General features: G+C 58.2%; 40 protein-coding genes (1 of these 40 cut by a window edge). 20 read left to right on the top strand and 20 right to left on the bottom strand.

Features of this window, described 5'->3' with window-relative positions:
• Positions 1-157, top strand: the end of a protein-coding gene (gene thiQ, locus CWM58_RS20240; RefSeq protein WP_100681629.1) for a thiamine ABC transporter ATP-binding protein ThiQ. It extends 545 nt beyond the left edge of the window; only the last 157 of its 702 coding nucleotides appear in the window; its start codon lies off the left edge, out of view; the stop codon is at positions 155-157.
• Here the strand turns inward: thiQ and CWM58_RS20245 are convergent.
• Entirely contained in the window at positions 144-911 is a 768-nt protein-coding gene (locus CWM58_RS20245) for a DedA family protein (protein ID WP_008807458.1), read from the bottom strand. The two genes, thiQ and CWM58_RS20245, sit on opposite strands and share 14 nt — an antisense overlap.
• A 128-nt stretch (positions 912-1039) precedes the next feature.
• On the bottom strand, positions 1040-1885 hold the full coding sequence (gene araC / locus CWM58_RS20250; protein WP_004204301.1) for an arabinose operon transcriptional regulator AraC: 846 nt from the start codon (positions 1883-1885) through the stop codon (positions 1040-1042).
• A gap of 337 nt (positions 1886-2222) precedes the next feature.
• On the opposite strand from araC, the gene araB reads away from it, so the two are divergent.
• From araB to rluA, 6 genes are all read left to right on the top strand, one after another.
• Positions 2223-3932: a ribulokinase gene (araB, locus tag CWM58_RS20255; protein ID WP_100681630.1), complete on the top strand. Its 1710-nt coding sequence runs from the start codon at positions 2223-2225 to the stop codon at positions 3930-3932.
• 10 nt (positions 3933-3942) lie between these two features.
• The gene (araA, locus tag CWM58_RS20260; RefSeq protein WP_100681631.1) at positions 3943-5445 is read left to right on the top strand and encodes an L-arabinose isomerase; all 1503 of its coding nucleotides are present in this window, start codon (positions 3943-3945) and stop codon (positions 5443-5445) included.
• A gap of 137 nt (positions 5446-5582) precedes the next feature.
• Positions 5583-6278 (top strand): L-ribulose-5-phosphate 4-epimerase, encoded by a 696-nt coding sequence (gene araD, locus CWM58_RS20265; protein WP_100681632.1) that lies wholly within the window; start codon positions 5583-5585, stop codon positions 6276-6278.
• Between the two features lie 148 nt (positions 6279-6426).
• Positions 6427-8784 (top strand): DNA polymerase II, encoded by a 2358-nt coding sequence (gene polB, locus CWM58_RS20270; protein ID WP_100681633.1) that lies wholly within the window; start codon positions 6427-6429, stop codon positions 8782-8784.
• A 186-nt stretch (positions 8785-8970) separates the two neighbouring features.
• Entirely contained in the window at positions 8971-11877 is a 2907-nt protein-coding gene (rapA, locus tag CWM58_RS20280) for an RNA polymerase-associated protein RapA (protein ID WP_100681634.1), read from the top strand.
• An 11-nt stretch (positions 11878-11888) separates the two neighbouring features.
• Positions 11889-12548, top strand: a complete 660-nt coding sequence (rluA, locus tag CWM58_RS20285; RefSeq protein WP_074386882.1) for a bifunctional tRNA pseudouridine(32) synthase/23S rRNA pseudouridine(746) synthase RluA — start codon at positions 11889-11891, stop codon at positions 12546-12548.
• A gap of 42 nt (positions 12549-12590) precedes the next feature.
• Here rluA and citX read toward each other — a convergent pair whose 3' ends face one another.
• Both citX and CWM58_RS20300 read right to left on the bottom strand, forming a co-directional pair.
• Positions 12591-13130: a citrate lyase holo-[acyl-carrier protein] synthase gene (gene citX / locus CWM58_RS20290; RefSeq protein ID WP_100681635.1), complete on the bottom strand. Its 540-nt coding sequence runs from the start codon at positions 13128-13130 to the stop codon at positions 12591-12593.
• Positions 13131-13309: 179 nt separating this feature from the next.
• Positions 13310-14674: a 2-hydroxycarboxylate transporter family protein gene (locus CWM58_RS20300; RefSeq protein WP_008807467.1), complete on the bottom strand. Its 1365-nt coding sequence runs from the start codon at positions 14672-14674 to the stop codon at positions 13310-13312.
• A gap of 323 nt (positions 14675-14997) precedes the next feature.
• Between CWM58_RS20300 and CWM58_RS20305 the strand changes: the two genes are divergently transcribed.
• Positions 14998-16623, top strand: a complete 1626-nt coding sequence (locus tag CWM58_RS20305; protein WP_100681636.1) for a sensor histidine kinase — start codon at positions 14998-15000, stop codon at positions 16621-16623.
• Positions 16613-17311: a response regulator gene (locus tag CWM58_RS20310; protein ID WP_100681637.1), complete on the top strand. Its 699-nt coding sequence runs from the start codon at positions 16613-16615 to the stop codon at positions 17309-17311. Before CWM58_RS20305 ends, CWM58_RS20310 begins: the two co-directional genes overlap by 11 nt.
• Before the next feature lie 32 nt (positions 17312-17343).
• Here the strand turns inward: CWM58_RS20310 and djlA are convergent, their stop codons facing one another.
• Positions 17344-18171: a co-chaperone DjlA gene (gene djlA, locus CWM58_RS20315; protein WP_074386885.1), complete on the bottom strand. Its 828-nt coding sequence runs from the start codon at positions 18169-18171 to the stop codon at positions 17344-17346.
• A gap of 243 nt (positions 18172-18414) precedes the next feature.
• On the opposite strand from djlA, the gene lptD reads away from it, so the two are divergent.
• From lptD to apaH, 6 genes are read left to right on the top strand one after another with little or no spacing between them, the layout of a single operon-like run.
• A complete protein-coding gene (lptD, locus tag CWM58_RS20320; RefSeq protein WP_100681638.1) occupies positions 18415-20763 on the top strand; it encodes an LPS assembly protein LptD in 2349 nt (782 codons plus the stop codon).
• Positions 20764-20817: 54 nt separating this feature from the next.
• The gene (gene surA / locus CWM58_RS20325) at positions 20818-22104 is read left to right on the top strand and encodes a peptidylprolyl isomerase SurA (protein WP_061155793.1); all 1287 of its coding nucleotides are present in this window, start codon (positions 20818-20820) and stop codon (positions 22102-22104) included.
• A gap of 5 nt (positions 22105-22109) precedes the next feature.
• Complete coding sequence (gene pdxA, locus CWM58_RS20330) at positions 22110-23099, top strand: 4-hydroxythreonine-4-phosphate dehydrogenase PdxA (RefSeq protein ID WP_061155794.1); 990 nt, start codon at positions 22110-22112, stop codon at positions 23097-23099.
• Positions 23096-23917 carry a 16S rRNA (adenine(1518)-N(6)/adenine(1519)-N(6))-dimethyltransferase RsmA gene (gene rsmA / locus CWM58_RS20335; protein WP_061155795.1) on the top strand — a complete coding sequence of 274 codons (822 nt, stop codon included), beginning with the start codon at positions 23096-23098 and terminating at the stop codon, positions 23915-23917. The genes pdxA and rsmA overlap by 4 nt, the downstream gene beginning before the upstream one ends.
• A gap of 2 nt (positions 23918-23919) precedes the next feature.
• Positions 23920-24297 (top strand): Co2+/Mg2+ efflux protein ApaG, encoded by a 378-nt coding sequence (gene apaG, locus CWM58_RS20340; protein ID WP_004204274.1) that lies wholly within the window; start codon positions 23920-23922, stop codon positions 24295-24297.
• A gap of 4 nt (positions 24298-24301) precedes the next feature.
• Positions 24302-25150, top strand: a complete 849-nt coding sequence (gene apaH, locus CWM58_RS20345; protein WP_100681639.1) for a bis(5'-nucleosyl)-tetraphosphatase (symmetrical) ApaH — start codon at positions 24302-24304, stop codon at positions 25148-25150.
• Between the two features lie 537 nt (positions 25151-25687).
• Here apaH and folA read toward each other — a convergent pair.
• The 6 genes from folA to CWM58_RS20380 all read right to left on the bottom strand — a co-directional run bounded on the left by folA (position 25688) and on the right by CWM58_RS20380 (position 32357).
• Positions 25688-26167, bottom strand: coding sequence for a type 3 dihydrofolate reductase (folA, locus tag CWM58_RS20350; RefSeq protein WP_008807476.1), 480 nt, complete (start codon positions 26165-26167; stop codon positions 25688-25690).
• Between the two features lie 174 nt (positions 26168-26341).
• Positions 26342-28207, bottom strand: coding sequence for a glutathione-regulated potassium-efflux system protein KefC (kefC, locus tag CWM58_RS20360; protein WP_061155797.1), 1866 nt, complete (start codon positions 28205-28207; stop codon positions 26342-26344).
• A complete protein-coding gene (gene kefF, locus CWM58_RS20365; RefSeq protein ID WP_008807478.1) occupies positions 28200-28733 on the bottom strand; it encodes a glutathione-regulated potassium-efflux system oxidoreductase KefF in 534 nt (177 codons plus the stop codon). The genes kefC and kefF overlap by 8 nt, the downstream gene beginning before the upstream one ends.
• 95 nt (positions 28734-28828) lie before the next feature.
• The gene (locus tag CWM58_RS20370) at positions 28829-30133 is read right to left on the bottom strand and encodes an MFS transporter (protein WP_100681640.1); all 1305 of its coding nucleotides are present in this window, start codon (positions 30131-30133) and stop codon (positions 28829-28831) included.
• A 70-nt stretch (positions 30134-30203) separates the two neighbouring features.
• Positions 30204-31154 (bottom strand): 2-hydroxyacid dehydrogenase, encoded by a 951-nt coding sequence (locus CWM58_RS20375; protein ID WP_100681641.1) that lies wholly within the window; start codon positions 31152-31154, stop codon positions 30204-30206.
• Positions 31155-31364: 210 nt separating this feature from the next.
• Entirely contained in the window at positions 31365-32357 is a 993-nt protein-coding gene (locus tag CWM58_RS20380) for a LacI family DNA-binding transcriptional regulator (RefSeq protein ID WP_012968956.1), read from the bottom strand.
• Between the two features lie 236 nt (positions 32358-32593).
• Here CWM58_RS20380 and idnO point away from each other — a divergent pair, with 236 nt between their 5' ends.
• Genes idnO through CWM58_RS20395 form a run of 3 tightly spaced genes read left to right on the top strand, consistent with a single transcriptional unit; the run spans position 32594 to position 34368 of the window.
• On the top strand, positions 32594-33358 hold the full coding sequence (gene idnO / locus CWM58_RS20385; RefSeq protein ID WP_025713774.1) for a gluconate 5-dehydrogenase: 765 nt from the start codon (positions 32594-32596) through the stop codon (positions 33356-33358).
• Positions 33359-33373: 15 nt separating this feature from the next.
• Positions 33374-33904 carry a gluconokinase gene (locus tag CWM58_RS20390; protein ID WP_008807483.1) on the top strand — a complete coding sequence of 177 codons (531 nt, stop codon included), beginning with the start codon at positions 33374-33376 and terminating at the stop codon, positions 33902-33904.
• Positions 33901-34368, top strand: coding sequence for a YhcH/YjgK/YiaL family protein (locus tag CWM58_RS20395; RefSeq protein WP_061155800.1), 468 nt, complete (start codon positions 33901-33903; stop codon positions 34366-34368). The genes CWM58_RS20390 and CWM58_RS20395 overlap by 4 nt, the downstream gene beginning before the upstream one ends.
• Positions 34369-34416: 48 nt before the next feature.
• On the opposite strand, the gene CWM58_RS20400 is transcribed toward CWM58_RS20395, so the two are convergent.
• The 9 genes from CWM58_RS20400 to citC form a co-directional block, all read right to left on the bottom strand.
• The gene (locus CWM58_RS20400) at positions 34417-34650 is read right to left on the bottom strand and encodes a YgdI/YgdR family lipoprotein (RefSeq protein ID WP_002888059.1); all 234 of its coding nucleotides are present in this window, start codon (positions 34648-34650) and stop codon (positions 34417-34419) included.
• A gap of 168 nt (positions 34651-34818) precedes the next feature.
• Positions 34819-38043: a carbamoyl-phosphate synthase large subunit gene (gene carB / locus CWM58_RS20405; protein WP_061155801.1), complete on the bottom strand. Its 3225-nt coding sequence runs from the start codon at positions 38041-38043 to the stop codon at positions 34819-34821.
• 17 nt (positions 38044-38060) lie between these two features.
• Positions 38061-39209: a glutamine-hydrolyzing carbamoyl-phosphate synthase small subunit gene (gene carA / locus CWM58_RS20410; protein ID WP_061155802.1), complete on the bottom strand. Its 1149-nt coding sequence runs from the start codon at positions 39207-39209 to the stop codon at positions 38061-38063.
• 457 nt (positions 39210-39666) lie between these two features.
• A complete protein-coding gene (gene dapB / locus CWM58_RS20420) occupies positions 39667-40488 on the bottom strand; it encodes a 4-hydroxy-tetrahydrodipicolinate reductase (protein WP_061155803.1) in 822 nt (273 codons plus the stop codon).
• Positions 40489-40716: 228 nt separating this feature from the next.
• Positions 40717-41625 carry a triphosphoribosyl-dephospho-CoA synthase CitG gene (gene citG / locus CWM58_RS20425; RefSeq protein WP_100681642.1) on the bottom strand — a complete coding sequence of 303 codons (909 nt, stop codon included), beginning with the start codon at positions 41623-41625 and terminating at the stop codon, positions 40717-40719.
• An 18-nt stretch (positions 41626-41643) separates the two neighbouring features.
• Positions 41644-43170: a citrate lyase subunit alpha gene (gene citF / locus CWM58_RS20430; RefSeq protein WP_061155805.1), complete on the bottom strand. Its 1527-nt coding sequence runs from the start codon at positions 43168-43170 to the stop codon at positions 41644-41646.
• A 10-nt stretch (positions 43171-43180) separates the two neighbouring features.
• Entirely contained in the window at positions 43181-44050 is an 870-nt protein-coding gene (gene citE, locus CWM58_RS20435; RefSeq protein WP_012968960.1) for a citrate (pro-3S)-lyase subunit beta, read from the bottom strand.
• Positions 44047-44340: a citrate lyase acyl carrier protein gene (citD, locus tag CWM58_RS20440; RefSeq protein ID WP_012542888.1), complete on the bottom strand. Its 294-nt coding sequence runs from the start codon at positions 44338-44340 to the stop codon at positions 44047-44049. The genes citE and citD overlap by 4 nt, the downstream gene beginning before the upstream one ends.
• Positions 44341-44370: 30 nt before the next feature.
• A complete protein-coding gene (gene citC / locus CWM58_RS20445; protein ID WP_100681643.1) occupies positions 44371-45399 on the bottom strand; it encodes a [citrate (pro-3S)-lyase] ligase in 1029 nt (342 codons plus the stop codon).
• A gap of 256 nt (positions 45400-45655) precedes the next feature.
• On the opposite strand from citC, the gene citS reads away from it, so the two are divergent.
• Both citS and CWM58_RS20455 read left to right on the top strand, forming a co-directional pair.
• Positions 45656-46996 (top strand): citrate/sodium symporter CitS, encoded by a 1341-nt coding sequence (citS, locus tag CWM58_RS20450; RefSeq protein WP_100681644.1) that lies wholly within the window; start codon positions 45656-45658, stop codon positions 46994-46996.
• Between the two features lie 156 nt (positions 46997-47152).
• On the top strand, positions 47153-47303 hold a 151-nt coding region (locus CWM58_RS20455; RefSeq protein WP_206056647.1), incomplete at its 3' end, for an OadG family transporter subunit.

The raw sequence follows: 47303 nt of genomic DNA on the forward strand, positions 1-47303 counted from the left end.
TCTGCTGATGGTCTCCCACAGCGTGGAAGATGCCGCGCGCATCGCGCCGCGCTCGATAGTGGTCGCCGAAGGGCGGATTGTCTGGGATGGCGCCACCGCCGAGCTGTTAAGCGGCAACAGCAGCGCCTCGCATCTGATGGGCATCAGCGCGCAATAACCTTGTGCAGGATCGCCAGATAGACCGGCATCAGCGGATGGCGGCAGACCAGAGTCAGCGCCGTCGCGGCGACCACCACCATCAGCGGTGACAGCCACAGTAGTCGGCCGCGCGGCAACCAGCGGGTCAGGCGATCGCCTGAGGTTTTCGCGCTCCGCCACAGCCGCCAGCACAGCCACCCTGCCAGCCAGGCCAGCAGCGCCGCCCCCAACAGCAGCCATTTAAAGCTGGCGCTGTTTTCATCGGCCGGAATATCAATCGCCGCCCCGGCGAGAATGCCGGGCAGGAAATAGAGCGGCGGCCAGAGCAGGCAGCCGATAATATTCGGTAGCACAAATTTCGCCACCGGCAGATCGAGCATCCCGGCGACCATCGGCACCAGCGGTCGCGTCGGCCCGACAAAGCGGCCGATCAGAATGGTGATCATGCTGTGCTGATGCAACGCATGCTCGGTCTTCTCCAGCAGGGCACGGTTTTTCTTCATAAACGACCAACGGTGCAGCGGCTTTTTAAAGCGCCAGCCGAGCCAGAATGAGATCCAGTCGCCCAGCAGACAGCCGACAATCCCCGCCAGCCACGCCTGCCAGAAGTTAACCTCACCGCTGCCGATAAGCGCCCCAAGGCCGGCCATCATCACCGTTCCGGGTAAGATAAGCCCCACCAGCGCCAGCGACTCGAGAAAGGCCACCAGCATCACGGCTAACAACGAGTAGACCGTGGATTGGGTGATAAAGTGTTCCAGCAATGCTTGCATAATGTACCCGGTTAAAAAACGAAGCCCGGATTCTCCGGAGCCATCGCGCCCTCGTCAAGCCACCAATTGTCTTAATAGTTTACTGGCTGTGATATTTAAGCGGGTCATCATTTCACTTTCTTTACTTTTTATTCACATCCTGCACGGAATTCGCTCGGGCTGGCGCCGGTGCATTTTTTAAATACGCGCGAAAAATAGAGCTGATCTTCAAAGCCAACGTTGCGCCCGACGGTGGCGATCGGCATCCGTGTCGTGCTCAGCAGCAGTTTGGCCTGGCTGATGCGCTGATCTTCCCGCCAGCCGAGCACGCTGATCCCCAGCTGCTGGCGGAACAGGTGCGACAGACGCGAGGGCGACAGGCAGACGTGCTGGGCGACGCTGGCAATATCAAAATGGCTGTCCGCCAGATGGTCGCTGATGTACTGGCAGGCGTCGCGCACCCGGTTATCCAGCGGCGGATGCAGCGATTCGTTGATCGCCTCCATGCGCCGCAGCAGCAGCTGTTCCAGCAGATTTATCGCCAGCAGTTCGGAATAGCGCCCCGCCCCCTGCCCGGCATCGACGATCTGGCCGAACAGTTCGCCAAAGCGCGCCTGCCACTGTTCATCCGGACGGAAAAAGCCGGTCTGGGCGAAGATCGTCGGCCAGTTGAGCCACTCGTGCCAGTAGGCGCGTGGCCGGAAGTAGACCCACTGGTGATACCACTCGCTGGCGTCGGGATGGCGGCCGTAGTGATGGATTTCCCCTGGCGGGAACAGCAGCATATCGCCCGGCCGGCAGACGAACTGCTCGCCGTGGTTGTTGATAACACCCTCGCCGCGGATCGTCAGGTTGAGAATATAGCCTTTCATGCCCAGCGGGCGGTCGATAAAGAAATCCAGGTATCCCTGCGCCTCAATCGGCGTGAGGCCGGTGACCAGATGAGCGTTAAAAGAGTAGCCCGGCAGCAGCGGATCGTTTTGCGTTTCGGCCATACGCGTGGTTCTCCCCGAAGGTATTAGTGACACCAATTGTCCATATTCATCATTTTATCGCTCTCGGTCCTGTCGCGACTGCGACGGCGGTGGGAATTTCGCTAAAAAGCCGCACAGTAAGCGAAAAAAGCGCCAGCAGCGTGCATTCCACCGTGATATGCCGGGTAACAAAAGTGTCTATAAATACGGCAGGAAAGTCCACATCGAATATTTGCACGGCGTCACACTTTGCGAGGTGACAGCAAAATAATCCATAAGATTAGCGAATCCGGCCTGACGGATTTTGCCGGGGGTATCTACTGTTGCTGCATGAATGATTTCTGCATGGAGTAACAAGATGGCAATTGCGATTGGCCTCGACTTTGGTAGTGACTCAGTCCGCGCCCTGGCGGTGGAATGCGCGTCCGGCGCAGAGCTGGCGGCAAGCGTGGAGTGGTATCCGCGCTGGCGGGAAGGACAGTATTGCGATGGGGCTAACAACCGGTTCCGCCACCACCCGCGAGATTATATCGAGTCCATGGAAGCGGCGCTGAAAAGCGTGCTCGCTTCGCTGAGCGCCGAACAGCGCGCCGACGTCGTGGGCATTGGCGTCGACAGCACCGGCTCAACCCCGGCTCCCGTAGATGCCGAGGGCAAGGTGCTGGCGCTGCGCGAAGAATTCGCTGACAACCCTAACGCCATGTTTGTCCTGTGGAAGGATCACACGGCGGTCGAGGAAGCCGAGGCGATCACCCGCCTGTGCCACCAGCCGGGTAAAGAGGATTACTCGCGCTATATCGGCGGTATCTACTCCAGCGAATGGTTCTGGGCCAAAATCCTTCACGTCACCCGCGAAGATAGCGCCGTCGCCCAGGCAGCCGCCTCGTGGGTAGAACTTTGCGACTGGGTACCCGCCCTGCTCTCCGGCACCACGCGCCCGCAGGATCTGCGCCGCGGCCGCTGCAGCGCCGGACATAAATCGCTGTGGCACGAAAGCTGGGGTGGTCTGCCGCCGGCCAGCTTCTTCGATGAGCTTGATCCCATCATTAACCAGCATCTGGCATGGCCGCTGTTCACCGATACCTGGACGGCCGATGTGCCGGTCGGCACGCTGAGCGCAGAGTGGGCCGAGCGTCTGGGTCTGTCGCAGACTGTGGCCATCTCCGGCGGCGCCTTCGATTGCCATATGGGCGCCGTTGGCGCCGGGGCGCAACCTAACGCGCTGGTGAAAGTCATCGGCACCTCCACCTGCGACATCCTGATTGCCGATAAAGAGAGCGTCGGCGAGCGCACGGTAAAAGGCATCTGCGGGCAGGTCGACGGCAGCGTGGTTCCGCACTTTATCGGCATGGAGGCAGGCCAGTCCGCCTTCGGCGATATTTACGCCTGGTTTGGCCGCATTCTCGGCTGGCCGCTGGAACAGCTGGCTCAGCAGCAACCGGCGTTGCGCGAGCAAATCAAAGCCAGCCAAAAACAGTTACTGCCGGCGCTCACCGAAGCCTGGGCCAATAATCCGTCGCTCGATCACCTGCCGGTGGTGCTCGACTGGTTCAACGGCCGCCGCACGCCGAATGCTAACCAGCGTCTGAAAGGGGTGATCACCGACCTTAATCTGGCGACCGACGCCCCTGCGCTGTTCGGCGGCCTGATCGCCGCTACCGCCTTTGGCGCGCGCGCCATTATGGAGTGCTTCACCGAGCAGGGGATCCCGGTTAACAACGTCATGGCCCTCGGCGGTATCGCGCGGAAAAACCAGGTCATCATGCAGGCCTGCTGCGACGTGCTGAACCGCCCGCTGCAGATTGTCGCCTCCGATCAGTGCTGTGCGCTGGGGGCGGCTATCTTCGCCGCCGTCGCCGCCGGCGTCTACGACGATATTCCAGCCGCCCAGCAGCGAATGGCAAGCCAGGTGGAAACCACTCTGCAGCCGCGCCCGGCGCAGGCACAACGTTTCGAACAACTCTATCAGCGCTACCAGCAGTGGTCGGTCAGCGCTGAACAACACTATCTCCCTTCGGCTGCAAAGACGGAAAAAGCCCCGCAATCTCAGGCAGCGCTCACCCATTAAGGATACGAAAATGACGATTTTTGATAACTATGAAGTATGGTTCGTTATTGGCAGCCAACATCTGTACGGCCCGGAAGCCCTGCGCCAGGTGACGAAGCATGCCGAACATGTGGTGAACAGCCTGAATGCGGAAGCCAAACTGCCGTGCAAACTGGTCCTTAAGCCGCTGGGCACCACCCCGGACGAGATCACCCATATCTGCCGCGACGCCAACTACGATGACAAATGCGCCGGGTTAGTGGTCTGGTTGCATACCTTCTCGCCGGCAAAAATGTGGATCAACGGCCTGACCATCCTCAACAAGCCGCTGCTGCAGTTCCATACGCAATACAATGCCGCGCTGCCGTGGGACAGCATCGATATGGACTTTATGAACCTGAACCAGACCGCGCACGGCGGCCGCGAGTTCGGTTTCATCGGTGCCCGTATGCGCCAGCAACACAGCGTGGTCACCGGCCACTGGCAGGATAAAGATGCCCACCAGCGCATCGGCGGCTGGATGCGCCAGGCAGTCTCCAAACAGGATACCCGCCATCTTAAAGTCTGCCGTTTCGGCGATAACATGCGCGAAGTGGCGGTGACCGACGGCGATAAAGTGGCGGCGCAGATCAAGTTTGGCTTCTCAGTGAACACCTGGGCGGTCGGCGATCTGGTGCAGGTGGTCAACAGCATCAGCGACGGCGATATCAGCGCGCTGGTCGATGAATATGAAAGCAGCTACCGTCTAACCCCGGCGGCGCAGGTTCACGGCGACAAGCGCCAGAACGTGCTGGACGCCGCGCGCATTGAGCTGGGGATGAAACGCTTCCTCGAGCAGGGTGGTTTCCACGCCTTTACCACCACCTTTGAAGATCTCCACGGCCTGAAACAGCTTCCGGGTCTCGCCGTGCAGCGCCTGATGCAGCAGGGCTACGGCTTTGCCGGCGAAGGCGACTGGAAAACCGCCGCTCTGCTTCGCATCATGAAGGTGATGTCAACCGGTCTGCAGGGCGGCACCTCCTTTATGGAGGATTACACCTACCACTTCGACAACGGCAACGATCTGGTGCTCGGCTCGCATATGCTGGAAGTGTGCCCGACGATCGCTACCGCCGAGAAACCGATCCTCGACGTCCAGCCGCTGGGTATCGGCGGTAAAGCGGATCCGGCGCGCCTGATCTTCAATACCCAGACCGGCCCGGCGATTGTCGCCAGCCTGATCGATCTGGGAGATCGCTTCCGTCTGCTGGTCAACACCATTGAAACCGTCCCGACGCCGCACGATCTGCCGAAGCTGCCGGTGGCCAACGCCCTGTGGAAAGCACAGCCGGATCTGCGTACCGCTTCGGAAGCCTGGATCATCGCCGGTGGCGCGCACCATACCGTCTTCAGCCATGCGCTGAACCTCGACGATATGCGCCAGTTCGCCGAGCTGCACAATATCGAGCTGACGGTCATCGACAACGATACCCGTCTGCCGTCCTTCAAGGACGCGCTGCGCTGGAATGAAGTGTATTACGGTTCAAAACGCTAAGAGGCCGTCCCCTCACCCTTTCCCTCTCCCCGTTGGGGAGAGGGTACCGACAGGGCGCCATGCCGCCTTTCTCCCTCTCCCGTTGGGAGAGGGTCGGGGTGAGGGATACCCGACTCGCCTGCTATTCGGAGCACATTATGTTAGAAGATCTTAAACGCCAGGTTCTGGAAGCCAACTTAGCGCTGCCGCAGCATAATCTGGTGACCTTAACCTGGGGCAACGTCAGCGCCGTCGACCGCGACCAGGGCGTTCTGGTTATCAAACCCTCCGGCGTGGATTACCGCGTGATGACCGCCGACGATATGGTGGTCGTCAGTCTGGAGACTGGCGAGGTGGTGGAAGGCAATAAGAAGCCCTCGTCGGATACCCCAACTCATCGCCTGCTGTATCAGGCCTTCCCGACGCTGGGTGGTATTGTGCATACCCATTCGCGCCACGCCACCATCTGGGCGCAGGCCGGGCAATCCATTCCAGCGACCGGCACCACCCACGCTGACTATTTCTATGGCCCGGTTCCCTGCACCCGGTTGATGACCGATGCGGAGATCAACGGCGAATATGAGTGGGAAACCGGCAACGTGATTGTCGAAACTTTCCGTCAGCAGGGAATCGACCCGGCGCAGATGCCCGGCGTGCTGGTGCATTCCCACGGCCCGTTTACCTGGGGTAAGAATGCCGAAGACGCAGTGCATAACGCCATCGTACTGGAAGAGATCGCCTATATGGGCATCTTCTGCCGCCAGCTGGCGCCGCAGCTGCCGGATATGCAACAGACGCTGCTCGATAAGCACTATCTGCGTAAGCACGGGGCTAAAGCCTACTACGGCCAATAATCACCCTGCTCGCCACCATCTGGTAGCCCGGATAAGGCGCAAGCCGCAATCCGGGGCCACCTTAGCGCCGAATAACTGTATAAAACCCCAGCACCTATTGAGAAACCAGGCTATAATCAGGCCTGGTTTTTTATCGGCGAGAATACCCGTGACCCAGCCACGAGCAGGTTTTTTACTCACCCGTCACTGGCGGGACACCCCGCAGGGCACCGAGCTCTCCTTCTGGCTGGCCACCGACGACGGCCCGCTGCAAGTCACACTCCCGCCGCAGGAGTCCGTTGCCTTTATCCCCGAAGCGCAGCGGGCGCAGGCTGAACGGCTGCTACAGGGGGAGAAAGGCTTCCGCTTCGCGCCGCTGGCCCTGAAAGATTTCCACCGGCAGCCGGTTGTCGGCCTCTACTGCCGCGCCCATCGTCAATTGATGCGTCTGGAGAAGATGCTCCGCGACAGCGGCGTCACCGTCTACGAGGGCGATATCCGCCCGCCAGAGCGCTATCTGATGGAGCGCTTTATTACCGCCCCGGTGTGGGTGGAAGGCGAAATGCACGGCTCGCAGCTGGTCAACGCGCGCATGAAACCGAATCCTGACTATCGCCCGCCGCTGAAATGGGTGTCGCTGGATATCGAAACCAGCCGCCACGGCGAGCTGTACTGCATCGGGCTGGAAGGCTGCGGCCAGCGGGTGGTCTACATGCTGGGCCCCGAACCGGAAACGCCGCCAGACGTCGACTTCGAGCTGGTCTACATCGCCAGCCGCCCCCTGCTGCTGGAAAAGCTCAACGCCTGGTTTGCCGAACACGACCCCGACGTGCTGATCGGCTGGAACGTGGTGCAGTTCGATCTCCGCGTCCTGCAAAAGCACGCCGAGCGCTACCGCATCCCCCTGCGTCTTGGCCGCGGCAACAGTGAGCTTGAGTGGCGCGAGCACGGTTTTAAGAACGGCGTCTTTTTCGCCCAGGCCTGCGGGCGGCTGATTATCGACGGCATCGACGCGCTAAAATCGGCGTTCTGGAATTTCTCCTCCTTTTCACTGGAGGCCGTGGCTCGCGAGCTGCTGGGCGAAGGCAAAGCCATCGACAATCCGTGGGATCGCATGGACGAAATCGATCGCCGTTTTCATGAAGATAAACCGGCGCTGGCAACCTATAACCTCCAGGATTGCGAGCTGGTCACGCGGATCTTTCACAAAACCGAGATCATGCCGTTTTTGCTTGAACGGGCGACGGTTAACGGCCTGCCCGCCGATCGCCACGGCGGTTCGGTCGCCGCCTTCAGCCATCTCTACTTCCCGCGCATGCACCGCCTGGGCTACGTGGCGCCGAATCTTGGCGACGTACCGCCGCAGGCCAGCCCCGGTGGCTACGTGATGGACTCCCGCCCTGGCCTGTATGACTCGGTACTGGTGCTGGACTATAAAAGCCTGTATCCGTCGATTATTCGCACTTTTTTAATCGATCCGGTCGGCCTGGTGGAAGGCCTGGCGCAACCCGATGACCAGCACAGTACCGAGGGCTTTCTCGGCGCCCGCTTCTCGCGCGACAAGCACTGCCTGCCGGGGATCGTCGGGCAGATCTGGCACGGCCGCGATGAAGCCAAACGCCAGCATAATAAGCCGCTCTCCCAGGCGCTGAAGATCATCATGAACGCCTTCTACGGCGTGCTGGGCACCAGCGCCTGCCGCTTCTTCGACCCGCGTCTCGCCTCGTCGATTACCATGCGCGGCCACGCGATCATGCGCCAGACCAAAGCGTTAATTGAAGCCAAAGGCTATGACGTTATCTACGGCGATACCGACTCCACCTTCGTCTGGCTGAAACACCCGCACAGCGAAGCGCAGGCCGCAGAAATCGGCCGCGAGCTGGTCAGCGACGTCAATACCTGGTGGGCGCAGGAGCTTGGCAAAAGCCAGCTAACCAGCACCCTGGAGCTGGAGTATGAAACCCACTTCTGCCGCTTTTTAATGCCGACGATCCGCGGCGCCGATACCGGCAGCAAGAAGCGCTATGCCGGGATGATTCAGGAGGGCGATGCCCAGCGCATGGTGTTTAAGGGTCTGGAGACGGTGCGTACTGACTGGACGCCGCTGGCCCAGCAGTTCCAACAGGAGTTATACCTGCGCATCTTCCGCAACCAGCCGTATCAGGACTATGTGCGGGAGACTATCGCCAGGCTGATGAACGGCGAGCTCGACGAACAGCTGATTTACCGCAAGCGCCTGCGCCGACCGCTGGCCGAGTATCAACGCAACGTACCGCCGCACGTACGCGCGGCCAGGCTTGCCGATGAGCACAACCTGAAGCGGGGACGTGCGCAGCAGTATCAGCAGCGCGGCACCATTAAATACGTCTGGACCACCAGCGGCCCGGAGCCGGTGGATTACCAGCTGTCGCCGCTCGATTATGATCACTATTTAACAAAGCAGTTGCAGCCAGTGGCGGAAGGGATCCTGCCCTTCGTCAACGATGACTTTGCTACAATAGTGACAGGGCAGCTGGGACTATTTTGATTTTTTCTCACCCCTTCCACAGGCACAAAAGCCGAAAAATGAAGGGTGCGGAGGAGGTGACGAACGTTCCTCCATCCAGTAATATAGCGCCCTTTCCATTCCTGGCCCCAATTTTGACGCATCTCCGATTATTCATGGAGATGATCAACTATTGCCTGCAATTAAAGAACAAAGAGCCGAACACATATGCCTTTTACACTTGGTCAACGCTGGATTAGCGACACAGAGAGCGAACTAGGATTAGGAACGGTGGTAGCGCTGGATGCGCGCATGGTCACTCTCCTTTTCCCCGCCATCGGCGAAAACCGTCTGTATTCTCGCAACGAATCCCCGATCACCCGCGTGATGTTTAACCCGGGAGACACCATCACCAGCCACGAAGGCTGGCAGCTCCACGTTGACGAAGTGAATGAAGAGAACGGGCTGCTGTCCTACACCGGTACCCGGCTGGACACCGAGGAAGCTAACGTGACTCTGCGTGAAGTGCTACTCGACAGCAAACTGGTGTTCAGCAAGCCGCAGGACCGCCTGTTTGCCGGTCAAATTGACCGTATGGACCGCTTTGCCCTGCGCTACCGCGCGCGTAAGTTCCAGAGCGAACAGTACCGCATGCCGTGGAGCGGCCTGCGCGGCCAGCGCACCAGCCTGATCCCGCATCAGTTGAATATCGCCCACGACGTGGGCCGTCGTCACGCGCCGCGCGTCCTGCTGGCTGATGAAGTGGGCTTAGGTAAAACCATTGAAGCCGGGATGATCCTGCATCAGCAGCTGCTCTCCGGCGCCGCCGAGCGCGTGCTGATCGTGGTCCCGGAAACCCTCCAGCACCAGTGGCTGGTGGAAATGCTGCGCCGCTTCAACCTGCGCTTCTCACTGTTCGACGACGAGCGCTATGCCGAAGCGCAGCACGATGCCTACAACCCGTTTGAAACCGAACAGCTGGTGATCTGCTCTTTAGACTTCGTGCGCCGCAGTAAGCAGCGTCTGGAGCACCTGTGCGACGCCGAGTGGGACTTGATGGTGGTCGATGAAGCGCACCATCTGGTGTGGAGCGAAGAGGCGCCGAGCCGTGAATATCAGGCGATCGAACAGCTGGCCGAACGCGTGCCGGGCATTCTGCTGCTGACCGCGACGCCGGAACAGCTGGGTATGGAGAGCCACTTTGCGCGTCTGCGTCTGCTGGATCCAAACCGCTTCCACGATTTCGAGCAGTTTGTTGAAGAACAGCAAAACTACCGCCCGGTCGCCGACGCCGTCGCCCTGCTGCTGGCAGGCAACACGCTAAGCGATAACGAACTCAATACCCTTGGCGATCTGATCGGCGAGCAGGATATCGAACCACTGCTGCAGGCTGCTAACAGCGATCGCGAAGACGCTCAGGCTGCACGGCAGGAGCTGGTCTCGATGCTGATGGACCGCCACGGCACCAGCCGCGTGCTGTTCCGTAACACCCGTAACGGCGTCAAAGGCTTCCCGAAACGCGAGCTGCACACCATTCGTCTGCCGCTGCCGACCCAGTACCAGACGGCCATCAAAGTCTCCGGTATTATGGGCGCCCGCAAAACCGCGGAAGAGCGCGCGCGCGACATGCTCTATCCGGAGCAGATCTATCAGGAATTTGAAGGCGATACCGGCACCTGGTGGAACTTCGACCCGCGTGTCGAGTGGCTGATGGGCTACCTGACCAGCCATCGCTCGCAGAAGGTACTGGTGATTTGCGCCAAAGCCGCCACCGCGCTACAGCTGGAGCAGGTGCTGCGCGAGCGCGAAGGCATCCGCGCCGCGGTGTTCCATGAAGGGATGTCGATTATCGAACGCGACCGCGCCGCGGCGTGGTTTGCCGAAGAAGACACCGGCGCACAGGTGCTGCTGTGCTCCGAAATCGGCTCCGAAGGGCGTAACTTCCAGTTCGCCAGCAACCTGGTGATGTTCGATCTGCCGTTTAACCCGGATCTGCTGGAGCAGCGTATCGGCCGTCTCGACCGTATCGGCCAGGCGCACGATATCCAGATCCACGTTCCATACCTGGAAAAGACCGCGCAGTCGGTGCTGGTGCGCTGGTATCACGAAGGCCTCGACGCCTTCGAACATACCTGCCCGACCGGCCGCACCGTCTACGACAGCGTCCACGATGAACTGATCAACTACCTCGCAGCACCGGAATCCACCGACGGCTTTGACGATCTGATCAAATCCTGCCGCCAGCAGCATGACGCCCTGAAGGCGCAGCTGGAGCAGGGCCGTGACCGTCTGCTGGAGATCCATTCTAACGGTGGCGAGAAGGCCCAGGCCCTGGCGGAGAGCATCGAAGAGCAGGATGACGACACCAGCCTGATCGCCTTCTCGATGAACCTGTTCGATATCGTCGGCATCAACCAGGATGACCGCGGTGAAAACCTGATCGTCCTGACCCCGTCCGACCATATGCTGGTCCCGGACTTCCCGGGCCTGCCGGAAGACGGTTGCACCATCACCTTCGAGCGTGACGTGGCGCTGTCGCGTGAAGATGCGCAGTTTATCACCTGGGAACACCCGCTGATCCGCAACGGTCTGGATCTGATCCTTTCCGGCGATACCGGCAGCAGCACTATTTCGCTGCTGAAGAATAAGGCGCTGCCGGTCGGCACCCTGCTGCTGGAGCTGATCTACGTGGTCGAAGCGCAGGCGCCGAAACAGCTGCAGCTTAACCGCTTCCTGCCAGCGACCCCGGTCCGCATGTTGCTGGATAAAAACGGCAACAACCTCGCCGGCCAGGTGGAGTTTGAAAGCTTTAACCGCCAGCTGAGCGCGGTTAACCGCCACACCGGCAGCAAACTGGTCAACGCGGTGCAGCAGGACGTTCACGCGATTCTGCAGCAGGGCGAAGCGCAGATCGCCAAAGCGGCGCAGACGCTGATCGACGCGGCGCGTCGCGAAGCCGATGATAAACTGACGGCGGAACTGTCACGCCTGGAAGCGCTGAAGGCGGTGAACCCGAATATCCGTGACGACGAACTGGCGGCGATCGAAAGCAACCGTCAGCAGGTGCTGGAGGCGCTGGGACAGGCCGGGTGGCGTCTGGACGCGCTGCGTCTGATCGTCGTCACCCACCAGTAACGGAACGCGAAATGGCGATGGAAAACTACAATCCGCCGCAGGATCCCTGGCTGGTGATCCTGTATCAGGATGAGCACATCATGGTGGTCAACAAGCCGAGCGGCTTGTTGTCCGTACCCGGTCGTCTTGATGAGCATAAAGACAGCGTGATGACGCGCATTCAGCGCGACTTCCCGCAGGCCGAATCGGTGCATCGCCTTGATATGGCCACCAGCGGTGTGATTGTGGTGGCGCTGAATAAGGCCGCGGAGCGTGAACTGAAACGTCAGTTCCGCGAGCGCGAGCCGAAAAAGCAGTACGTCGCCCGCGTCTGGGGACATCCGCAGCCGGCGGAAGGTCTGGTGGATTTACCGCTGATTTGCGACTGGCCGAACCGGCCAAAGCAGAAGGTGTGCTATGAAACCGGCAAAGCGGCGCAAACCGAATATGAGGTGCTGGAGTACGCGGAGGATAATACCGCCCGCGTGCGCCTGAAGCCGATTACCGGACGTTCGCACCAGCTGCGTGTGCATATGCTGGCGCTGGGGCATCCGATTCTCGGCGACCGCTTTTACGCCACGCCGGAGGCGCTGGCGATGGCCCCGCGTCTGCTGCTGCACGCCGAGACGCTCACCATCACCCACCCTGCCTACGGCAACGCGATGACCTTTCGCGCGCCGGTCGACTTTTAGGACGTCCCCGGTGGCGCCTTGCCGCCGGGGAATACTGACCCGTTAGTCGCGGGCAAACCACGCATCAATCAACTGCTCAACGCGCGCCACGACGAGATCGGTGTCGTGTCGACGGCTGCGCGCGCAGGCGTGCGCCGGCTCATCACACAGCAGACAGCGGCGCTGCGACTCACCCAGCGACTGACGACCTACCAGCCCGTTCTGTGGACAGATCACATCGATATCCCACAGGCGTCCCAGCGGATGGCTCTGCTCCAGCGTACTGCACATCGCTTTGATTTCGCTGGCCGGGTGCGCCACGCACCACAGCGCTTCGGGCCCGGTCGGCAACCACAGCACCTGACGATCCAGCGCTTGCCAGCGGTGCTTCCACAGCAGCTGGTCGCAGGCCTGGAGGGCAACGCCCATCATGTTGCGATAGCGAATGCTGTCTTTCACCGCCCCCGGGGTCACCAGGGTCAGGGAAATAACAGGCTGCTGATAATGGGCCAGCCAGTCAGCCTGGCGGGCTGCACGCTGCTCTTTCGCCGCCAGCAATGCATCGATGCTGACGCCCGCCTGGGCGGGAGTATCCACTGACATTAATTCCTCTCCTACATATGATAAATGCGACAGCGCCTGGGCTGTCATGATGATGGATGCGATAGCCGATCGCGCGCTGATTGTAACGCTAAATGAGGAGCATTTAGGATACAGAACGCAGATATTTTCTGCGTTCTGTAGCGGAAAATGGCAGATTTATCGCTTAGCGCAGCGTTTAATCACGCCAGATAGTGGCTGAGGAACAGCAGTCCCAGCGAGACATTTATCGCCCCGCCGATCCGGGTAGCGATCTGCGCGAACGGCATCAGGCTCATGCGGTTACCGGCGGTCAGGATCGCTACATCGCCGGTGCCGCCCTGCCCGCTCTGGCAACAGGAGACAATCGCCACATCGATCGGGTGCATCCCTATTTTTTTACCCACAAAGAACCCCGTCGCCACCAGCGCCGAGACGGTACTGACGATCACCAACAGGTTGGTCAGCGTGAAGGCGTTTACCAGCTCCTGCCACGGGGTGATCGCCACGCCGACGGCAAAGAGGATCGGGTAAGTGACCGCGGTGCGGAAGAATTTATACACCATCTGCGATCCCTCCTGCAGGCGCGGCGACACCACGTTAGCCAGCTTTAACAGCACCGCGAGGAACAGCATGCCCACCGGCGCCGGCAGGCCAATCAGCTTGTGGCCAAGCATCCCCATCATATACAGCAGCACCGCCAGCAGCGCGCCGGAGGCCAGAGTCCCGACGTCGGTTTTGCCGCTCACGCCTTCGCTCTCGCCGAGGCTACGGGTTTCATTGCTGCGGTTCGGCATCAGTTGTCCTTCACCGGTGAGATGCGGGGAACGCTTGCCGAGCTGGTTGAGGCAGCCGGAGATAACGATCGCCGTCAGACTGCCGAGCATCACCATCGGCAATATCCGGCCCAGCGCCACGCCCTGCTCCATATGCATCAGCGCGGCGTAACCCATTGACAGCGGGATCGCCCCTTCCCCCACGCCACCGGCCATGATCGGCAGCACGATAAAGAAGAACACCTGGAACGGCTCCATGCCCAGCAGCGTGCCGACGCCGATGCCCACCAGCATGCCAACCACTTCGCCGCACAGCATCGGGAAGAAGATCTTCAGAAAGCCCTGAATCAGCGTGGTACGGTTCATACTCATGATGCTGCCGACGATGATGCAGCAGATGTAGAGATAGAGGATGTTGGTGGATTTATAGAATTTAGTCGTGGATTCCACGACCACGTCCGGCAGCAGACCGTAGTGGACCAGCGCGGAAGGAATAAAAGTGGCGCAGATCGCCGCCGCGCCGAGTTTCCCCAGCACCGGCAGGCGCTTACCAAACTCGCCGCAGGCGAAGCCAAAGAAAGCCAGCGTGGCCACCATCACCACGATATCGCTCGGCAGTTTACCGCCAAGGCAGTCGAGAGCAATCAGCCCCCCGGCCAGCAAAAACAGCGGCAGCGGGACGATCCCTACCTTCCAGTTATCCATGATGTGCCACCAGCGCTGCTTCAGCGTGGTTTTCGGCGTATTGATCGGTTCAAGGGTTGCAGAGAATGCATTGTCTGTGGTGCTCATAAATTCAGCCCTGTCGTTATTATTCATTTTCAGCGTAAAGGGACAGCGGCGTCGTTAATGTGAAGCTCCCCAGATTAAAAAAGAAGTTTTAATGGTCACTATGGTTTTTATGGTTTCTATTCGCGGAACCGCGCAGGGGTGATATACCTCTGATTTATTGTCGTGGTTTTTATGGTGTTTATTCTTGCTGAGGCGTTATTTCCGTCGAGCCTACCGCCGACAGTCAGCGCCTGCGCAGGCGATCACAACTTTTCCTTAACATTTACGTCACGTGACAGAAAAATGATAGAGTGCCGGTATGGTGAATACGCTGTCCGGGATCTATGAAAGTATCTTTTCAATATAAGCTGTTTATTTCGCTGGTCGCCTTTTTCTCGGTCCTCTTTATTGCGCTGGGCATTTATTATTATTTTGACGCCAGCCGCCAGCTGTATCAGGAAATGAGTGGCCGGGCCAAAATTCAGGCTGAAGAGATAGCCCTGATGCCAAATTTACGTCAGCAGGTCAGCCAGCACGATCCGCAGGCGATCCGGGCGTTTATGCAGCAAATCGCCGCCCATAGCGACGCCAGTTTTATCGTCATCGGCGATCGGCAGGGCGTGCATCTGTTTCACTCCGTCCATCCGGAGTGGGTTGGCACGCGGCTGGTCGGCGGCGACAATCAGGCGGTGCTGGAGGGGCACTCCATCACCACCATTCGCAAAGGCGGCCTCGGCGTCTCACTGCGCAGCAAAACGCCCATCGTCGATGACGAGGGGCAGGTGATCGGCATTGTCTCCGTTGGCTACCTCACCAGCTATCTCGACAGCATCACGCTGACCAAAGTGATCAATATTTTTATCGCCGCCATCCTGCTGCTCATCGCCCTGTTTATCTTCTCCTGGTACTTTACCCGCAGCATCAAGAAGCAGATTTTTTCGCTCGAGCCGCGGGAGATAGGCCTGCTGGTACGTCAGCAAAAGGCAATGATGGAGTCGATCTTTGAAGGGGTGATCGTCATCGATCACCAGCGGCGCATTGAGGTGATTAACCATGCCGCCCGCAGCCTGCTGGGGCTCAGCCAGCCTGCCCGTCAGCTGCGCGGCCAGTCAATCGACAGCGTCATTTCGCCGCAGCCGTTTTTCGCCAGCGGCGACATGCTCGAGCGTGACACTCATGACGAGCTGTGCCGCTTCAACCAGCTGACCGTGCTCGCCAGCCGGGTGCGCATTATGCTGGAGAATACGCTGCAGGGCTGGGTGATCACCTTCCGCGACCGCAACGAAATCAATGCCCTCACCGCCCAGCTCAGCCAGGTGAAGCGCTATGTCGACAACCTGCGCATCATGCGCCACGAGCAGCTCAACCGGATGACCACCCTCTCCGGCCTGCTGCATATGGGCCACTATGACGAAGCGATCCGCTATATTCAGGCCCAGTCGGAGCATGCCCAGGAGCTGCTGGACTTCATCTCCTCGCACTTCCACTCACCGACGTTGTGCGGCCTGCTGTTGGGCAAGGCCACCCGTGCTCGCGAAAAAGGGGTTGAACTGAGCTTCGACCCGGCCTGCCGTATCGATCGTCCGCTGCCGTCGTTGAAGGAATCCGAACTGATCTCCATTATCGGCAACCTGCTGGATAACGCCATCGAAGCCACGCAGCGCGCCGAGCTTCCGCACGAGCCCGTGGAAGTGCTGATTCAGCTCAACGCCCGGGAGCTGATCATCGAAGTGGCCGACCGCGGCGTCGGCATCCGTCCTGATATTCGCGACCGCATTTTTGAGCGCGGCGTGACCACTAAAACCCGTGGCGATCACGGCATTGGTCTGTATCTTATTGAACATTATGTCACTCAGGCGGGCGGCACCATCGAAGTCGCTGACAACGCGCCGCGGGGAGCCATCTTCACCCTGTTTATCCCGGCCGACGCGCCCGCCTGTCCGCAAACGGAGGCCCGCGATGCATCATGACCTGGTCGATGTGCTGATCATTGAAGATGAGAGCGAGCTGGCGCGCCTGCACGCCGAGCTTGTGCAAAAACACCCGCGACTGCGGCTGGCAGGCATGGCGGCCTCCCTCGCCCAGGCGCGGCAACTGCTCCATGCCAGTCCGCCGCAGCTGGTGCTGCTGGATAATTATTTACCGGACGGCAAAGGCGTCACGCTGATGACCGACCCGGTGCTGGCGACCACCCATTGCTCGGTGATCTTTATCACCGCCGCCAGCGATATGGAAACCTGCAGCCTGGCGATCCGTAACGGTGCCTTCGACTATATCCTCAAGCCCGTTTCGTGGAAGCGGCTGAGCCAGTCGCTTGAGCGCTTTATCCAGTTTTACGATCAGCAGCGGGAATGGAAAATCGTCGATCAGCAGAACGTCGATTCGCTCTATCAACTGCAGGCAAAGAACTATCGCGTGGATAATGGCAGTAAGGGCATTGAAGAGAAGACGCTGGCGCTGGTGCAGGGGCTGTTTAGCGGTCGGGAAGCGCACTGTTTTTCCGTCGATGAGGTGGTCAGCGCCGCCGGGCTCAGCAAAACCACCGCCCGGCGCTATCTGGAACACGGCGTTGAGACCGGCTTTCTGGAAGTGGAGATGCTGTATGGAAAAATCGGCCATCCGCGGCGGCTGTACCGACGCGCGCAGCATAAAAGCTAAAGCCCCTCGCCGGACGGGAGGGGCAGGAAAACTCAGAAGCCGCGCTGCTCTTTGATCAGCTCCCAGGCCTTCTGGATCTCCTGGGCTTTCTGTTTGGCCATCTCCATCATTTCCGGCGGCAGCCCTTTTGCCACCAGCTTGTCCGGGTGATGTTCGTTCATCAGCTTACGATAGGCGCGCTTCACCGTCGCCGCGTCATCGGTCGGTTTCACCCCCAGCACATTGCAGGCATCTTCGAGGGTTGGCCCACGCTGCGCCTGCTGCCAGCCGGCATTGCCGCCGTGCTGACCATACGATTGCTGCTGCGCACCACCGCCGAACTGGGCGCCGCCCTGCATCATCCGCAGGAACTGATCGAACTGGGCGCGGGAGATGCCAAGCTCGTCAGCGATGACGAACAGCACTTCACGTTCGTTGGGGTGCAATTCGCCATCAGCAAACGCGGCCTGCAGCTGAATTTCCAGAAACATCCGAATCAGATCGAAGCGGCCAAAGCAGACGCTGCGCAGCTGACGCATCTTCTCGCGCAGCGGATAGTTGTCGGCTTTACCGTCGCGAAACGCCTGCTGCGCCGCCGTACGCGATGCGCCGTGCAGGTTCATGCGATCCATCAGCACATTGGCGACATGAATATCGGCTTCGGTGACGCGGCCCTTGGATTTGGTCAGATGCCCCATCACTTCAAAAGTGGTGGAAAAGAAGAGCGACTGGCGTTCCTGTTGATTAGCGAAGAGATTCAACCGGCGACTGCGCGCCCGGTCAAACATATGGCCCACCAGGAAGCCGAGCACGACGCCCCAAAACCCACCGCCCATCAGCAAAGCCACCGCCACGCCAATCACTTTACCCAAATACTGCATAGACTCCCCAACTGTTTATCGCCGTTAAGCTCGAATATGACCGCACGTTACCCGGCACTCGCGCCTCGGTCAATTGTGGGACATAGCCTATAATTTGCTTTATCATACTCGTCATTCAACAGGGTGCCTAACGCTCGGGCTCGAAACGGGCAGGATTAACACTAGCGTGATAAAGTTGAGTAAGTTAGGCTCTGACCGTTTGCAAGCCGCTGCCACAAGATGATGGAACAATAAATACAACGTATGAAAAAACGTATTCCCAGCCTCCTGGCTACGATGATTGCCAGCGCCTTGTATAGCCAACAAGGCCTCGCTGCCGATCTCGCAACGCAATGTATGCTTGGCGTGCCAAGCTTTGATCGTCCGCTCGTGGAAGGGAGACCTGGCGAGTTGCCGGTGACGATTAATGCCGATCATGCGAAGGGCAACTACCCTGATAATGCCGTCTTCACCGGTAACGTCGACATTAATCAAGGGAACAGCCGCCTCCGTGCCGACGAAGTTCAGCTGCATCAGCAGCAGGCAGCAGGCCAGGCGCAACCGGTGCGAACGGTGGATGCGCTGGGCAACGTCCATTACGACGATAATCAGGTGATCCTCAAAGGGCCTAAAGCCTGGTCAAACCTGAACACCAAAGACACCAACGTCTGGCAGGGCGATTACCAAATGGTCGGACGCCAGGGGCGTGGCACCGCCGATCTGATGAAACAGCGCGGCGAAAACCGCTATACCATTCTGGAAAACGGCAGCTTTACCTCCTGTTTGCCGGGCTCCGACACCTGGAGCGTCGTGGGCAGCGAAGTCATCCACGACCGTGAAGAGCAGGTTGCCGAGATCTGGAACGCCCGCTTTAAGCTGGGCTCAGTACCGATTTTCTACAGCCCTTACCTGCAGTTGCCGGTGGGCGACAAACGTCGTTCCGGTTTCCTGATCCCGAACGCCAAATACAGTACCAAAAACGGTGTGGAATTCTCCCTGCCGTACTACTGGAACATTGCGCCGAACTTCGATGCCACCATCACCCCGCACTATATGAACAAACGCGGCGGCGTGATGTGGGAAAACGAATTCCGCTATCTGACCCAGCTCGGCAGCGGCTTAACCGAATTCGACTACCTGCCATCGGATAAAGTCTACGAAGACGACCACTCCAAAGACAGCAACAGCCGCCGCTGGCTGTTCTACTGGAACCACTCCGGGGTTATCGATCAGGTGTGGCGTCTGAACGCCGACTACACCAAGGTGAGCGATCCAGACTATTTCAGCGATTTCAGCTCGAAATATGGTTCCAGTACCGATGGCTATGCGACGCAGAAATTCAGCGCCGGTTACGTCAACCAGAACTTTGACGCGACGGTATCGACCAAGCAGTTCCAGGTCTTTGACCGGGAATCGAGCAACTCCTACTCGGCTGAGCCGCAGCTCGACATCAACTACTACCAGAACGATGTCGGACCGTTCGATACCCATCTGTACGGTCAGGTCGCCCATTTTGTTAACTCGAATAACAACATGCCGGAAGCGACCCGCGTTCACCTCGAACCGACGATCAACCTGCCGCTGTCCAACGCCTGGGGCAGTCTGAATACTGAAGCCAAGCTGCTGGCGACCCACTACCAGCAGAGCAACCTCGATAAGTACAACGCCGCCAACGGCACTGACTACAAAGAGTCTGTCAGCCGCGTAATGCCGCAGTTTAAAATCGACGGTAAAATGGTCTTTGAACGTGACCTGCAGGAGGGATTCACCCAAACGCTGGAACCGCGCATGCAGTATCTGTACGTGCCGTACCGCGATCAGAGTGAAATCGGCAGCTACGACTCCACGCTATTGCAGTCGGACTACACCGGCCTGTTCCGCGACCGTACCTATAGCGGTCTGGACCGCATCGCGTCAGCCAACCAGGTCACCACCGGCATCACCTCTCGCGTGTATGATGCCGCCGCCGTGGAACGTTTTAATATTTCCGTTGGTCAAATCTACTATTTCACCGAGTCACGCACCGGTGATGACAACATCAACTGGGAAAATAATGACACCACGGGTTCACTGGTATGGGCCGGCGATACCTACTGGCGCATCGCCGATGACTGGGGCTTACGCGGGGGGATCCAGTACGACACCCGTCTGGATAACGTCGCCACCGGTAACGGCACCATTGAATACCGTCGTGATGAAAACCGCTTAGTCCAGCTTAACTATCGTTACGCCAGCCCGGAATATATTCAGGCTACACTGCCGTCATATTCCACGGCGGCACAATATAAACAGGGTATTTCGCAAGTGGGGATGACCGCCAGCTGGCCGATCGTCGATCGCTGGTCCGTGGTCGGGGCATACTACTTCGATACCAATACCCGGAAAGCAGCAAACCAGATGTTGGGTGTTCAGTATAACTCCTGCTGCTACGCCATCCGTCTTGGCTACGAACGTAAAGTCAACGGCTGGGATAGCAACAACAACGGCGGCGAGAGCAAATACGACAACACCTTCGGAATCAATATTGAATTGCGCGGTCTGAGCTCTAACTACGGCCTCGGCACCCAGCAGATGCTGCGTTCGAACATTTTACCGTACCAGAGCTCCCTGTGATGCGGCTGGTTTACAACATCGTCCGCATTTGCGGTTAATTGAAATGGAAAAAGTATGAAGAACTGGAAAACGCTGCTTCTCGGTATCGCCATGATCGCGAATACCAGTTTCGCTGCCCCTCAGGTGGTCGATAAAGTAGCGGCCGTCGTCAATAATGGCGTCGTGCTGGAAAGCGACGTCGATGGTTTGATGCAATCAGTTAAGCTCAATGCGGGTCAGGCTGGCCAACAGCTGCCGGATGACGCGACCCTGCGCCATCAAATCCTCGAAAGACTGATCATGGACCAGATCGTATTGCAGTTGGGGCAGAAGATGGGCGTGAAGGTCTCTGACGACCAGCTCGATCAGGCCATCGCCAACATCGCTAAACAAAACAATATGACCATGGATCAGATGCGCAGCCGTCTGGCCTATGAAGGCATCAACTACAACACCTACCGTAGCCAGATCCGCAAAGAGATGCTGATTTCGGAAGTGCGTAACAATGAAGTGCGTCGTCGTATCACCGTGCTGCCGCAGGAAGTCGAAGCGCTGGCAAAACAGATTGGCGACCAGAACGATGCCAGCACCGAGCTAAACCTGAGCCACATCCTGATCCCGCTGGCGGAAAACCCGACCGCGGATGAGGTTGCCGCAGCCCAGGAGCAAGCGAATTCCATCGTTGAGCAAGCGCGTAACGGCGCCAACTTCGGTAAACTGGCCATCACCTACTCCGCTGACCAACAGGCGCTGAAGGGAGGCCAGATGGGCTGGGGTCGTATCCAGGAGCTGCCAGGTATTTTCGCCCAGGCGTTAAGCACCGCCAAAAAAGGGGATATCGTCGGCCCGATTCGCTCTGGCGTCGGCTTCCACATTTTGAAAGTCAACGACCTGCGCGGCGGGACTCAGAACATCTCCGTCACCGAAGTCCATGCCCGTCATATTCTGCTTAAGCCGTCGCCGATCATGAACGATGCCCAGGCCCAGGCCAAGCTGGAACAGATCGCGGCTGACATTAAGAGCGGGAAAACCACCTTCGCCAAAGCGGCGAAAGCGTTCTCTGAAGATCCGGGCTCGGCGAACCAGGGCGGTGATTTAGGTTGGGCGACGCCGGACATCTTCGATCCGGCATTCCGCGATGCGCTGATGCGTCTGAACAAAGGGCAGACCAGCGGACCGGTGCACTCTTCCTTCGGCTGGCATCTGATCGAACTGCTGGATAGCCGTCAGGTCGACAGAACCGACGCCGCGCAGAAAGATCGTGCATACCGCATGCTGATGAACCGCAAATTCTCTGAAGAAGCGGCAACCTGGATGCAGGAACAGCGCGCCAGTGCGTATGTTAAAATTCTGAGCAACTAATATCGATGCCTGAAATCCGTAAAGTTGTCATCACTCCCGGCGAACCCGCCGGGATTGGCCCTGACCTGGTCGTGCAGCTTGCCCAGCGCGACTGGCCAGTTGAGCTGGTGATCTGCGCCGACGGCGCCCTGTTAACTGACCGAGCCCAGCGGCTCGGTCTTCCTTTATCTCTCCTCCCATACGATCCTGCGCAACCGCCCGTTCCGCAACGCGCTGGTACGCTGACGCTGCTTAACGTACCGCTGAACGTTCAGGCGGAACCCGGCGTGCTGAGCGTGCAAAACGGCGCCTATGTCGTGGAAACGCTGGCGCGCGCTTGCGACGGCTGCCTTAGCGGCGAATTTGCGGCGTTAGTGACCGGCCCGGTGCACAAAGGCAACATCAACGACGCCGGTATCGCCTTCACCGGTCATACCGAGTTCTTCGAAGAGCGCGCGAAGGCCAGCAAAGTGGTGATGATGCTGGCGACCGAGGAGCTGCGGGTGGCGCTGGTGACGACCCATCTGCCGTTGAAAGCCATCAGCGAAGCGATAACGCCCGAGCTGCTGCGCGAGATCATCACCATTCTCGATCACGATCTGCGCACGAAATTTGGCATTGCCCAGCCGCATGTCCTGGTTTGCGGGCTTAACCCGCACGCTGGCGAAGGCGGCCATATGGGCACGGAAGAGATAGACACCATCATTCCGGTGCTGGAAGAGATGCGCGCGAAGGGGATGAACCTCAGCGGTCCGCTGCCGGCAGACACCCTCTTTCAGCCCAAATACCTTGATCATGCCGATGCGGTACTCGCGATGTACCACGATCAGGGCCTGCCCGTGCTAAAATACCAGGGCTTTGGCCGTGGCGTGAACATTACGCTCGGTTTACCTTTTATTCGTACCTCCGTCGACCACGGCACCGCACTGGAATTAGCGGGTCAGGGAAAAGCGGACGTCGGCAGTTTTATCACGGCGCTTAATCTCGCCATCAAAATGATTGTTAATACCCAATGAATAATCGAGTCCATCAGGGCCATTTGGCCCGTAAACGCTTCGGGCAGAACTTCCTCAACGATCAGTTTGTGATCGACAGCATCGTCTCGGCGATTAATCCACAGAAAGGCCAGGCGATGGTTGAAATCGGCCCGGGTCTCGCCGCGCTGACCGAGCCGGTCGGCGAACGTCTTGACCAACTGACCGTTATCGAACTGGACCGCGATCTGGCAGCTCGCCTGCAGACGCACCCGTTCCTCGGACCGAAGCTGACCATCTATCAGCAGGATGCGATGACCATGAACTTCGCCGAACTGGCGGAGAAAATGGGCCAGCCGCTGCGCGTCTTCGGCAACCTGCCGTACAATATCTCGACGCCGCTAATGTTCCATCTGTTCAGCTATACTGATGCCATTGCCGATATGCACTTTATGCTGCAGAAGGAAGTGGTCAATCGTCTGGTTGCCGGGCCGAACAGTAAGGCGTATGGTCGGTTAAGCGTGATGGCGCAATATTATTGCCAGGTGATCCCGGTACTCGAAGTGCCGCCGAGCGCGTTTACCCCGCCGCCTAAGGTCGACTCCGCGGTGGTTCGCCTGGTGCCGCACCGCACCATGCCGTATCCGGTAAAAGAGATCCGGGTACTGAGCCGCATCACCACCGAAGCCTTCAACCAGCGCCGTAAGACCATCCGCAATAGTCTCGGCAATCTGTTTAGCGTTGAAGTGCTGACCGAGCTGGGCGTCGACCCGGCAGTGCGTGCGGAAAATATTTCTGTAGAGCAGTACTGTAAGATGGCCAACTGGTTATCCAACAATCTGCCTTCGAAGGAGAGCTAACCATGATTAATTCGCCTCGTGTTTGCGTTCAGGTGCAAAGCGTCTATATCGAATCGCAGTCTTCTCCGGAAGAAGAGCGTTACGTCTTCGCTTATACGGTCACCATTCGCAATCTGGGGCGGAGTCAGGTTCAGCTGCTTGGCCGCTACTGGCTCATCACTAACGGCCACGGTCGTGAGACTGAAGTGCAGGGTGAAGGGGTGGTCGGCGAGCAACCGCATATTCCCGCTGGCGGTGAATATCAATATACCAGCGGCGCGGTCATCGAAACGCCGCTGGGAACCATGCAGGGTCATTATGAGATGATCGATATCGACGGCGCGCCGTTCCGTATCGAGATCCCTGTGTTCCGTCTCGCAGTTCCAACGCTCATTCATTAAAACAATGTCAACATACCTTATTGGCGACGTTCACGGTTGCTACGATGAACTGATCGCATTATTAGCGCAGGTTGAATTCGACCCGAGCAGCGATACGCTATGGCTGACCGGCGATCTGGTGGCCCGTGGCCCGGGGTCACTGGAGGTCCTGCGCTATGTCAAATCTCTGGGCGACTGTGTGCGACTGGTGCTGGGCAACCATGACCTCCACCTGCTGGCCGTCTTCGCCGGTATCAGCCGTAACAAGCCGAAGGATCGTCTGAAATCCTTGCTGGAAGCCCCGGATGCCGATGAGTTGCTCAACTGGCTGCGTCGCCAGCCGCTGCTGCAGGTGGATGAAGAGAAAAAGCTGGTGATGGCCCACGCGGGCATCACGCCGCAGTGGGATCTGGAGACCGCCCAGCAGTGCGCGCGCGATGTAGAAGCGGTGCTCTCCAGCGACTCCTACCCTTTCTTCCTCGATGCCATGTACGGCGATATGCCGAATCACTGGAGCAACGAGCTGAGTGGTCTGGCGCGCCTGCGCTTTATCTCTAATGCCTTTACCCGCATGCGCTACTGCTTCCCGAACGGCCAGCTGGATATGTATTCGAAAGAGGCGCCCGAGGACGCCCCGGCGCCGCTGAAGCCGTGGTTTGCCATTCCTGGCCCGGTCAGCAATGCCTACAGCATTGCCTTTGGCCACTGGGCTTCACTGGAGGGACGCGGTACGCCGGAGGGGATTTACGCCCTGGATACGGGCTGCTGCTGGGGCGGTGAACTCACCTGCCTGCGCTGGGAAGATAAGCAGTACTTCACCCAGCCGTCGAACCGCCAGAAAAGCCTCGACGAAGGCGAAGCTGTCGCGTCCTGAGTCTTCCCGGATGGCGGCGCGTTGCGCCTTATCCGGGCTACATTTCCTTGCGATTTGTCGCCCGGGCAGCGCTCCCGAAAGACGAAGCCCGCGATCAGAAACATGACGCAGTCCCGTAGGCCCGCGCAAGCGCAGCGCCGCCGGGCAACAACAGCGGACGCGAAGCCACTTTTGTGTCGGGTGGCGGCTAACGCCTTACCCGACCTACATTTCCTTGCGATTTGTCGCCCGGGCAGCGCTCCCGAAAGACGAAGCCCGCGATCAGAAACATGACGCAGTCCCGTAGGCCCGCGCAAGCGCAGCGCCGCCGGGCAACAACAGCGGGCGCGAAGCCACTTTTGTGTCGGGTGGCGGCTAACGCCTTACCCGACCTACATTTCCTTGCGATTTGTCGCCCGGGCAGCGCTCCCGAAAGACGAAGTCCGCGACGGGAAATATGACGAGATACTGAGTGCGCAATCGTCGCGGAATTCACGCAAAAGAAAACCCCGGTCACGCCAGACGCGACCGGGGTTTTTTCATTGCTATCCTTCCCGCTTAACGGCGTTCGAGGATCTCAAAGCAGTAGCTGTGGGAGTTCTGCGCGTCAGCGTCATGAAACTCGCTGAACACCGACTCCCACTCGTCCGGATCGTAATCCGGGAAATGGGTATCGCCTTCCACTTCCGCATCAATGTGGGTCAGATAGAGCTTATGCGCTTTCGGCAGGAACTGCTCATAAACGCGGCCGCCGCCAATCACCATAATCTCTTCCACATCACCGCAGGCAGCAATCGCTTCCTCCACTGAGGAGACCCACTGCACGCGATCGTCGCTGCCGGGTTTGCTGCTGATCACGATATTTTTACGCCCCGGCAACGGGCGCCCAATGGATTCCCAGGTCAGACGTCCCATCACCACCGGCTTATTTAACGTGTTGCGTTTGAACCAGGCGAGATCGGCAGGCAGGTTCCATGGCATGGCGTTTTCCATACCAATGACGCGATCTACCGCTAACGCCGCAATCAGACTGATCATTCATTCATTCCCGAGTGCAAAAAATTGTCGCCACTATACGGAAAGCGTACTACTTCGTCGACTGGCCGGAAGGTAAAGAATAAGAAAATTTTCTGATTTGCTGGCAAGCCCACGTTCACACGGTGGGCCGCCAGAACCGGTTCTAAACGGAAAACAAAATGTTACTGACGAGCGTCAGGCTGAGGGCTTATTTTCCGGCTCATCGGCAATATCCCCGGTGTGCCTGCCCTCTTCCGTCCCCTGCCAGCCGTGACGCTGCACCAGCGACAGATGATGACGATCTTCGTTAATGATGCCGGTGAGCATATCGCTGGTCCGCTTGAAGACCGCCACCCGCGACGCTGCGTCGTTTTCCGCCATCGCCACCATCTCTTCAACCATCTGCAGGTTGAAACGACGGAACAGATCGGCCCGCTCGCGGGCTTCATACGCGCCGAGCCCCAGCGCCTCCAGCGTCATCCGGCCGGACTTCAGCGCCGCCTCAAAGGTTTCACGCTCCGGGGCCTCGACGCCAGCCTGGCGCAGCTTGATGTAATGATCGACATCGCGGGCGCGGGAGATAATCTGCAGATGCGGAAAATGCTCTTTCACCCTCTCCACCAGCTCAAGGCTGACGTGCGGATCGTCGATGGCATTGATCAGCACTTCCGCCTTTTCAGCGCCGGCCGACTCCAGCAGGTCGACCCGGGTGGCATCACCGTAGAAAACCTTCATATCAAATTTGCGCAGGGTATCAACATGGTCCGGGTCGTGATCGAGGATCACCATTTTCACTCCGCTGGAGAGCAGCACACGACCGGCTATTTGCCCGTAGCGACCAAAGCCGGCGACAATCACCCGCGGCTGCTCTTCATCAATCTCATCAGCATCGCGCGCCTGGCCGCTGGCCGATTTCTCCAGGCGAGTCAGCAGGACCAGCAGGACTGGCGTTGCCGCCATCGACAGCGCTACCGCCAGGGTCAGCGCCTTTGCCCATTCACCGTCCAGCACATCCGCCATCCGCGCGGCGCCAAAGACCACAAACGCGAACTCGCTTCCCTGCCCCAGCAGCACCGCAAACCAGCGGCGCTGGGCGCGTGGCACGCCCAGCGGCCTGGCGATAAGCCACAGCATCAGCATTTTTATCGCCAGGAAACCGACCAGCAAAATAACGATACGCAGCGGATGGGTCACGAGAGTGCCGAAATCAATCGACATGCCGACGCCAATAAAGAACAGCCCCAGCAGCAGCCCTTTAAACGGCTCGATATCGCTCTCCAGCGCATGGCGATACTCGGAGCTGGCCAGCAGCACCCCGGCGAGAAACGCCCCCATCGCCATCGACAGCCCGACTTCCTCCAGCAGCAATCCAAAACCGAAGACCAGGAACAGCGCCACGGCGCTGAACACTTCGCGCAGGCCGGAACGGGCGACAAAGCGCAGCAGCGGACGGGTCAGATAGCGCCCCAGGGCCACCACCAGCGCCAGCGCCGCGGCCACCTTCAGCGCGGAGATAGCAAACGCCACCAGCGAAGTGGCGCCGCCGCTGGCCGCCAGCAGCGGGATCATCGCCACCAACGGGATCGCCGCGATATCCTGGAACAGCAGCACCGCGAAGGCGCTCCGCCCCATCTGCGACACCGTCAGATTGCGCTCATTCATCGCTTGCATCGCAATGGCAGTGGAAGAGAGCGCCAGGGTCATGCCTATCAGCTCGGCCACCTGCCAGCGCAGGCCCAGCAGCATACAGAACAGGCCAATCAATACCCCGCAGGCCACCATCTGCAGCGCGCCGCCACCGAACACCGAGGCGCGTAGCTTCCACAGCCGCTGCGGATCCAGCTCCAGACCAATCACGAACAGCATCAGTACCACGCCGATCTCGGCAAAGTGCAGAATCGACTCGGCATCGGTCACCAGCCGCAGCCCCCACGGGCCGATAATACAGCCAGCGATCAGATAGCCCAGCACCGACCCCAGCCCCAGGCGGACGGCGATGGGCACAATCAGCGCCGCGGCGCCCAGGTAAATCAGCGCTTGTATCAGGGTATGGCTATCCATTCTGGTGTGCCTCCTGCCAGTCGATTAAGCGTTGACGATAGTGGCGGGCCTGCGCCTGCAGCGTTTCGTCATCGCAGATAAAGGTGCAGTGCATGGCGAACGGCGGCAGCCATTTCATCCCACAGTAAAGCGCGGTTGCCTGCAACGGCTGCGCCAGCACCGGAAAACCAGGGAATGAGCCGATGTCAAAGTGGCTTTCACCGCCGCCGGTGGTCACCGCCCACATCAGCGATTTACCGCGCAGGGCAATACCGTTGTGACCATAGGCCCAGCCGTGCGCCAGCACTTTATCCATCCACAGCTTCAGTAGCGGCGGCACGCTATACCACTGCATGGGATGCTGCCAGATAACCAGATCGGCACGGGCCAGCGCCGCCTGCTCGGCGGCGACATCGATATTAAAGTCGGGATAGAGTTGATAGAGGGAGCGTATCTCTACGCCTTCAAGCGTCCCTGCCTGTTCAAGCATTCGCTTATTCGCATGAGAATGCTGCGGATAAGGATGCGCATAAATTATCAGAATCATTGATTGGCCTGCGTTTGCTCTTGTCATAATCAGCAAGAGTGTAGACAGTTAAGCCAACGGCTTACAATGATAACTGTGATTTATGTCGCAGTGGGTTACGCATTTCGGGGTTGATTCTTGATCGCCACATCAGAATCGCTGTCGACCAGATCGCATTGCTTCGGTAGCAGAAAGGTCATTGTGCCGGCGATAATCAACGAACCGGCCAGGGCGCAGACCGCCACATTCTGGCCGTAGAGATACATCATCACGCCCACCAGATAGGGGCCACAGAATCCGCCGAGATTGCCCAGGCCATTGATCACCCCGCGTGCGCTGCCCGCCACCTCCGGCGAAGCAATACGCCCCGGCATCGACCAGAACGGACTGGTAGCCGATTTGAGAAAGAAGCCGCAGATCACCAGCGCGATATAGGCCGCCACCATATGGTCGCGCAGCACCACCGACGCCACCAGCGCTGCCGCAAAACTGTAGAGCGAGAAGCGAACCCACAGACGACGCTTACCGCTGTGGTCGCTGAACAACGAAATCACATAGATCCCGGCCAGCGTGGCGACAAACGGCAGCACCGCCAGGAAGCCAACGCTGGCCATGTTGCCGCCGGTTAACCCCTTCAGAATGGTCGGCAGCCACAGCGTGTAGCCATAATCCCCGGTCTGGTAGAAAAAATTGAGGATCACCAGCTTCATCAGTCCGGCATTACCAAACACATCCTTCACCGGGGCCTTGCTGACTGGGGCTTCGGCCTGCTTCGCCGCACGCTCGGCGGCCAGGGTGGTCACCAGATAGTCACGCTCGCGGGCGGGCAACCAGTGGGCCTCTTGCGGACGGTCGCTGATCATAAACCACCACACGACCAGCACCACCAGCGACAACAGCCCTTCGATGATAAACAGCCAGCGCCAGTCTAGCGCCGCAATAATGGCGCCGGAGACCGGCGCGGTGAGCATGCCGCCGAGCGGGGCAAACATCATCACAAACGCGTTCGCGCGACCCAGCTCTTTTTCCGGAAACCAGTTACTGACCATGGTCAGCACTACCGGCAGCATTCCCCCTTCCGATACCCCGAGAATAAATCGCAGCACCAGCAGTTGATATTGATGAGTCACAAACCCTGTCGCCACGGAAACGATAGCCCAGGCTACCAGCGACCAGGCTATAAATTTTTTACCGCTGCCGTTAACCGCAATTCGCCCACCGGGAATTTGCAAAAATAAATAACCAATAAAAAAGATACCGCTGGCCACGCCGGCCATTTGGCTGGTAATGCCTAAATCGGCCTCCATGCCGCCTGGCAGGGCAAAGCTAATATTAACCCGGTCCATAAATGACATAATGCAGGCAATTAACACCGGCACAATGATACGCAGCCAACGGGTGCTGGGAACTTTCTCGTTCATATATTTGCACTCTCTATGCAGAGGTTATTGTTTTGATTGAGATCGCGCGGGTACAGAAATAAAAAGCTAATTAATCGATAGCGTTTGGCAGCACTGAGCCGGCAAACCAGGCGGCGACGTTAGCAAAAACCACTTCGCTCATTTTCTGTCGTGTCTCCTGCGTGGCACTGGCGACATGCGGCTGCAGCACCACGTTATCGAGGGCGATCAGCGCCGCCGGGACCTGGGGTTCCTGCTCGAACACATCGAGCCCGGCCCCGGCGATAACGCCGTTTTGTAACGCGTGGATCAACGCCTTTTCATCCACCAGCGAACCGCGGGCAATATTGATAAGCCAGGCATGCGCCGGCATTACGTTAAACACCGAGGCGTCGATGATGCCGCGGTTCGCCTCGCCGCCGGATGCGGCAATCACCAGAAAATCGCTCTCATGCGCCAGGGTATGCAGGTCGGCACACCACTGATAATCGAGGCCCGCTATCTTTTTACGGTCGGTATACAGCACCTGCATATCAAAACCCCGCGCCCGGCGGGCGATCGCCTGGCCAATATTCCCCATGCCCAGCAGGCCGATACGCTTCCCGCTCACCTGAGTCGCCAACGGCATGCCGCCGCTCAGCCAGCGTCCCTCGCGGACAAAGCGATCGCCCTGACAGAGCTGACGGGAACCGGCGAGCAGCAGCCCCATCGCCAGGTCAGCAACATCATTCGTCAACACCCCGGAGGTGATGGTGACGGCAATTTGCCGCGAACGGGCATACGCCAGATCCACCGCATCGGTACCGACGCCAAAGATGGCAATCAGCCCAGCCTGAGGCAGCAACTCAAGGACGCTGTTTGCTACGCCGACGTCGCCGCGAGTGACCACGACGGCAATGTTCTCTCCTTGTTCACGCAGAAAGGCGATCGGATCGTCCTGCTCGTAGAGACGCAGCAGCGGGAAATGCTCCGCCAGCTGCAGCTGCAGGGTTTCAATTACGGGGGCCACTAAAAGGACGGCGCGGGGAATAACACTCTTCATCAGATCACCTGTTTGACGTTTGGTTACGACAGTAGCCACTATCAAACGGGTTTTTACCGGGGGATTTTGCGATCTGTATCACGCTGAATCGTGTTAAAAATGCATGTTACCGGACGCGTGATCGTGAAGACAAAACGGCGACCAGACAGGCGATGGACTGCGCGCGCATTAACCTTTTGCTAACACACGACAGGCGCTGGCTGGTGGCCGTTAAATCGTTTCGCCCATCGACAGGCGGTAGTGGAGATCCACCTTTTCAATGGTGGGCAGTCCTTTGATTTTCTTTATTAAAATCTCTGTCGCCACCTTACCCATCTCGAAGCGCGGCGTCAGGACGCTGGCCAGCCGGGGAGAGACGATCTGACCGATCTCCAGGCCATGAAAGCCCGCGATAGCCAGCTCCTGGGGCACGCTGATACCGGATGCCAGGCACTCCTGTAACACGCCCACCGCCAGGTCGTCATTAGTGCACAGGATACCGTCCATATCGGCGTACATTTGCCGCGCCAGGGTCATCATGCCGGTGCCAATGGAAACCGACGAGACTTTATTCGGCGCAATGCGCCCCACCGCCAGCCCGGCACTCTCCATCGCCCGACAGTAGCCCAGATAACGCTGCTCGTCGCGGACGTCGGACATCGAGCCGAAGTAGATGATCCGTCGTTTACCGCTGGCCAGCAGCATGGTGGTCATATCGAAGCCGGCCTGGAAGTTATCGAATCCGACGTTGATGCGTCCTGGATTCTCCGCCAGCCCCATCACTTCGGCGATCGGGATCTTCGCGGCATTCAGATACTTGTCCGCCCGCAGGGAGTGCACCGACTCGGTCAGCAGCAGCCCTTTCACGTTAAATGCCAGCACGGCGGCAATCTGCTCCTCTTCACGCTGGCGATCGTAGTCGTAATTCACCACCAGCGTCTGGTAGCCATGCCCGGCGGCGACAGATTCGATGCCGGCCAGCAGATCGGCAAAAATTTGATTATGAAAGGAGGGAATGAGTACGCCAATCCGCGGCACGGCGACGCTGGTCATCGCCGGATTATCCGGGTCGGGCTGATAGCCGATCTCCGCTATCACGCTGGCAATGCGCTCCGCCGTCTCCGGTTTCACCTTTTCCGGGGTGCGTAAATAGCGGCTAACGGTCATCTTGGTTACGCCAGCCAGCTCGGCAATATCATGGAGCGTAATGCGTTGTGCTTTCATCTGTGTGTCCGCCAAATACCTGACTGCTTCAGGCCATTATGCCTGTCGGGGGGTAAAAAGAGAATGCCCGCCCGTAACCGTTAACCCGTTGAGTCAGCGAGATTTACCGGCAGCGTCACGTTTAAGGTAACCCCTTTTTGTAACACGGTTTCGAGTGATCTTCATCACAGTTTCCGCCGGTAAAAATCCGTGAGATAGGGCACAGGTTTTCTTCAGCCGCTAATCAGGATATCGAGATGAACGATCTTTTCAGCTTACAAGGTAAACGCATTTTAATTACGGGTGCAGGACAGGGGATCGGTTTTGTCATGGCCCAGGGTCTGGCGCAATATGGCGCAGAAATCATTATTAATGACCTTTCTGCCCCGCGAGCGGACGATGCGGTGATGAAGCTCCGCGATGAAGGCGCCATCGCCCATGCTGCGGTATTTAACGTGACCGATGCCGAGGCCGTTGAAGAGGCCATTGCCGATATCGAAGCGCATATTGGCCCAATCGACGTGTTATTCAATAACGCCGGGATCCAGCGTCGACACCCGTTTACCGAATTCCCGGTGCAGGAGTGGAATGACGTGATTTCGGTTAACCAGACGGCGGTGTTTCTCGTCTCTCAGGCCGTCGCGAAGCGCATGGTTGACCGCCAGCAGGGAAAAATCATTAATATCTGCTCCATGCAGAGCGAGCTGGGGCGCGACACCATCACCCCTTACGCCGCCGCCAAAGGCGCGGTGAAGATGCTAACCCGCGGGATGTGCGTTGAGCTGGCGCGGCACAACATTCAGGTCAACGGCATTGCCCCGGGCTACTTTAATACGGCGATGACCCGGACGCTGGTTGAGGATAAGGCGTTTACCGACTGGTTATGCAAACGCACCCCTGCCGCCCGCTGGGGCGATCCGCAGGAGCTGGTCGGCGCTGCCGTCTTTTTATCGTCAAACGCGTCGAATTTCGTCAACGGCCATCTGCTGTTCGTTGACGGCGGCATGCTGGTCGCGGTCTGAGTGAGGGAGCGCATGATGGCAGGACAATGCATTATTTTGATGGGCGTCTCCGGGACCGGCAAATCCACCGTCGGTCAGGCATTGGCCCACGCGCTGGGGGCGAAATTTATCGACGGCGACGACCTTCATCCACGCAACAATATCGTCAAAATGGCCACCAGCCAGCCGCTAAATGATGAGGATCGTCAGCCGTGGCTGACGCGTATCGCCGACGTTATTTTCAGCCTTGAGCAGAAAAACGAGTCTGGTGTATTGGTCTGTTCCGCATTGAAGAAGCGCTATCGCGACCGCCTGCGTGAGGGGAACGCGAAGCTACGCTTCCTGTGGTTGACCGGGGATTATGACTGCATTTTGCAGCGTATGCGCCAGCGTAAAGGCCACTTTATGCCAGAGGCGCTACTGCGTAGCCAGTTTGCCGCCCTGGAGACGCCAGACGCCAGTGAAAGCGATGTTCTGGCCGTCGATATTACCCCCGACGTCGCCAGTATTGTCGCTCACTCATTAACGTTACTTCATTCGCAACAACCGCAGAGGATCCCGGCATGATTATCGATACCTTAACCGCCGCCGCCGAAAATGAGCTCTATCCGCCGGTGATTCGCCAGGCGCTGCAGGCCGTGTTACAGCAACAACCGCACGCGCTGCCGCCGGGGAAATATACCGTCGAGAGTGATAATGTGTTTTTTACCGTCGTCGAAGGCCACACCCGGCCGCTGAGCGAGCAACGCCCGGAATATCATCGTCAATATCTCGACATTCACATTGTGCTGAAAGGCGAAGAGATCATCGGTGCCGGGAATAAAGGGCTACCGGTCGTTGAAGATGGCCCCTTCAACACGGCGCAGGATATCGGTTTCTGCCAGGCTATCGACAGCGAAACGCTGATTCATCTCCACCCGGAAGAGCTGGCGATCCTCTTCCCCGGTGAATTACACCGCCCGATGGCCTGCCTCGATCAAGGCGCAGCGTTGCGCAAAATCGTGGTCAAAATCGATCGCGCGCTGCTGTAACGCGATCGTTCGGCCCCGCACGCTCCCCGCGGGGCCTGGGATAACCACTTAGTTATCCAGCTCATCCATGGATTTTACCTGGTCGCGGTTAATCTGCTCCACGCGGCCGGTTTCGGCATTTTTGTATGAGACGAGGCCGGTGTCATCATCCACCTGCGGTTTGCCGCTGGTGACAATGGTCTTGCCATCGGTGGTTTTGATCGACTGATTCGATGAGCAGCCGGCCACGAACATGATTGCCGTCGCTGCCAGTGCGGATGCCACCAGAATATTGTTCCGCATTGTATCCTCCTGTCTTTTCATCAATAGGTATCGTTATGGTGCTAACTATAGTTAGCCTGACCCGACAGGTGGTTAAAAGCAGAACTCTCCGAAGATGACCGTAGCCAAAAAAAAGGGCTGACGATGTCGTCAGCCCAGGCTTGTTGTTATCCGGCCAGGCCGGTGCGCTTATTTGGTGATTTGCGCGTGCATTTCCTGAACCGAAATCACCTTCTCGGTGGCATCAGCATTCAGCGCCATCGCAGTGGCAAAGCCGCCGTTCAGGGTGGTGTCGTAATGCACCTTGTACTGCAGCGCGCTGCGGCGAATCAGCTTGGAGTCTTCAATCGCCTGGCGACCTGCGGTGGTGTTGATGATGTAGGTGTATTCGCCATTCTTGATACGGTCCTGAATGTGCGGACGACCTTCATGCACCTTGTTCACCAGACGCGGGTTGATGCCCGCTTCGCCCAGTACAATCGCCGTACCGTGGGTCGCATCCAGCTCAAAGCCAAACTTCAGCAGCTTCGCCGCCAGGTCGACCACGCGCTCTTTGTCGCCTTCGCGAACGGAGAGCAGTGCACGACCCTTTTTCTTCATGGTCGAGTTGCTGCCCAGCTGCGCTTTGGCGAACGCTTCGGCAAAGGTGCGACCCACGCCCATCACTTCCCCGGTAGAGCGCATTTCTGGCCCTAACAGCGGGTCAACGCCCGGGAATTTGTTGAACGGCAGGACCACTTCTTTCACCGAGTAGTACGGCGGGATGATCTCTTTGGTCACGCCCTGCTGCGCCAGCGTCTTACCGGCCATCACGCGCGCCGCGACTTTCGCCAGCGGGACGCCGGTGGCTTTGGAGACGAACGGTACGGTACGCGCCGCACGCGGGTTCACTTCAATCAGATAAACTTCGTTATCTTTCACCGCGAACTGGACGTTCATCAGACCACGAACCTGCAGCTCGAAAGCCAGCTTCTGCACCTGCTCGCGCATCACATCCTGAATTTCCTGGCTCAGCGTATACGCTGGCAGGGAACAGGCTGAGTCGCCGGAGTGTACGCCCGCCTGCTCGATATGCTCCATGATGCCGCCAATCAGCACCATCTCGCCGTCGCAGATGGCATCGACATCCACTTCAATCGCGTCGTCGAGGAAGCGATCCAGCAGTACCGGTGCATCGTTGGAGACGCTAACCGCGGTCTGGAAGTAGCGGCGCAGATCCTGCTCGTCGTAAACAATTTCCATCGCCCGGCCGCCAAGCACGTAAGACGGACGAACCACCAGCGGGTAGCCAATCTCTTTCGCTCTCTCTACCGCCTGCTCAATGGCGGTGACGGTGGCGTTCGCCGGCTGCTTCAGCTTCAGACGGTCAACCGCGTGCTGGAAACGCTCACGGTCTTCCGCGCGGTCGATAGCGTCCGGGCTGGTGCCGATAACCGGTACGCCTGCGGCTTCCAGGGCGCGCGCCAGCTTCAGCGGCGTCTGGCCGCCATACTGGACGATTACGCCCTTCGGCTTCTCGATGCGTACGATTTCCAGCACGTCTTCCAGGGTCACCGGCTCGAAGTACAGACGGTCGGAGGTGTCATAGTCGGTAGACACGGTTTCCGGGTTACAGTTGACCATGATGGTCTCGTAACCGTCTTCGCGCAGCGCCAGAGAGGCGTGTACGCAGCAGTAGTCAAATTCGATACCCTGGCCGATACGGTTCGGGCCGCCGCCGAGGACCATGATTTTATCGCGGTCAACGGACGGGTTGGACTCACACTCTTCTTCATAAGTGGAGTACATGTAGGCGGTATCGGTGGCGAATTCGGCGGCGCAGGTATCCACACGCTTGTAGACCGGATGCAGGTCATACTGGTCGCGCAGCTTGCGAATTTCCGCTTCACGCACGCCAGCCAGTTTCGCCAGACGCGCATCGGCAAAGCCTTTACGCTTCAGGGTGCGCAGGAAGTCGGCGTCGAGGCCGTTGATGCCCACTTCCACCACTTTCTCTTCCAGACGCACCAGCTCTTCAATCTGCACCAGGAACCAGCGGTCGATATTGGTCAGGTTGAAAACGCCGTCTACCGAGAGACCGGCGCGGAAAGCATCCGCGATGTACCAGATACGCTCAGCGCCAGCGTCTTTCAGCTCGCGGCGGATTTTGGTCAGCGCTTCCGGGTCGTCGAGGCTCACTTTCGGGTCGAAGCCGGTAGCGCCCACTTCCAGGCCGCGCAGCGCTTTCTGCAGCGATTCCTGCTGGGTGCGGCCAATCGCCATCACTTCGCCGACGGATTTCATCTGGGTGGTCAGACGGTCGTTAGCGCCGGCGAATTTTTCGAAGTTAAAGCGTGGAATTTTGGTGACCACGTAGTCGATGGACGGCTCGAAGGAAGCCGGAGTGCGGCCGCCGGTGATGTCGTTCATCAGCTCGTCGAGGGTGTAGCCCACCGCCAGCTTGGCCGCCACTTTAGCAATCGGGAAGCCGGTGGCTTTCGAGGCCAGCGCCGAAGAGCGAGAGACGCGCGGGTTCATTTCAATAACGATCAGGCGACCGTCTTTCGGGTTCACCGAGAACTGCACGTTAGAGCCGCCGGTTTCCACACCGATTTCACGCAGGACCGCCATCGAGGCGTTACGCATGATTTGGTATTCTTTGTCGGTCAGGGTCTGCGCCGGGGCAACGGTGATGGAGTCGCCGGTATGGATCCCCATGGCATCGAAGTTTTCAATCGAGCAGACGATGATGCAGTTGTCGTTCTTATCGCGCACCACTTCCATCTCGTACTCTTTCCAGCCGATCAGCGATTCATCGATCAGCAGTTCGTTGGTCGGAGAGAGATCCAGGCCGCGTTCGCAGATTTCTTCGAACTCTTCGCGGTTATAGGCGATACCGCCGCCGGTGCCGCCCATCGTAAAGGACGGACGGATAATGCACGGGAAGCCAACGTCGGCGGCAACCGCCAGCGCTTCTTCCATGGTGTGGGCGATGCCGGAGCGCGCGGTGTCGAGGCCGATTTTCTTCATCGCCACGTCGAAGCGACGACGGTCTTCCGCTTTATCAATCGCGTCGGCAGTGGCACCGATCATGGTCACGCCGAACTCTGCCAGCACGCCCTGACGTTCCAGCTCCAGCGCACAGTTCAGCGCCGTCTGGCCGCCCATGGTCGGCAGCACCGCATCTGGGCGCTCTTTTTCGATAATTTTACGTACCACTTCCCAGTGAATCGGCTCGATGTAGGTCGCATCGGCCATTTCCGGGTCGGTCATGATGGTCGCCGGGTTGGAGTTCACCAGGATAACGCGGTAACCCTCTTCACGCAGGGCTTTACAGGCCTGCGCGCCGGAGTAGTCAAACTCACACGCCTGACCGATAACAATCGGGCCCGCGCCCAGAATCAGGATACTTTTTATGTCTGTACGTTTTGGCATTGCTCTTTTACTCCTGATTATTTCGCGGACTGACGGTAGAGCTCAATTAACTCGATAAAATGGTCGAACAGCGGCGCGGCATCGTGCGGCCCCGGGCTCGCTTCAGGGTGCCCCTGGAAGCTAAACGCCGGTTTGTCGGTACGATGAATTCCCTGCAGGGTGCCGTCGAACAGTGACTTGTGAGTCACGCGCAGGTTGGCTGGCAGCGTGGCTTCATCAACCGCAAAACCATGGTTCTGAGCGGTAATCATCACCACGTCGTTATCAATATCTTTAACCGGGTGGTTGCCGCCGTGGTGGCCGAACTTCATCTTAATGGTCTTCGCACCGCTCGCCAGCGCCAGCAGCTGATGGCCAAGGCAGATGCCGAATACCGGAATATCGGTCTCAAGGAATTTTTCAATCGCGTCGATAGCGTAATCACACGGCGCCGGGTCGCCTGGGCCGTTAGAGAGGAAAATACCGTCCGGATTCAGCGCCAGGACATCCGCCGCCGAGGTCTTCGCCGGTACCACCGTCAGGCGGCAGCCGCGATCAACCAGCATGCGCAGGATGTTGCGTTTTGCGCCGAAGTCATACGCCACGACGTGGAAGGGCAGCTCGCTCTCCGCTTTCGCTTCCGGCAGGTCGCCCGCCAGGGTCCAGCTGCCTTGCGTCCAGCTGTAGGTCTCTGCGGTGGTCACTTCCTTCGCCAGATCCATGCCGTTCAGGCCCGGGAACGCTTTCGCTTTTTCCAGCGCCAGTTGAGCATCCGGGTTGTCGCCCGCGATGATGCAACCGTTTTGCGCCCCTTTCTCACGCAGCAGACGCGTCAGCTTGCGGGTATCAATATCGGCAATCGCCACGATGTTATGGCGCTTCAGATAAGAAGAAAGATCTTCCGTATTGCGGTAGTTGCTGGCAATCAGCGGCAGGTCGCGAATAACCAGACCCTGCGCGTGTACCTGAGAAGATTCTTCATCGGCGGCGTTGGTGCCGACATTACCAATATGAGGATAAGTAAGAGTGACGATTTGGCGGGAATAGGAAGGATCAGTGAGGATTTCTTGATAACCGGTCATTGAAGTATTGAAAACGACTTCCCCAACCGCCGTGCCGGTTGCCCCGATGGCCCGACCGTGAAACTGGGTTCCGTCTTCCAGAACCAATAGCGCTGACTTAATCAAAACACCCTCCAGAGAATATCCACTCACTTTATTTGCATATTAATTCATAAACACGATCTGAATCAATGCAAATCTGTTGCCCGCAGAATTTTGGCAAACGGCGGCATTCTGGAGAGATGTCGGATAAAAGTCAACTTAAAGCGGAGATTTTTAATGTCATTTTACGCCACTGGCGCATAACACGTGATTTTTACGCCAAAAAGATCAACAAACCTGGCTGAGAAAACGCTTGCGGACAAGGAAGAGTGTAAAATTAAGCGTCGTACTGCAAAAAAGTGGACCAAATGGTCAAAATTTACATTTCATTCACCAAAAACAACTGGAAAATGATACTTTATAGCCAACTCATTGAAAAACACAAACCAAACCCATAAAAATAAAAAAGGGCAACAATATATTGCCCCTTGCATCAATGACTTATTGATTGCAATAACCACATCACGATGGGTAATAATCGTTATAAACTGTTCAAATCCAGCACATCACGCATGTCAAAAAGACCACTTTTCTTATCTTTAAGCCATAATGCCGAACGAACTGCACCATTAGCAAAGGTCATGCGGCTGGACGCTTTATGGGTGATTTCAATACGCTCGCCAATATCGGCAAACATTGCCGTATGTTCGCCGACGATATCGCCCGCACGGACGGTCGCGAAGCCAATGGTGCCCGGAACGCGTTCGCCGGTATGACCTTCACGACTGTAGACGGCGCAGTCCTTCAGATCTTTGTTCAATGCTCCGGCGATCGCTTCGCCCATCGCCAGCGCGGTGCCTGATGGTGCATCCACTTTATGCCGGTGGTGCGCTTCGATAATTTCGATGTCGGTGTAGTCGCCCATCACCTTTGCCGCCTTCTCCAGCAGCTTTAACAGGACGTTGACGCCGACGCTAAAGTTAGCGGCGAAGACAATGGCAATCTCCTGCGCGGCGTCGCGAATCGCCTGCTTGCCAGCGTCGTCAAAACCGGTGGTGCCGATGACCATCCCTTTGCCATGCTCGCGGCAAAACGCCAGATGATTCAGCGTGCCTTCCGGGCGGGTAAAATCGATCAACACGTCGAAATCATCTTTTACCGCCGTCAGGCTGCTCTGCACCGCGACGCCCGCTTTGCCGGCGCCCGCCAGCTCCCCGGCGTCGCTGCCCACCAGGCTTGACCCTTCGCGCTCCAGCGCCGCGCCCAGCGCCACGCCTTCCATCTGCAATGCAGCCTGAATTAACTGGCGTCCCATCCGGCCGCCCGCGCCGGCGATGGCCACGCGGATTTGTGCATCATGCATAGCTATTCTCTTTTGTTAACATTACGTAAATTGTTTTCAGAGTAACCAGCCCGTCAGCGGGCCGCTACTCAAAAACGCCGATAATTAGAAATTTATGACAAACGGCGGACGATATCAGTAAAAACTATACGATTGTGCCGCAATTCCATGTTTACGTAGTGACAACCGGGAAGGCTAATGATGGCGCCTTCGCCCCTACAGTGCGGGCGAAGGCGGTGTTGCAGTGGGTTACAGCGGGAAAAGCGCGCCGGCGGGAAACGTGGATAAAAACCAGGTCACCGCCAGCAGATCGGCGCTGCCGCCGGGGCTGAGATGGCGGGCAATCAGCTCGTCGTCAAACTGGCGCAGCGCCTCCAGCCCGCCGTCAGCCAGCACACCGCCCTGCCACAGCAGTCGCTGCGCCTCCTGCTGGACAAAGTTCAGCCCGGCAAGCCCGCCACGCGAGACCAGGTTAGTGTCATCATTCCACGCCATCAGATGCAGCAGGGTTTGCAGCAGCGCCAGATTGCTGTCGCCGGTCTCTTCCATCATGCGGGTAAAGACCGGTAATGCCTGGGTACGCACCGTCAGGAAACCGCTCTCCGCCTCGCCACGGGCCCCGGAGAGGCCATAACGCAGAAAATGGGCCTCACCTTTACTGAGCCGTTCCCCACTCGCGGCGGACAATTCCTGCATAACCATGCCGCGACAGAAGCGCGCCACCTGGTCACAAAGCCGGTGTTGTTCAATCGGCTCACCTTTCGACACCAGCCTTCCCGCCGCCGCGCTCAGCAAACCGAAAGCGAAGATCGCCCCACGATGGGTATTCACCCCGCCGGTGGCCTCCAGCATATCGTTTTCACAGGCCATCCCTACCGGGCGCAGCATCATCAATACCTGCTCTGGCGCAACCGCCGCGGTATCGTGACCCATGATAAAAAACTTCTCCATCCACGGCGCCACCACCGCAGTGCTGGCCTCAAACGAGGCCAGATCCATATCCCGGTGCGCGCCAGCGTTACGAATATCCACCAGCCCGGGCTTGGGGGTCAGGCGAACTTCGGTCAACAGCGCGCGCTCTACCGCGCTGACCACCTCTTCGGCGCTCAGTGGCTTCGCGCGCCGCACACGCGCAGGATTCATTAACACGTCGCTCATGGCCTTTCCCCTCTGCGTTTAGTCGCTGTTTTTCACCTGACGAATCACATCGATGACTGAACCGTCGCGATAGCGCACGACCGCCACCACCCGATCGGTAAATTCGATCGGCTGCGGCTTGCCGGTCAACAGCTCTGCACGCTGCTGCAGCTCCTCAATAGTCATCAGCGGAATACCCGCGTTGCGTAAATTGTCGATCAGGTCCTGCCGCGCCGGGTTTACCGCAATGCCGTGGTCAGTGACCAGCACATCCACGCTGGCTCCAGGCGTCACACGGGTCAGCACTTTTTCCACGACGCAGGGAATACGGCCGCGAACTAACGGCGCGGTAATGATGGTCAGATCCGCGCCGGCGGCGGTATCGCTATGTCCGCCGGATGCACCGCGCAGCACGCCGTTGGAGCCGGTCATCACGTTGACGTTAAAGTCGGTATCGATTTCCAGCGCGCTGAGCATTACCACGTTTAAGCGCTCGCAGGAGGCGCCTTTAGAGCCTGGGCTGGCATACTGATTGGTGGAGATCTCGACGTGGTTCGGGTTCTGCGCCAGCGAACGCGCGGCGTCGCCATCGAACGACTGGGTATCGAGCAGCGTTTTGATCAGCCCCTTTTCGTGCAGATCGACCATCGTGCCGGTGATGCCGCCAAGGCCGAAGCTGGCGGTGATGCCGTTACGGCGCATTTTGTCTTCGAGGAAGCGGCTGACAGCCAGCGAGGCGCCGCCGGTGCCGGTCTGCAGCGAGAAGCCGTCTTTAAAGTAACCGGAATGCTCGACCACCTTCGCCGCCTGACGGGCAATCAGCAGCTCACGCGGGTTGCTGGTCAGACGGATCGCGCCAGCGGTAATTTTTTCCGGATCGCCGACTTCGTCCACCTGGACGATCAGATCTACCTGATCCTGGGCGATACTGGCCGGATAGTTTGGGTAATCCACCCACGCTTCGGTCAACAGCACCACGCATTTGGCATGTTCCGCATCAACGCGCGCATAGCCCAGCGAACCGCAGCGCGACTTACCGCTAAAGCCGTTGGCATTGCCAAACTCATCGCAGCAAGGGACGCCAAGGAACGCCACATCAATCGACAGTTCGCCGCTTTGAATCAGCTGTACGCGACCGCCGTGAGAGTGGATCTGCACCGGGTTTTCCATCAGGCCGGCGGAGATCTCCTCGCCCAGCTTGCCGCGCAGACCGGAGGTGTAGATCTGGCGGATCACGCCATTTTTAATATGCTCGATCAGCGGCCAGTGGGCGTCGATCAGCGAACTGGATGCCAGGGTCAGATCGCGAAAGCCCATTTCCGCCAGCTTCGCCACCACCATATTGACCACTTTGTCACCGCCGCGAAACGCGTGGTGGAACGAGATAGTCATGCCGTTTTGCAGGCCGGAGCGACGGATTGCCGTTTCCAGCGAGTCGCAGATTTTACGTTGGCGCTTTTCTGTTTCACTGGCCAGCCATGGGCTTTTCGCCGTCACGCCGCTATAAGGGGTCAGTCCTTCCGGCATCACGTACTGCTGATTAAGCATTGCTACAGTTTCTTTCATCTTGTTCCCCTTAATCACGAATACCGGAAGCCGAGAGCGCCACCACTTTGCGAGCGTGGTCGATAATCGGTCCGTCGATCATCTTGCCGTTCAGCGACACCACGCCCAGGCCGCGCGACTCTGCCTCTTCCGCTGCGGCAATCACCTCCAGCGCATGGTCGACCTCTTTGCGCGTCGGGGCATAGACCTGATGCAGGAGTTCAATTTGTCGTGGGTTGACCAGCGATTTGCCGTTGAAGCCGAGGTTTTTCGCCAGATTCGCTTCCGCGAGAAACCCCTCTTCGTTGTTGATATCCGACCACACCACGTCATAGGCGGCGATGCCGGCAACGCGCGCGGCATGCAGTACCGCGCAGCGGGCATAGAACAGTTCAGTGCCGTCGCCGCGGGAGGTGCCCATATCCATGACATAGTCGAAGGCCGCCAGCGCAATCGCGGCCAGACGCGGGCTGGCGCGGGCGATCTCCACCGCGTTCACCACCCCCAGCGCCGACTCAATAGCCGCCATGAGTTTGGTGCTGCCCACTTCCCGTCCGCACTCGCGTTCAATCCGCTCAACGTGCGCTTCCAGCTCATGGATATCTTCTTTGCTGTCGGTTTTCGGCAAACGCACCATGTCCACACCCGCGCGTACCACCGCTTCAAGATCGGCCAGACCAAACGGGGTGTTCAGCGGGTTAATGCGCACCACGGTTTCGATATCCTGATACAGCGGATGCTGCAGCGCCTGATACACCAGCAGACGGGCGGTATCTTTCTCCCGTAACGAGACGGCATCTTCCAGGTCGAACATCACCGCATCGGCACCGTAGACGAATGACGTGCTTAACATGGCGGCGTTGGCGCCAGGGATAAACAGCATACTGCGACGTGGTTTCATAGCTGGCTCCATTGCAATTGAGACTGTTGCGCCGCGCGCAGCGCCGCGGCCTGTACGCGGGCTCGCAAAACACACTCCAGGGCGCCTTTATCATCGACCACCACGTTGGCCTGCTTCACGCCAAGCTGCGCCAGCGTTTCTCTGACCACCTGCTCGATCGCGGCGCCAAACTGTTGTTTCACAATGCTGTCGATTTCCAGCTGAATGCCCGGCTGCGCCGCCGGTCCAATCCTGACCATCACATCGCTGGACTCCAGCGTGCCGGCCAGGGCGTCAATCTTCATTTCCATAGGGGAAAATCCTTAGTTAGGGCGTATAAATCAGGCGGTTTGATGTTCGCTCTCCGCCAGTTGCATCAGAAAAGAGAGGGTTCCCGGCGGCACCAGCGCCGCGACGGCTTGCCAGTTGCGCTGTCGGTACAGCTCGCGCACGCGAGAAGCGGATATCGGCCCGCCGTTTTTTTCGATGCGCGCCAGCTCAACCACTTCAACTGGCGGCGCGTCACCGGGCGCTTCCAGCAACGCTTTCATGCGCTGGTTGTAGCTGCGGGTCAGCGAACACAGCGGCTCGGTGCCGACAAAGCGATGGGTTATCTGCAGCGCCGGGGCCAGGCGTTCGCGGAAGATCTGCAGGTCGATCTGGCTGTGGCAGTCATCGACCACGCCCTGCTCTTTGAGGAAGTAGCCGGGGAACGTCGCCCGTGAGATGAGGTACGCCGAACCGGGATGCAGCGTCACCTTGTCGATGCCGGCGATACCTTTTTCGATAAGCGTAAAGCGATCGTGATAGGAAAAGCTGGAGGCATCTTCCTTCACGACAAACAGATGTAACCAGTCGCACTGGCGTGCCGCCTGCTCCACCAGCCAACGGTGGCCGAGGGTAAACGGGTTAGCATTCATCACGATGGCGCCGATTTTGCGTCCCGGCTGACGGTACATCGCCAGCTGTCGGCAGTAGCGGGTCAGCCGTTCGCGGCTATTTTCCATTAATACGGCGCGATCGCCCGCCTGGGCAATTGGCCAGAAGCCTGCCCCGGAAAATAGCGCAGCGTTACTGGGTTTAGTGAATAAAAACAGCTCGCTGCGTCCCAGCTCATAGGCCAGCGTCAGGAGCTCGGTCAGTAATTTAAGGCTCAGCCCCTCCCCCTGCAGCGAGGGATCGATGGCGATGCATTTCAGCACATTGCCGGCGATAGCACCGCAGCCGACCAGCCGCTGCTGATACTCGGCGATAATCGCCATTTCGCAGTCGGCCTCTAACGACAGTTGATGCTGGCGGAGAAACCGATCGATCGCCTCTCGCCGCGGTTTATCTTTTAATAGCTGAACGCGTTTTAATATCAGTGTCATTTTTTAGCGCTTCGTCATTTCAAAACGACCTGTATTTCGCCAGCGTTCGGCTATGGATTCTTGTATTTAAGTCACAGTTTTTCTCGTGGCTTAATTGGCTTTATGGTTTTTATGTTGTTAATTAATTCAGAATCATAAAACCAATTAAATTAATAAAAAACACGAGTATTCAGTGAAGGTAATCACACCTTACCACTGGGTCTATTTATTACTATGCGCCGGTCTTAATACTCCATCGATAAACAGGATAACGTTTATGACTAACATGAGTCAGGCTCCGGCAACGGAGAAGAAGGGCGTTAGCGACCTGCTGGGATTTAAAATCTTCGGCATGCCGCTACCTCTTTACGCGTTTGCGTTAATTACACTATTACTTTCACATTTCTATAACGCTTTACCCACCGACATTGTCGGCGGTTTCGCCATCATGTTTATTATCGGCGCCTTGTTCGGCGAAATTGGTAAGCGCCTGCCAATATTCAATAAATATATCGGTGGCGCACCGGTGATGATTTTCCTGGTGGCAGCCTATTTCGTTTATGCCGGTATTTTCACGCAGAAAGAGATCGATGCCATCAGCAACGTGATGGATAAGAGTAACTTCCTTAACTTATTCATCGCAGTATTAATTACCGGTGCGATTCTGTCGGTGAACCGCCGCCTGCTGCTGAAATCGCTGCTCGGCTACATCCCAACCATCCTGATGGGCATTATCGGCGCGTCGATTTTCGGTATCGCTATCGGTCTGGTGTTCGGGATTCCGGTTGATCGCATCATGATGCTCTACGTTCTGCCGATCATGGGCGGCGGCAACGGCGCGGGTGCGGTACCGCTGTCGGAGATTTATCACTCCGTCACCGGCCGCTCACGTGAAGAGTATTACTCTACTGCCATCGCTATCCTGACCATCGCCAACATCTTCGCCATCGTCTTTGCCGCGATACTCGATATCATCGGTAAAAAGCACACCTGGCTGAGCGGTGAAGGCGAACTGGTGCGTAAAGCCTCATTCAAAGTGGAAGACGATGAAAAAGCGGGACAAATCACCCATCGTGAAACCGCCGTCGGCCTGGTGCTTGCCACTACCTGCTTCCTGCTGGCGTACGTCGTCGCCAAGAAAATCCTGCCCAGCATTGGCGGCGTTTCGATTCACTACTTCGCGTGGATGGTACTGATCGTTGCGGCGCTAAACGCTTCCGGCCTGTGCTCACCAGAAATCAAAGCCGGCGCCAAGCGTCTGTCTGATTTCTTCTCTAAACAGCTGCTGTGGGTACTGATGGTCGGCGTCGGCGTCTGCTACACCGACCTGCAGGAAATCATCAACGCCATTACTGTCTATAACGTCGTTATCGCCGCCGTAATCGTTATCGGCGCGGTGCTCGGCGCGGCGGTCGGTGGCTGGCTGATGGGCTTCTTCCCAATAGAATCGGCGATCACCGCGGGCCTGTGTATGGCTAACCGCGGCGGCTCCGGAGACCTGGAAGTTCTTTCCGCCTGTAACCGTATGAGTCTTATCTCTTATGCGCAAATCTCCTCCCGTTTGGGCGGCGGTATTGTGCTGGTCATCGCCAGTATCGTGTTCGGCATGATGATTTAACCCATTTGCACGGTGGCGCGTTGAACTGACGAGGTAAATGGCCTATCAGGGTCCAATGCCGGGAGCGGCAGAGGGAAATCCACCCTACTCCTTAGCCGGAAACGCCAGAAACGTCGCCAGGCAGCGCGCCATCGTGCCCCTATTTGAGATGTACCAATGACTGACAATGCCGTCCTGTTAGGCGAAGGCTTCACCCTGATGTTTCTCGGCATGGGCTTTGTGCTGGTGTTCCTGCTGCTGCTCATCTTTGCCATTCAGGGAATGTCCCTCGCCGTGAACCGTCTGTTCCCTGAGCCGCCTGCCGCCC

The sequence above is a fragment of the Klebsiella sp. H-Nf2 genome (assembly GCF_002806645.1).
GTDB classification, from domain to species: domain Bacteria; phylum Pseudomonadota; class Gammaproteobacteria; order Enterobacterales; family Enterobacteriaceae; genus Klebsiella; species Klebsiella variicola.

Bases quoted from the DNA above. Each gene is read 5' to 3' on its own strand.
- CWM58_RS20245 (WP_008807458.1), bottom strand. From the start codon at position 911: ATGCAAGCATTGCTGGAACACTTTATCACCCAATCCACGGTCTACTCG.
- araC (WP_004204301.1), bottom strand. From the start codon at position 1,885: ATGGCCGAAACGCAAAACGATCCGCTGCTGCCGGGCTACTCTTTTAAC.
- araB (WP_100681630.1), top strand. From the start codon at position 2,223: ATGGCAATTGCGATTGGCCTCGACTTTGGTAGTGACTCAGTCCGCGCC.
- araA (WP_100681631.1), top strand. From the start codon at position 3,943: ATGACGATTTTTGATAACTATGAAGTATGGTTCGTTATTGGCAGCCAA.
- araD (WP_100681632.1), top strand. From the start codon at position 5,583: ATGTTAGAAGATCTTAAACGCCAGGTTCTGGAAGCCAACTTAGCGCTG.
- rapA (WP_100681634.1), top strand. From the start codon at position 8,971: ATGCCTTTTACACTTGGTCAACGCTGGATTAGCGACACAGAGAGCGAA.
- rluA (WP_074386882.1), top strand. From the start codon at position 11,889: ATGGCGATGGAAAACTACAATCCGCCGCAGGATCCCTGGCTGGTGATC.
- citX (WP_100681635.1), bottom strand. From the start codon at position 13,130: ATGTCAGTGGATACTCCCGCCCAGGCGGGCGTCAGCATCGATGCATTG.
- CWM58_RS20300 (WP_008807467.1), bottom strand. From the start codon at position 14,674: ATGAGCACCACAGACAATGCATTCTCTGCAACCCTTGAACCGATCAAT.
- CWM58_RS20305 (WP_100681636.1), top strand. From the start codon at position 14,998: ATGAAAGTATCTTTTCAATATAAGCTGTTTATTTCGCTGGTCGCCTTT.
- CWM58_RS20310 (WP_100681637.1), top strand. From the start codon at position 16,613: ATGCATCATGACCTGGTCGATGTGCTGATCATTGAAGATGAGAGCGAG.
- djlA (WP_074386885.1), bottom strand. From the start codon at position 18,171: ATGCAGTATTTGGGTAAAGTGATTGGCGTGGCGGTGGCTTTGCTGATG.
- lptD (WP_100681638.1), top strand. From the start codon at position 18,415: ATGAAAAAACGTATTCCCAGCCTCCTGGCTACGATGATTGCCAGCGCC.
- surA (WP_061155793.1), top strand. From the start codon at position 20,818: ATGAAGAACTGGAAAACGCTGCTTCTCGGTATCGCCATGATCGCGAAT.
- pdxA (WP_061155794.1), top strand. From the start codon at position 22,110: ATGCCTGAAATCCGTAAAGTTGTCATCACTCCCGGCGAACCCGCCGGG.
- rsmA (WP_061155795.1), top strand. From the start codon at position 23,096: ATGAATAATCGAGTCCATCAGGGCCATTTGGCCCGTAAACGCTTCGGG.
- apaG (WP_004204274.1), top strand. From the start codon at position 23,920: ATGATTAATTCGCCTCGTGTTTGCGTTCAGGTGCAAAGCGTCTATATC.
- apaH (WP_100681639.1), top strand. From the start codon at position 24,302: ATGTCAACATACCTTATTGGCGACGTTCACGGTTGCTACGATGAACTG.
- folA (WP_008807476.1), bottom strand. From the start codon at position 26,167: ATGATCAGTCTGATTGCGGCGTTAGCGGTAGATCGCGTCATTGGTATG.
- kefC (WP_061155797.1), bottom strand. From the start codon at position 28,207: ATGGATAGCCATACCCTGATACAAGCGCTGATTTACCTGGGCGCCGCG.
- kefF (WP_008807478.1), bottom strand. From the start codon at position 28,733: ATGATTCTGATAATTTATGCGCATCCTTATCCGCAGCATTCTCATGCG.
- CWM58_RS20370 (WP_100681640.1), bottom strand. From the start codon at position 30,133: ATGAACGAGAAAGTTCCCAGCACCCGTTGGCTGCGTATCATTGTGCCG.
- CWM58_RS20375 (WP_100681641.1), bottom strand. From the start codon at position 31,154: ATGAAGAGTGTTATTCCCCGCGCCGTCCTTTTAGTGGCCCCCGTAATT.
- CWM58_RS20380 (WP_012968956.1), bottom strand. From the start codon at position 32,357: ATGAAAGCACAACGCATTACGCTCCATGATATTGCCGAGCTGGCTGGC.
- idnO (WP_025713774.1), top strand. From the start codon at position 32,594: ATGAACGATCTTTTCAGCTTACAAGGTAAACGCATTTTAATTACGGGT.
- CWM58_RS20390 (WP_008807483.1), top strand. From the start codon at position 33,374: ATGGCAGGACAATGCATTATTTTGATGGGCGTCTCCGGGACCGGCAAA.
- CWM58_RS20395 (WP_061155800.1), top strand. From the start codon at position 33,901: ATGATTATCGATACCTTAACCGCCGCCGCCGAAAATGAGCTCTATCCG.
- CWM58_RS20400 (WP_002888059.1), bottom strand. From the start codon at position 34,650: ATGCGGAACAATATTCTGGTGGCATCCGCACTGGCAGCGACGGCAATC.
- carB (WP_061155801.1), bottom strand. From the start codon at position 38,043: ATGCCAAAACGTACAGACATAAAAAGTATCCTGATTCTGGGCGCGGGC.
- dapB (WP_061155803.1), bottom strand. From the start codon at position 40,488: ATGCATGATGCACAAATCCGCGTGGCCATCGCCGGCGCGGGCGGCCGG.
- citG (WP_100681642.1), bottom strand. From the start codon at position 41,625: ATGAGCGACGTGTTAATGAATCCTGCGCGTGTGCGGCGCGCGAAGCCA.
- citF (WP_061155805.1), bottom strand. From the start codon at position 43,170: ATGAAAGAAACTGTAGCAATGCTTAATCAGCAGTACGTGATGCCGGAA.
- citE (WP_012968960.1), bottom strand. From the start codon at position 44,050: ATGAAACCACGTCGCAGTATGCTGTTTATCCCTGGCGCCAACGCCGCC.
- citD (WP_012542888.1), bottom strand. From the start codon at position 44,340: ATGGAAATGAAGATTGACGCCCTGGCCGGCACGCTGGAGTCCAGCGAT.
- citC (WP_100681643.1), bottom strand. From the start codon at position 45,399: ATGACACTGATATTAAAACGCGTTCAGCTATTAAAAGATAAACCGCGG.
- citS (WP_100681644.1), top strand. From the start codon at position 45,656: ATGACTAACATGAGTCAGGCTCCGGCAACGGAGAAGAAGGGCGTTAGC.